58 protein-coding genes (2 of these 58 only partly in view) are annotated in these 55,416 nt (G+C 61.9%); 25 read left to right on the top strand and 33 right to left on the bottom strand.

The genetic code is table 11. From position 1 onward, the window contains the following. Window positions 1–738, top strand: partial view of a DNA polymerase IV gene (locus CIW50_RS15905; protein WP_172980365.1) — the 3' portion only. It extends 564 nt beyond the left edge of the window; 738 of the gene's 1,302 nt are visible here — the last part of the coding sequence; its start codon lies off the left edge, out of view; the stop codon is at window positions 736–738. A 10-nt stretch (window positions 739–748) separates the two neighbouring features. On the opposite strand, the gene CIW50_RS15900 is transcribed toward CIW50_RS15905, so the two are convergent. Next, window positions 749–1,795: a 2,5-dihydroxypyridine 5,6-dioxygenase NicX family protein gene (locus CIW50_RS15900; RefSeq protein ID WP_149532197.1), complete on the bottom strand. Its 1,047-nt coding sequence runs from the start codon at window positions 1,793–1,795 to the stop codon at window positions 749–751. A gap of 140 nt (window positions 1,796–1,935) precedes the next feature. On the opposite strand from CIW50_RS15900, the gene CIW50_RS15895 reads away from it, so the two are divergent. After that, the gene (locus tag CIW50_RS15895; protein WP_149532196.1) at window positions 1,936–2,937 is read left to right on the top strand and encodes a flavin reductase; all 1,002 of its coding nucleotides are present in this window, start codon (window positions 1,936–1,938) and stop codon (window positions 2,935–2,937) included. A gap of 177 nt (window positions 2,938–3,114) precedes the next feature. On the opposite strand, the gene CIW50_RS15890 is transcribed toward CIW50_RS15895, so the two are convergent. After that, window positions 3,115–4,101, bottom strand: coding sequence for an ABC transporter substrate-binding protein (locus CIW50_RS15890; RefSeq protein ID WP_116662079.1), 987 nt, complete (start codon window positions 4,099–4,101; stop codon window positions 3,115–3,117). A 174-nt stretch (window positions 4,102–4,275) separates the two neighbouring features. On the opposite strand from CIW50_RS15890, the gene CIW50_RS15885 reads away from it, so the two are divergent. After that, the gene (locus CIW50_RS15885) at window positions 4,276–5,655 is read left to right on the top strand and encodes a malonyl-CoA decarboxylase (RefSeq protein ID WP_149532195.1); all 1,380 of its coding nucleotides are present in this window, start codon (window positions 4,276–4,278) and stop codon (window positions 5,653–5,655) included. Between the two features lie 205 nt (window positions 5,656–5,860). Here CIW50_RS15885 and CIW50_RS15880 read toward each other — a convergent pair whose 3' ends face one another. Then, entirely contained in the window at window positions 5,861–6,736 is an 876-nt protein-coding gene (locus CIW50_RS15880) for a cell envelope integrity EipB family protein (RefSeq protein ID WP_149532194.1), read from the bottom strand. 251 nt (window positions 6,737–6,987) lie between these two features. Between CIW50_RS15880 and CIW50_RS15875 the strand changes: the two genes are divergently transcribed. The 4 genes from CIW50_RS15875 (at window position 6,988) to CIW50_RS15860 (ending at window position 10,105) form a co-directional block, all read left to right on the top strand. Beyond that, window positions 6,988–7,455 (top strand): RidA family protein, encoded by a 468-nt coding sequence (locus CIW50_RS15875; RefSeq protein WP_092144382.1) that lies wholly within the window; start codon window positions 6,988–6,990, stop codon window positions 7,453–7,455. 78 nt (window positions 7,456–7,533) lie between these two features. Then, window positions 7,534–8,280 carry a glycerophosphodiester phosphodiesterase gene (locus CIW50_RS15870; RefSeq protein ID WP_149532193.1) on the top strand — a complete coding sequence of 249 codons (747 nt, stop codon included), beginning with the start codon at window positions 7,534–7,536 and terminating at the stop codon, window positions 8,278–8,280. A 102-nt stretch (window positions 8,281–8,382) separates the two neighbouring features. After that, window positions 8,383–9,618, top strand: coding sequence for a GNAT family N-acetyltransferase (locus CIW50_RS15865; RefSeq protein ID WP_172980345.1), 1,236 nt, complete (start codon window positions 8,383–8,385; stop codon window positions 9,616–9,618). 58 nt (window positions 9,619–9,676) lie between these two features. After that, on the top strand, window positions 9,677–10,105 hold the full coding sequence (locus CIW50_RS15860) for an HIT family protein (protein WP_089263737.1): 429 nt from the start codon (window positions 9,677–9,679) through the stop codon (window positions 10,103–10,105). 226 nt (window positions 10,106–10,331) lie between these two features. Here the strand turns inward: CIW50_RS15860 and tsaA are convergent, their stop codons facing one another. From tsaA to CIW50_RS15835, 5 genes are all read right to left on the bottom strand, one after another. Then, on the bottom strand, window positions 10,332–10,823 hold the full coding sequence (tsaA, locus tag CIW50_RS15855) for a tRNA (N6-threonylcarbamoyladenosine(37)-N6)-methyltransferase TrmO (RefSeq protein WP_149532191.1): 492 nt from the start codon (window positions 10,821–10,823) through the stop codon (window positions 10,332–10,334). 26 nt (window positions 10,824–10,849) lie between these two features. After that, window positions 10,850–11,836 (bottom strand): Bug family tripartite tricarboxylate transporter substrate binding protein, encoded by a 987-nt coding sequence (locus CIW50_RS15850; protein ID WP_246664291.1) that lies wholly within the window; start codon window positions 11,834–11,836, stop codon window positions 10,850–10,852. A 90-nt stretch (window positions 11,837–11,926) separates the two neighbouring features. Then, complete coding sequence (locus CIW50_RS15845) at window positions 11,927–12,271, bottom strand: AzlD domain-containing protein (protein ID WP_068734408.1); 345 nt, start codon at window positions 12,269–12,271, stop codon at window positions 11,927–11,929. Beyond that, the gene (locus CIW50_RS15840) at window positions 12,268–13,002 is read right to left on the bottom strand and encodes an AzlC family ABC transporter permease (RefSeq protein ID WP_149532190.1); all 735 of its coding nucleotides are present in this window, start codon (window positions 13,000–13,002) and stop codon (window positions 12,268–12,270) included. The genes CIW50_RS15845 and CIW50_RS15840 overlap by 4 nt, the downstream gene beginning before the upstream one ends. 139 nt (window positions 13,003–13,141) lie before the next feature. Continuing rightward, window positions 13,142–14,326, bottom strand: a complete 1,185-nt coding sequence (locus CIW50_RS15835) for an MFS transporter (protein ID WP_149532189.1) — start codon at window positions 14,324–14,326, stop codon at window positions 13,142–13,144. Between the two features lie 67 nt (window positions 14,327–14,393). Between CIW50_RS15835 and CIW50_RS15830 the strand changes: the two genes are divergently transcribed. From CIW50_RS15830 to arsH, 5 genes are read left to right on the top strand one after another with little or no spacing between them, the layout of a single operon-like run. Next, window positions 14,394–14,789, top strand: a complete 396-nt coding sequence (locus tag CIW50_RS15830) for an ArsR/SmtB family transcription factor (RefSeq protein WP_149532188.1) — start codon at window positions 14,394–14,396, stop codon at window positions 14,787–14,789. An 11-nt stretch (window positions 14,790–14,800) separates the two neighbouring features. Next, a complete protein-coding gene (locus CIW50_RS15825; protein ID WP_149532187.1) occupies window positions 14,801–15,265 on the top strand; it encodes an ArsI/CadI family heavy metal resistance metalloenzyme in 465 nt (154 codons plus the stop codon). Window positions 15,266–15,294: 29 nt separating this feature from the next. Beyond that, window positions 15,295–15,987, top strand: a complete 693-nt coding sequence (locus CIW50_RS15820) for an aquaporin (RefSeq protein WP_149532186.1) — start codon at window positions 15,295–15,297, stop codon at window positions 15,985–15,987. Further along, the gene (arsC, locus tag CIW50_RS15815; protein WP_149532185.1) at window positions 15,984–16,388 is read left to right on the top strand and encodes an arsenate reductase (glutaredoxin); all 405 of its coding nucleotides are present in this window, start codon (window positions 15,984–15,986) and stop codon (window positions 16,386–16,388) included. Before CIW50_RS15820 ends, arsC begins: the two co-directional genes overlap by 4 nt. Continuing rightward, window positions 16,378–17,091 (top strand): arsenical resistance protein ArsH, encoded by a 714-nt coding sequence (gene arsH, locus CIW50_RS15810; protein WP_149532184.1) that lies wholly within the window; start codon window positions 16,378–16,380, stop codon window positions 17,089–17,091. Before arsC ends, arsH begins: the two co-directional genes overlap by 11 nt. 6 nt (window positions 17,092–17,097) lie before the next feature. Here arsH and CIW50_RS15805 read toward each other — a convergent pair whose 3' ends face one another. After that, complete coding sequence (locus CIW50_RS15805; RefSeq protein WP_149532183.1) at window positions 17,098–18,069, bottom strand: lytic transglycosylase domain-containing protein; 972 nt, start codon at window positions 18,067–18,069, stop codon at window positions 17,098–17,100. 91 nt (window positions 18,070–18,160) lie between these two features. Between CIW50_RS15805 and CIW50_RS15800 the strand changes: the two genes are divergently transcribed. Together CIW50_RS15800 and CIW50_RS15795 are read left to right on the top strand one after the other, a co-directional pair. Further along, window positions 18,161–19,096 (top strand): glycine/sarcosine/betaine reductase selenoprotein B family protein, encoded by a 936-nt coding sequence (locus CIW50_RS15800; protein ID WP_149532182.1) that lies wholly within the window; start codon window positions 18,161–18,163, stop codon window positions 19,094–19,096. A 146-nt stretch (window positions 19,097–19,242) separates the two neighbouring features. Next, window positions 19,243–19,593 (top strand): PilZ domain-containing protein, encoded by a 351-nt coding sequence (locus tag CIW50_RS15795; RefSeq protein WP_068734400.1) that lies wholly within the window; start codon window positions 19,243–19,245, stop codon window positions 19,591–19,593. 85 nt (window positions 19,594–19,678) lie between these two features. On the opposite strand, the gene clpA is transcribed toward CIW50_RS15795, so the two are convergent. After that, window positions 19,679–22,078 carry an ATP-dependent Clp protease ATP-binding subunit ClpA gene (gene clpA, locus CIW50_RS15790; RefSeq protein WP_149532181.1) on the bottom strand — a complete coding sequence of 800 codons (2,400 nt, stop codon included), beginning with the start codon at window positions 22,076–22,078 and terminating at the stop codon, window positions 19,679–19,681. Window positions 22,079–22,330: 252 nt separating this feature from the next. Then, entirely contained in the window at window positions 22,331–22,663 is a 333-nt protein-coding gene (gene clpS, locus CIW50_RS15785; RefSeq protein WP_068734422.1) for an ATP-dependent Clp protease adapter ClpS, read from the bottom strand. A 541-nt stretch (window positions 22,664–23,204) separates the two neighbouring features. On the opposite strand from clpS, the gene CIW50_RS15780 reads away from it, so the two are divergent. Further along, a complete protein-coding gene (locus tag CIW50_RS15780; protein WP_149532180.1) occupies window positions 23,205–24,569 on the top strand; it encodes a TadE/TadG family type IV pilus assembly protein in 1,365 nt (454 codons plus the stop codon). Between the two features lie 72 nt (window positions 24,570–24,641). Here CIW50_RS15780 and CIW50_RS15775 read toward each other — a convergent pair whose 3' ends face one another. Then, window positions 24,642–24,977, bottom strand: coding sequence for a phasin family protein (locus CIW50_RS15775; protein WP_149532179.1), 336 nt, complete (start codon window positions 24,975–24,977; stop codon window positions 24,642–24,644). Window positions 24,978–25,373: 396 nt separating this feature from the next. Here CIW50_RS15775 and CIW50_RS15770 point away from each other — a divergent pair, with 396 nt between their 5' ends. Next, complete coding sequence (locus CIW50_RS15770) at window positions 25,374–27,200, top strand: D-alanyl-D-alanine carboxypeptidase (protein WP_149532178.1); 1,827 nt, start codon at window positions 25,374–25,376, stop codon at window positions 27,198–27,200. Between the two features lie 230 nt (window positions 27,201–27,430). On the opposite strand, the gene CIW50_RS15765 is transcribed toward CIW50_RS15770, so the two are convergent. The 4 genes from CIW50_RS15765 to CIW50_RS15750 all read right to left on the bottom strand — a co-directional run bounded on the left by CIW50_RS15765 (window position 27,431) and on the right by CIW50_RS15750 (window position 31,245). Further along, window positions 27,431–28,156 carry a DnaJ domain-containing protein gene (locus CIW50_RS15765; RefSeq protein ID WP_149532177.1) on the bottom strand — a complete coding sequence of 242 codons (726 nt, stop codon included), beginning with the start codon at window positions 28,154–28,156 and terminating at the stop codon, window positions 27,431–27,433. A 102-nt stretch (window positions 28,157–28,258) separates the two neighbouring features. Then, entirely contained in the window at window positions 28,259–28,981 is a 723-nt protein-coding gene (locus CIW50_RS15760) for a vWA domain-containing protein (protein ID WP_149532176.1), read from the bottom strand. 70 nt (window positions 28,982–29,051) lie between these two features. Further along, window positions 29,052–29,927, bottom strand: a complete 876-nt coding sequence (locus tag CIW50_RS15755; protein WP_149532175.1) for an alpha/beta hydrolase — start codon at window positions 29,925–29,927, stop codon at window positions 29,052–29,054. 394 nt (window positions 29,928–30,321) lie between these two features. Further along, window positions 30,322–31,245: a division plane positioning ATPase MipZ gene (locus tag CIW50_RS15750; protein WP_149532174.1), complete on the bottom strand. Its 924-nt coding sequence runs from the start codon at window positions 31,243–31,245 to the stop codon at window positions 30,322–30,324. A 233-nt stretch (window positions 31,246–31,478) separates the two neighbouring features. Here CIW50_RS15750 and panC point away from each other — a divergent pair, with 233 nt between their 5' ends. Next, complete coding sequence (gene panC / locus CIW50_RS15745; protein WP_149532173.1) at window positions 31,479–32,330, top strand: pantoate--beta-alanine ligase; 852 nt, start codon at window positions 31,479–31,481, stop codon at window positions 32,328–32,330. A gap of 713 nt (window positions 32,331–33,043) precedes the next feature. Here panC and CIW50_RS15740 read toward each other — a convergent pair. The 3 genes from CIW50_RS15740 to CIW50_RS15730 form a co-directional block, all read right to left on the bottom strand. Then, window positions 33,044–36,532, bottom strand: coding sequence for an indolepyruvate ferredoxin oxidoreductase family protein (locus tag CIW50_RS15740; protein WP_149532172.1), 3,489 nt, complete (start codon window positions 36,530–36,532; stop codon window positions 33,044–33,046). A gap of 286 nt (window positions 36,533–36,818) precedes the next feature. After that, window positions 36,819–37,184: a response regulator gene (locus CIW50_RS15735; protein WP_172980344.1), complete on the bottom strand. Its 366-nt coding sequence runs from the start codon at window positions 37,182–37,184 to the stop codon at window positions 36,819–36,821. A 2-nt stretch (window positions 37,185–37,186) separates the two neighbouring features. Then, window positions 37,187–38,674: an RAD55 family ATPase gene (locus CIW50_RS15730; RefSeq protein WP_149532170.1), complete on the bottom strand. Its 1,488-nt coding sequence runs from the start codon at window positions 38,672–38,674 to the stop codon at window positions 37,187–37,189. 201 nt (window positions 38,675–38,875) lie between these two features. On the opposite strand from CIW50_RS15730, the gene CIW50_RS15725 reads away from it, so the two are divergent. Beyond that, the gene (locus CIW50_RS15725; protein ID WP_149532169.1) at window positions 38,876–39,124 is read left to right on the top strand and encodes a hypothetical protein; all 249 of its coding nucleotides are present in this window, start codon (window positions 38,876–38,878) and stop codon (window positions 39,122–39,124) included. Here CIW50_RS15725 and CIW50_RS15720 read toward each other — a convergent pair. Continuing rightward, complete coding sequence (locus tag CIW50_RS15720; RefSeq protein ID WP_172980343.1) at window positions 39,121–39,825, bottom strand: formyltransferase family protein; 705 nt, start codon at window positions 39,823–39,825, stop codon at window positions 39,121–39,123. The genes CIW50_RS15725 and CIW50_RS15720 overlap by 4 nt on opposite strands. A 179-nt stretch (window positions 39,826–40,004) precedes the next feature. Between CIW50_RS15720 and CIW50_RS15715 the strand changes: the two genes are divergently transcribed. Next, on the top strand, window positions 40,005–40,469 hold the full coding sequence (locus tag CIW50_RS15715; RefSeq protein WP_149532167.1) for a hypothetical protein: 465 nt from the start codon (window positions 40,005–40,007) through the stop codon (window positions 40,467–40,469). A 60-nt stretch (window positions 40,470–40,529) separates the two neighbouring features. Here CIW50_RS15715 and CIW50_RS15710 read toward each other — a convergent pair whose 3' ends face one another. Further along, a complete protein-coding gene (locus CIW50_RS15710; protein ID WP_149532166.1) occupies window positions 40,530–40,838 on the bottom strand; it encodes an NIPSNAP family protein in 309 nt (102 codons plus the stop codon). Between the two features lie 70 nt (window positions 40,839–40,908). Here CIW50_RS15710 and CIW50_RS15705 point away from each other — a divergent pair, with 70 nt between their 5' ends. The 4 genes from CIW50_RS15705 to CIW50_RS15690 all read left to right on the top strand — a co-directional run bounded on the left by CIW50_RS15705 (window position 40,909) and on the right by CIW50_RS15690 (window position 44,510). Continuing rightward, the gene (locus tag CIW50_RS15705) at window positions 40,909–41,622 is read left to right on the top strand and encodes an ArsR/SmtB family transcription factor (RefSeq protein ID WP_149532165.1); all 714 of its coding nucleotides are present in this window, start codon (window positions 40,909–40,911) and stop codon (window positions 41,620–41,622) included. Window positions 41,623–41,692: 70 nt separating this feature from the next. Further along, window positions 41,693–42,700 carry an alpha/beta fold hydrolase gene (locus tag CIW50_RS15700; protein ID WP_149532164.1) on the top strand — a complete coding sequence of 336 codons (1,008 nt, stop codon included), beginning with the start codon at window positions 41,693–41,695 and terminating at the stop codon, window positions 42,698–42,700. Between the two features lie 187 nt (window positions 42,701–42,887). Beyond that, entirely contained in the window at window positions 42,888–43,145 is a 258-nt protein-coding gene (locus tag CIW50_RS15695) for a GCG_CRPN prefix-to-repeats domain-containing protein (protein WP_149532163.1), read from the top strand. Window positions 43,146–43,265: 120 nt separating this feature from the next. Beyond that, window positions 43,266–44,510 carry a glycerophosphodiester phosphodiesterase family protein gene (locus CIW50_RS15690; protein ID WP_149532507.1) on the top strand — a complete coding sequence of 415 codons (1,245 nt, stop codon included), beginning with the start codon at window positions 43,266–43,268 and terminating at the stop codon, window positions 44,508–44,510. A 9-nt stretch (window positions 44,511–44,519) separates the two neighbouring features. Here CIW50_RS15690 and CIW50_RS15685 read toward each other — a convergent pair whose 3' ends face one another. Further along, window positions 44,520–45,152 carry a trimeric intracellular cation channel family protein gene (locus CIW50_RS15685; RefSeq protein ID WP_149532162.1) on the bottom strand — a complete coding sequence of 211 codons (633 nt, stop codon included), beginning with the start codon at window positions 45,150–45,152 and terminating at the stop codon, window positions 44,520–44,522. Window positions 45,153–45,274: 122 nt separating this feature from the next. Between CIW50_RS15685 and CIW50_RS15680 the strand changes: the two genes are divergently transcribed. Further along, a complete protein-coding gene (locus tag CIW50_RS15680; protein WP_139212566.1) occupies window positions 45,275–45,544 on the top strand; it encodes a hypothetical protein in 270 nt (89 codons plus the stop codon). A 23-nt stretch (window positions 45,545–45,567) separates the two neighbouring features. On the opposite strand, the gene CIW50_RS15675 is transcribed toward CIW50_RS15680, so the two are convergent. The 4 genes from CIW50_RS15675 to CIW50_RS15660 form a co-directional block, all read right to left on the bottom strand. Next, complete coding sequence (locus tag CIW50_RS15675) at window positions 45,568–45,882, bottom strand: hypothetical protein (protein ID WP_149532161.1); 315 nt, start codon at window positions 45,880–45,882, stop codon at window positions 45,568–45,570. Between the two features lie 99 nt (window positions 45,883–45,981). After that, window positions 45,982–46,647, bottom strand: coding sequence for an alpha/beta hydrolase (locus tag CIW50_RS15670; protein WP_502707496.1), 666 nt, complete (start codon window positions 46,645–46,647; stop codon window positions 45,982–45,984). 281 nt (window positions 46,648–46,928) lie between these two features. After that, a complete protein-coding gene (locus CIW50_RS15665; protein WP_172980342.1) occupies window positions 46,929–47,456 on the bottom strand; it encodes a GDSL-type esterase/lipase family protein in 528 nt (175 codons plus the stop codon). Between the two features lie 25 nt (window positions 47,457–47,481). Next, complete coding sequence (locus CIW50_RS15660; RefSeq protein ID WP_149532158.1) at window positions 47,482–49,014, bottom strand: acyl-CoA carboxylase subunit beta; 1,533 nt, start codon at window positions 49,012–49,014, stop codon at window positions 47,482–47,484. Between the two features lie 188 nt (window positions 49,015–49,202). Between CIW50_RS15660 and CIW50_RS15655 the strand changes: the two genes are divergently transcribed. Next, window positions 49,203–49,664, top strand: a complete 462-nt coding sequence (locus tag CIW50_RS15655; RefSeq protein ID WP_246664289.1) for a DUF4260 domain-containing protein — start codon at window positions 49,203–49,205, stop codon at window positions 49,662–49,664. A gap of 99 nt (window positions 49,665–49,763) precedes the next feature. Here the strand turns inward: CIW50_RS15655 and CIW50_RS15650 are convergent, their stop codons facing one another. From CIW50_RS15650 to bluB, 7 genes are all read right to left on the bottom strand, one after another. Next, on the bottom strand, window positions 49,764–50,993 hold the full coding sequence (locus CIW50_RS15650) for an HlyD family secretion protein (protein ID WP_149532156.1): 1,230 nt from the start codon (window positions 50,991–50,993) through the stop codon (window positions 49,764–49,766). Further along, on the bottom strand, window positions 50,986–51,435 hold the full coding sequence (locus tag CIW50_RS15645; protein ID WP_149532155.1) for a hypothetical protein: 450 nt from the start codon (window positions 51,433–51,435) through the stop codon (window positions 50,986–50,988). Before CIW50_RS15645 ends, CIW50_RS15650 begins: the two co-directional genes overlap by 8 nt. 240 nt (window positions 51,436–51,675) lie before the next feature. Then, window positions 51,676–51,939: an EscU/YscU/HrcU family type III secretion system export apparatus switch protein gene (locus CIW50_RS15640; RefSeq protein ID WP_115029354.1), complete on the bottom strand. Its 264-nt coding sequence runs from the start codon at window positions 51,937–51,939 to the stop codon at window positions 51,676–51,678. Further along, entirely contained in the window at window positions 51,936–53,660 is a 1,725-nt protein-coding gene (fliK, locus tag CIW50_RS29530; protein WP_149532154.1) for a flagellar hook-length control protein FliK, read from the bottom strand. Before fliK ends, CIW50_RS15640 begins: the two co-directional genes overlap by 4 nt. A 57-nt stretch (window positions 53,661–53,717) precedes the next feature. Then, a complete protein-coding gene (locus CIW50_RS15630; RefSeq protein ID WP_149532153.1) occupies window positions 53,718–54,509 on the bottom strand; it encodes an ATP12 family chaperone protein in 792 nt (263 codons plus the stop codon). Between the two features lie 76 nt (window positions 54,510–54,585). Next, entirely contained in the window at window positions 54,586–54,900 is a 315-nt protein-coding gene (locus tag CIW50_RS15625) for a hypothetical protein (protein WP_246664288.1), read from the bottom strand. A 38-nt stretch (window positions 54,901–54,938) separates the two neighbouring features. Then, window positions 54,939–55,416 carry the 3' portion of a 5,6-dimethylbenzimidazole synthase gene (gene bluB, locus CIW50_RS15620; RefSeq protein ID WP_283808842.1) on the bottom strand. The gene runs 203 nt beyond the window's last position, so the window shows 478 of its 681 coding nt (coding positions 204–681); the start codon falls outside the window, past its right edge — the gene reads right to left on this strand; it ends in the stop codon at window positions 54,939–54,941.

Genomic DNA, 55,416 nt, shown 5'->3' with positions numbered 1-55,416 from the left:
GTGAACAAGTTTCTCGCCAAGATCGCGAGCGACCTCGACAAGCCACGCGGCTTCGCCACGCTCGATCAGGAAGATGCTGTGGCCATGCTGGCCGACAGGCCCGTCAGCTTCATCTACGGCGTTGGCCCGGCGACGGCCGAGAAGCTATCGCAGCGCGGCTTCCGCAAGATCAGCGACATCCAGAAGGCCGATGAGACGGACCTGATGAAACAGTTCGGCGGTGAAGGCCGCAGGCTGTGGCGCCTCGCCCGCGGCATCGACGATCGCCTCGTCGTCGCCGATCGCGGCGCCAAAACGATCTCCAATGAGACCACCTTCAACGAAGACATTCGCGACTTCGCCACGCTGGAAAAGATCCTGTGGCGCCTGTCAGAAAAGGTCTCGTCACGGCTGAAGAGCAGCGAATTGTCCGGCACCACGGTAACGCTGAAACTCAAGACCGCGGATTTCCGCCAGCGCACTCGTTCACAGTCGATCCAGTCGCCGACGCAAATGGCGGCGCGTATCTTCGATATCAGCCGCGAGATGCTGGCAAAGGAGATCGACGGCACCGCCTTCCGCCTGATCGGCACCGGCGTCAGCGCGTTGAAGCCAGGCGCTGAAGCCGGCGACGACAATATGCTCGACCGCCGGTCGTCGCATGCCGAACGCGCGATGGACGATCTCAGGAAGAAGTTCGGAAGTGCCGCTGTTATGCGCGGCATCGCCTATGATGGCCCGGAGAAGCCGCGGCAGTAGCACGCGAGCTTTAGCCGAACACGTCCTGCAGCTGCCCGTCCTTGATCACAGCAACGCCGTCCAGCGTGATTGTGGTGTTAAAGATCGGCAGATCGAAATGCCCCGCCGTGTAGCGCCCGGCGAATTCATTGGCGCCGGTGGAGAATAGGAAATTGCCGGCCACCGCGCGAATTTCCGTGCCGTTGGTGTCGCGCTGGTCGTACATCTGCAGCGCCTCGTAGCGCGCATTGGGATTCATGCCCCAACCGACATGCGAGACCGCGTAGGCTTCGCGATCGCCCCAGGCAGCGAGATAACGCTTCATCATTTCGGCGTCGGCCCCCTCCCCCGTCAGCTCGGTGACGTAATCGTCCTTGAACACCATGCGCACCGGCGACGTCAGGTAACGCTTGAAAGTCAGGTTGATGTCGCCCGCATCCATCACCACTGTGCCGTTGATGGTCTTGCTCTTCGGGAAGCTCACCACGATGCCGCCCGGCCAATGCGCCAGCGTGCCCGGCTTGTCGGTCCAGCCCCAGACACCGACGGTGGCCGCGCCTTCCATGTTGACGTCGAGATCGGTGCCCGCCTTCGAGGTCACCTTCATATGCTTCGTGCCGCGCAGCATCTTTGCCGCGGCGCGCACGCGCTTCTCGAGTGCCGAGTCCGGCACCATGCGTTCGAGCGCTTCGGGGTGTTCGTTGGAAATCACGAGAATGCGCGCGCCGGCCTTCAGGATCTCCGGTGTCTCCTTCGCATGCATCAGACCTTCGATGGTGCAATCCACCACGAAGCCGGCCTGCTGCAGCGCCGACACCACCGGGCCAAGCTGCTGGATCGCTTCGGACGCGCCGGTGGAGCGGATCGGAACGACCTGCTTGTTGCGCGGCGTCGGCACCACGACATGAAACGGCCGCGCGCCCATGCGGAGCAATGCAAGTTCAGCAATGTGAACATTCAGCGCGCGCGATTGCGTCTCGGAGAGGATGGCGGCAGTGTCGCCGGGCTTGACCGCGCAGCGTTCGAAGATCTCGCAGAATGCGTCGATCCATTTCGCCTCGATGCGATCCGCCAGCATGCCGTTTCTCCGTGTTTTAAAGCGATTATGGTTGGATGATAGGCGCCGTCATGTTATATGAAAAGGAATATTTTTAATCTTGAAGGACAGTCCGGCACTGTATTTTGGGCAGTCCCTGATGTCGCGGAGCGGCGAATTCCATGGCGTTTGACAAGACGGCGCATGACAAGGTCGCGGACGACAAGCTCCAGGGCAAAACGCAGGCGGTCAACCCCGCCACGTTTCGTCAGGCGCTGGGCCAGTTTCCGACCGGCGTTACCGTCGTCACCGCGACGACAGGCGATCATCCTGTCGGCATGACCGCCAATTCATTCTCGTCGGTGTCACTCGATCCACCATTGGTGTTGTGGAGCGTCGCGAAATCTTCGCCGAGCCACGATCCCTTCGTCGAGGCTGATGCCTTCGCCATTCACTTTCTCGGCGCCGATCATGGTGAGCTGGCGTTGCGCTTCGGCCGCCGCGGCTCTGACAAATTTGCCGACATCGCGCATGAGCCCGGCATCACCGGCGCACCACTGATCGAGGGCCTCGCACCGATCTTCGAATGCAAGACCTGGGCGCGCTATCCCGGCGGAGACCACACCATCCTGGTCGGCGAAGTCGTGCGCTTTGTCGAGCGCAATCACGATCCTCTTGTCTTCCATTCCGGACAACTCCGTCGCATCGACAAGGCACAGCCCCGCACGCCGGCCCTGGCCAGCAACAGTTTTGCACGCAGCTACCTGTCATATCTGCTGGCGCGTGCCAGCTTCAACGTGTCCAGTTCGTTCCACGGGCGACTGAAGGAATGGGACCTCACCGTGCCGGAATGGCGCGTGCTGGCCTGCCTCGCCGATGTCGAAGGTCTGTCGGTCGGCGAACTCGCCGCGATGGCGTTGATGAAGCAGCCCGGTCTCACCAAGGTGCTCGACCGCATGGAGCGCGACGAACTCTTGAAGCGCAAGAGCACGTCGAACGACCGCCGCCGCGTTACGCTCTACCTGACCGCGAAAGGCCGCGCGCGCGTCAAGCCCGTGCAGAAGGCGGCACTCGAGCACGAGGCGGAACTGCTGAAGCGCTTCAACGACGATGAGCGCGCGACCATCAAATACGCGCTGGATCTCCTGATCGACAGCGGCATGTCGGATGTGGCGAGCGAGTAACTCTGGTTTCGTGGGATGGGTAGAGCGCAGCGAAACCCATCGCTTCTCCCAATTGCCATCGATGGGTTTCGCTACATCACGCTTCGCGCAACGCCGCTCTTCCCATCCTGCGACTTGAACGAAAATGGCCGGGAAACTCCCGGCCATTGCGTCGTGCCTGCCTGGTTCGAAGCACCGTTACTTGATCGGCGCGACGATCTTGCCCTTCAGCTCGGAAACGTCGAGCTTCTTCGGCAACATGCCGGATTCGACATAAGTGTCGAGCATCTTCTGGATCGCGTCGAAGTTCGGTGCAGCGCCTGGATCCCTGGCGAAATCATTGTCCTTCAACAGGTAGGTTTCCAGCACCGGGATCGGCGCCTTCATGACTTCGTTGACGACCTTCAGCGTTTCATCGCGGTTCGCCAATGCCTTCTGCATGCCGAGCGTCAGATCGCGCACATACATCCTGGCCAGTTCCGGATTCTTCTCGATGAAGTCGGCACGGCAGGCTTCGAGAATATGCACGATGCCGTCCTGCTGCTGCGACAGCGAGAACAGCTTGCGTGTGCCGCCCTTGGCTTCCATGCGCGCCGCGAACGGCTGATTCATCACGGCGGAATCGACGCGGCCCGAACGCAGCGCTTCTTCCGAGAGCGCGAAACCGACTTCAACCAGCTTGACGTCCTTGGCCGGATCGAGGCCGGCCTGCTTCAACAGGATCGCCATCGGGCCATAGATGCCGGAGCCCAGCGTGTTGATCGACATCGTCTTCCCCTTGAGGTCGGCGATGGTCTTGATCGGCGAGTCGTCCTTTACCGCCCAATAGACCGAAAAGCTGCCCGGCTTTTCGAACACGTGCTGCGCTACGATCGAGGCCTTGAGGTTGCCGCTCTGCACGCCCTGCGCCAGTGCCAGCACCGATTGCGTGGCGCAGTCCAGCGCGCCGGCAGCGAGTGCCTGCGTCATCGGCGCGGTGCCCTGAAACTGCACCCACTCGATATTGTATTTCTTGCCGAGATCCGCGAATTCCTGCGGACGCTTCATCATCCAGTATTTGGATTCCTCGGCCGGGATGGTCCAGCCAACCTTGATGGTTTGTTGGGCAAATGCCGAGCCACTGCTCAGCAACGCTCCGAGTGCCAGAGCCGCCACAACGCCACGCTTCGATGCGATCCGCTTCATCCTGAATTCCTCTGTTTTCAGCGACCCGGCCGCAGTCAGAAACGAATGCAATTCTCTTGCCGAAGCGCTCCCCACTCACAATTGTTTCATGCTTCAAATGATCGCGCAATATGCCTCGCTATGGGCTATATTGAAGCAGACTGGTTAGGCTGCCAGCCCGGGAATTGATTCACCATGAGCAATGACTCCTTCTTCTCCGATCTCCTCTCATCCATCTCGGAACGCGGACGCACTCTGCTGCGGTTCGGTCCCGCATCTGTCGATCCCAAACAGAACGCATCGGACCTGATCGAACTCTGTGCGGAGCTGTTGTCAGGACGCGGCGAAGCGTCGGGCACGGTCCTCGCGCGTGGCGTGCTCGATCGCTACAAGAGTCTCGACGAGGCCGGTCGCCTCACCTTCTTCGAGAACCTCGCACAGAATTACGGTCCCGATCGCGACAAGCTTGAGAAGGCCATCGCGGCATGGCGCGCCAAGCCGACCGGCGACATCTCAGGCGAACTGCATTTCGCATCCGAGCCGCAACGGCAGGAACTATTTCGCCGGCTGAACCGCGCGCCGAACGCGACCAGCGAACTCGTGAAGATGCGTGAAGACCTTCTCGATCTGAAGAATGGTAACAAAGACCTCAGCGCCGTCGATCGCGACGTCGTTCATCTCTTGGCATCGTGGTTCAACAGGGGATTTCTGGTGCTGCGCAAGATCGACTGGTCCACGCCCGCCAACGTGCTCGAGAAAGTCATCAAATATGAAGCGGTGCATGAGATTCATGACTGGGACGATCTGCGTCGGCGCATCGATCCCGTGGATCGTCGCTGCTACGCGTTCTTCCACCCTGCGCTTGTCGATGAACCGCTGATCTTCGTCGAGGTCGCGCTTACCGAAACGATTCCGGGTGCCATTGCGCCGCTGCTCGCGGTCGATCGCCAGCCGGTGCCGATCGAGCGCGCGCGCACTGCGGTGTTCTATTCGATCTCCAATTGCCAGCGCGGCCTCGGCGGCATTTCCTTCGGCAATTTCCTGATCAAGCAGGTCGTCGAGGAACTGCGCCGCGAATTGCCGAAGCTCGACACTTTCGTGACGCTGTCGCCGGTACCGGGCTTCATGAAGTGGCTCAAAAAGGCCGATGACCTCAACCTGTCCAATGAGGACCAGGCGCTGGTCGACATGCTCGCCGATCCGCTATGGGTCAACGACACGGCGCTGACGGCGCAGCTCAAGCCCGTGATGGAGCAGCTCGCCGCCCACTACTTCCTGAAAGCCAAGAGCCCGCGTGGCGGCCCGATCGATTCGGTCGCCCGCTTCCATCTCGGCAACGGCGCACGGCTCGAGCGCATCGACTGGCTTGGCGATACTTCGGCCAAAGGTCTGCGCGAATCTGCCAGCGTGATGGTGAACTATCTGTATCGTCTCGACGATATCGAGAAGAACCACGAAGCCTATGCCGATCATTACGAGATCGCAGCATCGAGCGCGGTGAAGAAATTGCTGAAGAGCGAAGGCGGCGGTGGGTTGCGCTTGCTGGACAGCATGCGGCTGACGCGAGCGGAGTGAACTTGGCGTCAGCTCATCCACGCGTCGTCCCCGCCTAGTGCGCCTTCGGCGCACGCGGGGCGGGGACCCATGGCCTCCGAATCTGAAATCGGAGCGCTGTGGATGCGACAGGGCTTGAGTTTTATCGCCCGTGGTTATGGATCCCCGCCTTCGCGGGGATGACAGTTGAGCGGACGGAGCTAACGGCTCCTCCTCACCAGCCCCCTCACTTACAAGGCTTGCTGTCCTTCACATTGAACTTGCTCATCGCCCCGCCAATGACAAAGTCATTGTAGTCCAGCACCAGCGACCGCGAGACACCGTTCTCGTACAATTCGAACGACATCGCATAGACCGGCGTCTGTTCGCCGTCGTCGCCGCGCTTCGCGGACTTATCGAAATAGCTGACGGTGACCGGCCAGCGAGTTAGTTTCTTCATCGCATCTGCGCCCGTCGAGGGATCGGGCTCGCTGACCTTGCGATCGCCGGGGATGGCCTGCCCGATCACCGAGAGGGTGCTGTAGACCTTCTCGCCCGTGTCCGAGCCGTCATATACATTCAGTTCCAGCACCGACTTGCCTTCGCGTGCGGCGGCAATGATGCGGTGGATCTGCTCGGTCGGAAATACGGTGGAGCCCTCCAGCGTGAAGGTCTTCGCCACCGGCTGCTTCAGCTTGACGGTGACGTGATCGCCTTCGCGCTCCGCCATGCCGTCGATGGCACTGGCATCGCCGTCATTCATGCGGGTGTCGATCTTGAAACGGTAGCTCTTGCCGTCACCGGCTTCCCAGCTAGTGGAGCGCAGATCGCTCAGCGTGGTCTTGTCCTCGCCGCTGTTCAGCTCCGAGACCTGACGGAAATCCGACGTGTAGCCTTCGCAGGCACTGCCGGTAAAATTATAGAGAATGCGGCCGCTGGCGCTGTTCACGCTGGCATTGCCCCGCGACTTCAGCAGCTTCAGCTCATAGAGCGCCTGATGCGCCACGAACGGCGTGCCCGCAGCGGGCGGAGCCGCGAATGCCGACACCGGCGCCGCGAAGGCTGCCATGGTCAGCGCCAGCGAGGCAGCCTGGAAGCGCGAAACGGAGGATATGCGGCGCATGGGATTTCCCTGGATTCTGGAACTACAACAATAAAGAGCGCCCTATTGCGTCGCAACTACGGCCGCGCCGGATTCGCACTGCGCAAATGCCATATTCTGCGGCAAATCTTGCCAGAACCGCACTATTGCAGGGCAGGCGGGTGTCGCCGGATCGTCACTTGCATGGCAACGCGGTATGGGTGAAACAGAGAGCGCCTGAACCCTTTGGGGACTTTTGTTCGGGCACATCATCAATTGTTTGGGGAATCACGATGGCAGGAACGGTCGAGCAGAAACTTGCGGATCTGGGGGTCAAGCTTCACGAGCCGGTGAGCCCGGTGGCGAACTATGTCGGCTTCGTCCGCACGGGCAATCTGCTGTTCGTCTCCGGCCAGATCTGCATGGGCGCCGACGGCCAGCTGATCGCCAAGGGCAAGCTCGGCGCTGGCGTCACGCTCGAACAGGGCGTCAATGCCGCGCGCGGCTGCGCGATCAACATCCTGGCCCAGGTCAAGGCAGCGCTCGGCGATCTCGACAAGGTGGCCCGCGTCGTCCGCCTCGGCGGCTTCGTCAATTCGACGCCGGATTTCATCGACGCGCCGAAGATCATCAATGGCGCATCGGACCTGATGGTCGCCGCCTTCGGCGACAAGGGTCGTCATTCCCGCGCCGCTGTCGGCGTCGCCTCGCTGCCCGCCGATTGCGCGGTCGAGGTCGACGCGGTGTTCGAAGTCATCTAGCTTTTCGTTTTGACGCGTTTTCTTCACGCGAACCGGTATCCACTTCGCTTGAAAACGCTCTGATGCAGGACAATCCCGATGCGCGCTCCTGACTGGCTCATCGCCCGGCCGGTCGCGCATCGTGGCCTGCATGATCGCGCTCGCGGCATCATCGAGAACATGCCCGGCGCCATGCACGCCGCCATATCTGGCAATTTCAGCATCGAGACCGATGTGCAGCTCACCGCCGACGGCGAGGCAATGGTGCATCACGACGATGAGTTGGGACGCCTGACCGAGGGCGCCGGCCCCCTGCTCGCGAAGACCTCCGCCGAACTCAAGCAGGTCAATTTCAAGAACACGCCAGAGCGCATGATGTCGCTCGGCGATCTGCTCGCTCTGATCGACGGCCGCGTCGGGCTCGTGATCGAGATCAAGAGCCACTTCGATGGCGACCGCAAACTCGTCACCCGCGTCGCCGAGATTCTCAAAACCTATCGCGGTCCTGTTGCCTGGATGTCGTTCGATCCCGATCAGGTTCTCGCGATGCGCAAAATCGCACCCGAAATGCCGCGCGGCATCACCGCCCAGCGCACCTATGACGACGGCGAGTGGCTGACGCTGACGCAGGCCCAGCGCGACGGCATGCGCCATCTCCGCCACGCCTTCCGCACCCGGCCGCATTTCGTCTCCTATTGGGTAAAGGAACTGCCCGCCCCGGCGCCGTGGATCGCCCGCAACATCTTTGGCTGCGCGCTCCTGACCTGGACCGTTCGGACGCCGGAACAGCGCGCCATCACCGCCCGCTATGCCGACCAGATGACGTTCGAAGGCTTCGTGCCGTAATCTGAAGGCCTTGCAGCCGGGACTTGAACTGTCCGGCGCGATGCACAATCTTAGCAGCGGTCACCGCGACGGTTGATCGCATATGACCGGTTCAAGTGATTGATGACGTCATCGGATATAACCCTCGAAGCAGTGGCGTCCATCAGCCAGATTCCGGCCACGGATTGGGACGCTTGTGCCACCGGCCATGCCGATCTTGGCGGGGTCGAGAGCCTCGATACGCTGGCCCCGGTGAGCAACGGTTGCACCTCGAAAGCCAATTACAACCCGTTCGTGTCCCATGCCTTTTTCACGGCCGTCGAGAAATCGAATTCGGCCTGCGCCCGCACCGGCTGGGGACCGCGGCATCTGATCGCCAAAAGCGAGGGCCGCATCGTCGGTGTCGTGCCCTGCTATCTGAAGTCGCACTCGCAGGGCGAATACGTGTTCGACCGCGGCTGGGCCGATGCCTATGAGCGCGCCGGCGGGCAATATTACCCGAAGCTGCAGGCCTCGGTTCCGTTCACGCCTGCCACCGGTCCGCGCCTGCTGATCCGCGACGGGGTCGATGTCGAACGCGTCGGTGCGGCGCTTGCAGGCGGTCTGGTCGGTCTCTGCGAGGCCACCGATGCGTCATCTGTCCATGTCACTTTCGCGCGCGAAAGCGAATGGCAATTTCTCGCCGCACGCGGCTTCCTGCAGCGGACAGACCAGCAGTTTCATTTCCGCAATGATGGCTACAGCACCTTCGACGATTTCCTGGCAACGCTGAATTCGCGCCATCGCAAGGCGATCAAGCGCGAGCGCCGCGATGCGCTCGCCAATGGCATCACCATCCACCCCCTCACCGGCAGCGAGATCACCGAGGATGCGTGGGACGCGTTCTTCGCCTTCTATATGGAGACCGGCTCCCGCAAATGGGGACGCCCCTATCTGACACGCGAGTTTTATGCGCTGATCGCCGAGAGCATGAGCAACGACGTCGCGCTGATCATGGCCAAACGCGACGGCAAGTGGATCGCCGGTGCCATCAATTTCATCGGCTCGGATACGCTGTTCGGCCGCCACTGGGGCGCCGTCGAGCATCACCCGTTCCTGCATTTCGAGGTCTGCTATTATCAGGCCATCGACTTTGCCATCCGCCACGGATTGAAGACCGTGGAGGCCGGCGCCCAGGGTGAACACAAGATCGCACGGGGCTATCTGCCGCAGACCACCTATTCGGCGCATTACATCGCCGATCGCGGGTTGCGTCAGGCGGTCGGCGAATATCTGAAGCGCGAGCGCGAATATGTCGCGGAAGCCGTCCGCGAATTAACCGATGCCGGCCCGTTCAGGAAGGGCGATGAGCAGGATTAAGCCGTCTTGACCGAGGCACGTCTGGCGGCGACAGTCGCCAAAATTCTCGGAGGATTCCATGACCGCGTATGACCCCAACAACATCTTCGCCAAGATCCTGCGCGGCGAATTCCCCTGCTACAAGGTCTATGAGAACGACCACGTGCTGGCGTTCCTCGACATCATGCCGCGCTCGCCCGGCCATACGCTGGTGATCCCGAAAGCACCTGCGCGCAATATCTTCGACATCACGCCGGACGACTACGCCCATGTCATCCGCGCCGCCCACAAGATCGCCGCGGCCTGCAAACAGGCCTTCAAGGCCGACGGCATGACCGTCGCGCAATACAGTGAAGCGGCCGGCGGCCAGGTGGTGTTTCACCTGCACATGCATGTGATGCCGCGCCACGACAATGTCGGCCTGCTGCCGCCGGCATCGCGCAAGGAAGACCCGAAGGTGCTGGAAGACAACGCGACTAAGCTGATCGCGGCACTGGCGGCGCTGTAGGCTACGCACCGGCCGTGCGCTCCCTCTCCCCGCTCTGCGCGGGGAGAGGGGTGGGGTGAGGGGCAACGCACACAGCCAATCGCAATGGTGATCTATCGGATCGCTGTCTGCGGCGTCAAATTACCGACCCGAGAGCGTTTACTCGCGTCAACGTCGTGCACAGCCCCTCACCCGCCGCGAAGACGCGGCGACCTCTCCCCGCAAAGCGCGGGGAGAGGTAAGTCCCCTACTCCGTCTGAAAGTCCCCGGGCTGCGGCGGTGCCAGTGGCGTGAATTCGCAGCGGTCGGGTTTGAGATCCAGCAGCGGCGTCTCGTCGAGGCAATCGAGCCCGCGCACCAGCACGGTCGATCCCTCGATCCCCACCAGCTTCACCATGGATGTGCCGAGCGGATTGGGCCGCACCGGTGTGCGCAACGAGAAGATGCCGCGCGCATTGCCGTCGTTTTTCGGACTCTGCAGCACCAGGTCGCGGCGTGACAGATGCAGCCAGTAGATCACTTCGAGGTGCTTGTAGAGGTCGAGGTCCTTCAGCCCCGGCACCCATGGCTCGAAGATCTCGAGCCGGCACACCGGGCCGTCATGGCGGCCCTGCCGCGGCGTTTCCAGCCGCGACGTCCAGGGCGTGCGGATGCGCCCGATATAGACCAGGCCCGCATGGTTCGGCTTCGGTGCATCGACGGCGAGTTCGCCGGCGCGGATTTCACTTTCACGAACCATTGGTCACCGTGCTTGCATCCTGTCGATCAATCCAGCGAGATATTCTGCGCCTTGATCACCTTCGACCACCGTGCCCGGTCCTCGTCAACGAATTCGTTGATCTCCTTGACGCTCTTCGGCCGCAGCACCGGGAAACCGATCTTTTCCAGCGACGCGCGAAATGTATTGTCGTTCAAGGCGCGGTCCATGCTAGCCATCACGGTCTTCACGACATCGTCCGGCAGTTTCGACGATCCCGCCAGACCGAACCAGACGCCGACCTGATAGTCGGGATAGCCGCTCTCGATGACGGTCGGCACATCAGGCAGATCGGGACTGCGCTCTTTCGAGCTGACGCCGAGCGGCCGCAGCAACCCGGCCTTCACAGGCGGCAGCGCGGTGGAGAGCGTATCGAACATCACCTGGATATTGCCGGAGAGCAGATCGGTCAGCGCCGGTCCCGCGCCCTTGTAAGGCACATGGGCCATATCGACGCCGGCGATCTGTTTGAACATCTCGCCGGCAAGATGAATGGTGCCGCCGGTGCCGGCCGAACCGAAATTAAGCTTGCCCGGATTGGCCTTCGCGTAAGCCACGAATTCCTTCACCGTCTTGGCCGGCACCGACGGATGCACTTCCATCACCACCGGCAGATCGGTGACCACCGTCAGCATCCGCAGATCCTTCTGCGGATCGTAGGACAGCTTTTTGTAGAGCAGCGGGTTGAGCACCATGATGGATGCGGCGGTGACGAACAGCGTATAGCCGTCGGGGTCTGCACGCGAAACCATCTCGGCGGCGATGGCGCCCTGCGCGCCCGGCTTGTTCTCGACGATGATCGTCTGCTTGAGGTCGCGGCCGAGATAATCCGCCACCAGACGCGCAAGCACATCGGTCGGACCGCCGGCCGCATAGGGCACCACGAGTTTGATCACACGCGTCGGATATTCCGCCGCACGGGCGAGCGGAGCGGCAAATCCCATCGCAGCAATGATAAGGCCAGATATCAAGGCAGATCTTGCACGCAATCTCATATCGTCTCCCACCCCCTATTTTTAAGTTGGGTGGAGACTATCGCGTTCACGCAGTCATACAAGGCCGATACAGCCTGACGCTGTCGTCTATCAACCGAGGATGTATTTGCCGGTGACCATCACCAGCTCACCGCATGCAACGCCGAGGAAGATCGAGCGCCTGAAAGCGACGAAGACGACGAGTCCGACAGCCACCGCGCCATAGCGCAACGGCGGCGGAATACTCGCCAGCGCGCCGGGCGGCACGACCAGGATTTGCGCGATGACACCGGCAAGGATTGCAGTGGCCACCGCCCTCACCCAGACCAGGATCTCGGACTCCTCATCGACCCCGCCGCCGAGCCACAGGCCGAGCATGCGCCAGACTTCATTGGGCAGGAAGCCTGCCAGCAGGAGCACGAGCAGAGCATGCCAGTCGCCGATGAAGTCGCTCATCGCCGCCTCCAGCGATGCACGCCATAAGCGATCGTGCCGGCGGAGACGCCACTGATCAGAATATCGACGCCGGTGTTGAGCATCGACACCACCGGAAATAGTGCGAGGCCGAGCACCAGCGCCACGACATCGGCGAGCTGCTTGCAGTTGCGCGCGGTGGACAACAGGAACGCCAGCGGCGTCAGCAGCAGGATCGCCGCGCCGAACAGCGGCGGCAGATTGGCCGCGAGATGATAGCCGATGAAGGTCGCGGTCAGAGACGACGAGACGAGTCCGAAGCCGAGTCCGTTGACGAAGGCGATGCGTCGCTCGCGCGGCACCAGCGGCATCAGGCGGAAGCACTCCACCCACAGTGTCACGGCAATGAAATGCGACGGCAGGATCAGTTGCCGCTTTTTGGTATCCGGCATGCGCAGCATCGGCAGCACCGATACCACCATGGGGAACAGACGGATCGCGCTCACGGTGACAGCGAGCGCTGCCTGGATCACCGTGGCGCCGGAGCCGAGCGCGACGAGAAGGATAATCTGCGCAGGGCCGGCCCAGACGAACAGAGTCGATGCGAGCGCCCAGAACAGGCTGAAATGCGTGTCATGGGCCAGCGCGCCGATGCCGACATAGGTCGCGAACAGCACCAGCGTCAGGATGGTCCTGGTGATCGACCCCACCCCGAGCAGGAACGCGGCGGCACTGCCCTGCCATCTCGGTGAATCCAGTGCAGGAAGCGTCACGGTGCCTGTTTCTTATTGATTGATCCAGACTGTCATAGGCTGCCGAAAGACGCCGTCGTCAAGATCGCCTTTTGCGGGGATAACGCAGATCCCCCGCTCCCATCGCAGACCACAAGCTGAGGCCTATGCGGCACCTGCATTACCGGGTCGAAACGATTTCGGCTGCAGCCGGATCAAATCGCGTCACCCTCAACATGCCGAGGGCGAACAGTGCCAACAAGCTCAGGCCGGAGGACACCACCAGAACATAGCCGCCCAGGTCATCGATCAGCAGGCTGAAGGCCAGCGGCGCAAAAGCCTGCGCTACTCTGGCGGGCGCGCCGAGCAGCCCGAGGCGATAGCCATAATTGTGCGGCCCGAAGATCGCCAGCGGTACAGTGCCGCGCGCGATGGTCAGAATGCCATTGCCGGCACCGTGGAAGATTGCAAAGGCGATCGCGGCCGGGCCTCCGATCAGGGCGATGATCACCGCCCCGCACGGATGCGCCGCACAGGCCAACCGGCATGACAACAGCGGATGCGATCGACTGAGCAGGCTGGCCTCGAGGATCCGCGCCAGCACCTGCGCCGGTCCGATGAACGCACCTGCTGCAACAGCCTGTACAGTGGTGGCACCCAAGCTTTCAAGAATGCGCGGCAGGTGCGCCGCCATCGCGCCGGTGACCGCCCACGCCGCTGCAAACGCAACGGCCAGCAGAACCATCGGCCGGTCGATGGGAATGTTCGGCCTGGTACCGGCCGCTGCCGTCATCGCGCGCCGTTCGATACGCGGCAGACACAGCAGGTTCAGCGGCAGTCCAAGCAGGATATGCGCGGCCGCCCAGACATAGCAGGTGTTGCGCCAGCCGATATGTTCGAGCCCCCATGCCGACAACGGCCACCCGATGGTGCTGGCAAAGCCGGCCATCAGCGTGATGCCAGTGATGGCACGACGGGCCTTGTCGCCATAGATGCGTCCGAGGGTCCCGAACGCGGCATCGTACAGACCGAGCCCCATCCCGACGCCGAGAAACAGCCACGCGACCATCAGCACCGCGATCGAATGCGCGGCGCCAAGCAGTGCCAGCCCCGTTGCGAATGTCACGTTCGAGATCGACAGCACCTGCCGACCTCCAACGCGATCGATCTGACGTCCGACACGCGGACCGAGCAAACCCGAAATCACCAGCGAACCGGAAAACGCTGCAAAAAACAGGTTGGGCGAAATGCCGAGATCATGCGCGATCGGATTGGCGAGGATCGCCGGCAGATAATAACTGGACGCCCACGCCAGTGTCTGCGTCGTGCCCAAAGCGAGAATAACCCGCATCTGTTTCTCGCTCATTCCGCCCCTTGAATATCCACGACTCGCCAAGCTTGACACACGCCAATATATCCGTAAATCTGGATATATGAAATCGTCAGAAGCTATTACGGCCTTGTCGGCATTGGCGCAAGTTACCCGCCTCGAGACGTTCCGGCTGCTCGTGAAGCATGAGCCGACGGGTATCCCGGCTGGCGAACTCGCGCGCCTGATGGATGTGCCGCAGAACACGATGTCGGCGCATCTGGCGATCCTGTCGCGCGCAGGCCTCGTCATGGGCGAGCGCCATAGCCGCTCGATCATCTACCGCGTCGATCTCGAAGGCTTTCGCAAGCTGACACTGTTCATGATCCAGGACTGTTGCGGCGGCAGCGCCGAATTATGTGCGCCGCTGGTCGAGAGTCTGCTGCCGTGCTGCACACCCGCCAGAAAGGTCGCGCCCGGCAAAGCGTCGCGCGTCAAGCGCAGCAAAGTCTCAGCCTAGAAAGGAACACCATGAAGCGCCTCCATGTCCACGTCGCGGTCCGGGATCTGTCGCAATCGATCGGGTTCTACTCCACGCTGTTCGCGACCCAACCCAGCGTCGTGAAGTCCGACTATGCCAAATGGATGCTCGACGATCCCCGCGTGAATTTCGCCATCTCGACGCGCGGCCGAGAGCCCGGCCTCGACCACCTCGGCGTCCAGGTCGAAGACAGTGCGGAACTCGGCGACGTCTATGCCCGCCTGCGCGAGGCCGGCGGAACGGTGGTCGAGCAAGGTCAGACGGAATGTTGTTATGCCAAGTCCGAAAAGGCATGGATCGAGGATCCCTCGGGCATTTCGTGGGAGACCTTCCTCACCACAGGCGAGAGCATCACCTATGGCGACGGGAGCGGCCAGCGCGCTGCGCGCCTTGCGCATGGACAACAGGCAGCATGCTGCACATCCGACGCAGCGACGGCAGACCGATGTTGCTGAACGCCAACGAAACTGCGGCAGCAACGGACATGATACCAGGCTTCGATCTTCCGCGACGGCTGGTCGCGGAAGCGCTCGGTTCGGCACTGCTGGTCGCAACTGTGGTCGGATCGGGCATCATGGCCGAGACGCTGACCAAGGACATGGCGCTTGCCCTGCTCGGCAACACCCTGCCGACCGGCGCGATGCTCGTCGTTCTCATCACCATCCTGGGGCCGATCTCGGGCGCGCATTTTAACCCGGCCGTGACGCTGACCTTCGCCCTCAGGCATGACATCGCCCGATCCGATGCGTTATTTTACGTGTTGGCGCAGATCGCAGGGGGGCTGGCTGGCACACTGATCGCGCATCTGATGTTCGCACTGCCCATAGAGGCCTCGCTGAAGATCCGCACCGGCAGTGCCCAGTGGTTCGCCGAGAGTGTCGCAACCTTCGGCCTTGTGGGGACGATCCTTGCGGGCCTTCGCTTTCAACGCGCCGGCGTGCCGTGGCTCGTCGGGCTGTACATCATCGCGGCCTATTGGTTCACCGCATCCACATCATTCGCCAATCCGGCTGTCGCGATCGCCCGTGCGTTCAGCAACACATTCTCCGGCATCCGGCCGATCGATCTTCCCGGCTTCATCATCGCGCAGCTCATCGGCGCAGTCGCCGCACTGGCCGTTATGAGCTGGCTGCTTCGTCCGACCAACGGAACCATCACCGGCAAGGCATCTCCATGAGCATCACGATCTACCACAATCCGTCGTGCGGCACGTCGCGCAATACCCTGGCCATGATCCGGCAAAGCGGCGTCGAGCCGACGGTCATCGAATATCTGAAGACACCACCAACGCGCGCGCGTCTGGTCGAGCTGATCGCGGCGATGCAAATTCCCGTGCGTAGCCTGCTGCGCGAAAAAGGCACGCCGTTTGCGGAACTCGGGCTGGACGACGAGCGCTTGAGCGACGACGCGTTGCTCGATGCAATGATGACGCATCCGATCTTGATCAATCGACCCATCGTTGTGACGGGAAGAGGCACGCGCCTATGCCGACCGTCGGAGCTGGTGTTGGAGATCCTGCCCAATCCACATATCGGCCGCTTCGTCAAAGAGGATGGCGAGATCATCGATGCAGCCTGATCTTCCCAACATCCTGGAAACGGCATTCGACGTGCCCGACTTCAGCCGGAACCCAGCCGCGCCGATGTCTCACCGGCCACGCATTCTGCTGCTGTATGGGTCGCTGCGCGAACGATCCTACAGCCGTTTCGCAACTGAGGAAGCGGCGCGACTGCTTGAGGCATTCGGCGCCGAAACGCGCATCTTCAATCCGGCCGGCCTGCCATTGCCCGACAGCGCCCCCGTCGACCACGAAAAAGTCGGCGAGTTGCGCGAGCTGTCCGCATGGTCCGAAGGCCAGGTCTGGTGTAGTCCGGAACGGCACGGCGCGATGACCGGCATCATGAAGGCACAGATCGACTGGATCCCGCTCTCGATCGGCGCGCTTCGCCCGACCCAGGGCAAGACACTCGCGGTGATGCAGGTCAGCGGCGGATCGCAGTCGTTCAATGCGGTCAACCAGCTGCGCATCCTCGGGCGATGGATGCGGATGATTACGATCCCCAACCAGTCCTCGGTAGCTCGTGCCTATGAACAATTCGACGAGGCCGGTCGCATGAAGCCGTCATCCTATTATGACCGCATCGTGGATGTTGCCGAGGAACTGGTGAAGTTCACGCTGCTAACGCGACAGCACAGCTCTTATCTGACGGATCGCTACAGCGAGCGGAAGGAACACGCCGATATCCTGCAAGAACGTTTGAGCCTGCAGAGAGCGACCTGAGATCGCTCACGCCCTGCCGTTGCGCAACACGAGGCAGCCCTGCCCGACGCGACGGATCTTGCCGCACAGATCGTTGGCCTCGTCGCGCGTATCGGTCCCGATCCTCACTTGATAGAATGTCCGCGTGCCGCGGCTGCGAAACAGCGAGTTCAACAGGTTCGGATCGCGATCGCCGACCACGGAACGCAGCCGTAACATCACCCGCGCATATTGCATCAGCGCACGATCGCGATTGAATCCGGCCGCCAGTTGCACGCCCCAAGGCCGCGCTTCGCCAAGTTTCACGCGCGCTTCCAGTTGCGTGACGAACGGATTTGGCGCGCGCTGCAGCAGCGCCATCAGCTCGCGGCAGCTCGACGTCGCGGCACGCGGCGGCGTCTTGCCGTTACGCCCGGTGGCCTGCCAGTCCTCGACCGTCGCGCCGGTGATCGCGGAGACATAATTTCGCGTCTCGCCCGGCATGTAACCCTTACCGTCGAGCCAGTCCTGCACGCGGCGCGGTCCAGCATTATAGGCCGCTGCCGCGAGGCCGAGATTGCCGAACTGACTGCGCAGCTCGCTGAGAAACTCCGCCGATTTCGGCAGCGCCTGCACCGGATCGAACGGATCGAGCAGACGCCGCTCATTGGCCGTGCCCGGCATGAACTGCGCGATGCCCTGCGCGCGCTGGCCACTGCGCGTCACGGGACCCACGGCATCGGGCTGAAACCGACTCTCCTGCCAAATCACGCGGGCGAAGAATTCCAGCGGCAGATCATTGGCCCGCGCTGCGGACTCGATCATCAGGCACATCGACTCGCGGGTATCACTGTCACGTGTCAGATTCGGCTTCGAAGGCACCGCCAGAGGCAGCATACGATCCGCGCCGGGCTTCGCCAATTCGCTAACCGGGAGCTCTTCGGCGCGCACGCCCGCGACCGGCGCAAGCAACAGCGCCGCGAGGCAAACTATCCGGCCGATGATGCTTCCGAACGCCATGCCTGATCCCCGCGCGGATTCCCCGCGCCTTGACAGCGAGACCCCAGCAGCTAGCTATGAACGAAAGACGGCAAAAGCGGGAGTACAAACAATGGCCGACGCGCGCGACGACACATCCGGCTTCGCCAGCGACGACGATGTTCCGATCCAGTACATGGCCCGCACCCGCGCCTATTATCAGGCGATCGGCTATGACGTTCCCTATCGCTGGGCTCATCATATCGACGCGCCGTTCCAGCCGCTCAGGAAACCGCTGGCGCAGTCGCGCGTCGCCATCGTCACCACCGCAGCGCCCTTCGATCCCGCCAAGGGCGACCAGGGTCCGGGCGCGCTCTATAATGGCGGCGCCAAGTTCTATCAGGTCTATGACGGCGACACGGCGGTGGATCACGACCTGCGCATCTCGCACATCGCTTATGACCGCGTGCACACCACGGCGGACGACAGCGGCACCTGGTTCCCGCTGCCCACGCTGCGCGCCCTCGCAGCGTCTGGCCGCATCGGCAGTGTCGCGCCGCGCTTCTACGGCGCGCCGACCAATCGCAGCCATCGCGTGACCACCGACACCGACGCGCCGGAGATCGTGAAGCGCGCCAAGGCTGACGGGGTCGATGTCGCCGTCCTGGTGCCGAACTGCCCGGTCTGCCACCAGACCATCAGCCTCGTTGCACGCGAGCTGGAGGCCAATGGCATTTCCACCGTGGTCATGGGCTGCGCCAAGGACATCGTCGAGCACGCCGCCGTGCCGCGCTTCCTGTTCAGCGACTTCCCGCTCGGCAATTCTGCCGGCAAGCCGCATGACAAGACCTCGCAGGCGCAGACCCTGGAATTGGCCCTGCGCCTGCTGGAATCCGCCGTAGGACCGCAGACCACCCTGCAGTCGCCGCAACGCTGGGCCAGCGACGCGGTCTGGAAGCGCGACTACAACAATGTCGCCCTTCTCAGCGCCGAGGAACTGGCGCGCCGCCGGGCCGAATTCGACAAGCAGAAGGACATCGCCCGCACCTTGCGTGAGACGGCGGCCTGAACCACCCTCCAGGGACAATCCCCCCGTCTTTCGGCGATCGCCCTTAACTTTGGTTTACGTTAAATCCGCTCAATCCGTGCGAGAGCCTTCCCCGGCGGATGGAACTGCGTACAGTCCCCGCCTGCAACCTCAGGGGACATCAGGACATGGACGAGCGGCGCAAGAACGTCAGGGACAAGGTGATCTACGGTGCCGTCGCGTCCAAGGACCAGAAGGCCAAGGAATGTGTCGTGCGCGACATTTCCGAGGATGGCGCCCGCATTGAATTTGGTAGCGGCGCGCGGCTGCCAAAGGATGAGCTGACGCTCAACATCGCGCGAAAGGGCCGCTCGTTTCTCGCCAGGATCGTCTGGTGGCGCGACAACATCGTCGGCGTCGCCTTCACCGATCCGCCGGTGGAGAGCAAGGAAAGCTCCGACATCGAAGAGCGGTTGCGCAAGAGCGAGAAGAAAAAGCGCGAATTGCAAAAGCAGATTCAGAAACTGCTGGGGCAGTAAAGCTCGGCACCAACCAATTAGCTCAAAGCAAAAACGGCCGGTGATCCCTCACCGGCCGTTTTCATTTGTTCAATCGCCCGATGGCTTACGCCTTCTCGAGCGGCGCCTTTGCTGACCCGGAGCCCTTGCCCGACTTCGGTTTCTTGGCGGCGCCACGCTTCGCCGGCAACTTCTCCGGCTTCGGCGTCACAGGACCATCGACGAATTCGAAGCCAATGCTTTCCTGCTCGACGCCGAGCACCGCCTCGTCCTTCTTCAGCACGACGCGGACATGGCCGCCATTCTTGAGCTTGCCGAACAAGAGTTCGTCGGCCAGCGGCTTCTTGATGTGCTCCTGGATCACGCGCCCCATCGGGCGCGCACCCATCTGCTCGTCATAGCCGTGCTGGATCAGCCAGGCCTTGGCGGGCTCGGACAGTTCAATGGTGACGTCACGATCCGCGAGCTGGGCTTCCAGCTGCAGTACGAACTTCTCCACCACCATCCCGATCACATCCGAATTCAGATGTGCGAAGGACACGACCGCATCGAGGCGGTTGCGGAATTCCGGCGCGAACTGCCGGTTGATCGCCTCCTGATCCTCGCCTTCCCGCTTGCCGCGGGTAAAGCCGAAGGCCGCACGCGCCATGTCGGCGGCGCCGGCATTGGTCGTCATGATCAGGATCACGTTACGGAACGAGACCTGCTTGCCGTTGTGGTCGGTCAGCCGGCCGTGATCCATCACCTGCAGCAGCACGTTGTACAAATCCGGATGCGCCTTCTCGATTTCGTCGAGCAACACCACGCAATGCGGATGCTGATCGACGCCGTCGGTCAGAAGGCCGCCCTGATCGAAGCCGACATAGCCGGGAGGAGCGCCGATCAGGCGCGACACAGTGTGCCGCTCCATATATTCGGACATGTCGAACCGAATGAGCTCGACACCCAGCGACGACGCCAGCTGCTTCGCCACTTCGGTCTTGCCTACGCCGGTCGGACCCGAGAACAGGTAGCTGCCGATCGGCTTCTCCGGCTCGCGCAACCCGGCACGTGCCAGCTTGATCGAAGCCGAGAGGGCTTCGATTGCCTTGTCCTGTCCGAACACCACGCGCTTCAAAGTCGACTCAAGATGCCGCAGCACCTCGGCATCGTCCTTCGACACGCTCTTGGGCGGGATCCGCGCCATGGTCGCGATCGTGGTCTCGATCTCCTTGATGCCGATGGTCTTCTTGCGCTTGCTCTCGGCCACCAGCATCTGCGCCGCACCCGACTCGTCGATCACGTCGATCGCCTTGTCCGGCAGCTTGCGGTCATGGATGTAGCGCGACGACAGCTGCACAGCAGCCTCGATGGCTTCGTTGGTATACTTCAGCTTGTGATAATCCTCGAAATACGGCTTCAGCCCCTTCAGGATCGAGATCGCATCTTCAACGGTGGGTTCGTTGACATCGATCTTCTGGAACCGGCGCACCAGTGCGCGGTCCTTCTCGAAGTGCTGGCGATATTCCTTGTAGGTGGTCGAGCCCATGCAGCGAATCGCCCCCGAAGCCAGCGCGGGCTTGAGCAGATTCGAGGCATCCATCGCGCCGCCCGAAGTGGCGCCGGCGCCGATCACCGTGTGAATCTCGTCGATGAACAGGATCGCATTTGGATGCGCTTCGAGTTCCTTGAGCACCTGCTTCAGGCGTTCCTCGAAGTCACCGCGATAGCGCGTGCCGGCCAGCAGCGTGCCCATGTCCAGCGAGAACACGGTGGCCGCCGACAACACTTCCGGCACATCGCTGTCCACGATGCGCTTGGCCAGACCTTCGGCAATCGCGGTCTTGCCGACGCCGGCTTCGCCGACGAATAGCGGGTTGTTCTTCTGACGGCGGCACAAGACCTGGATCGCACGGTTGATCTCGGCGGTACGTCCGATCACCGGATCGATCTTGCCGTCACGCGCCTTCTTGTTGAGGTTGACGCAATAGGTATCGAGCGCCTCGCCCTTCTTCTTGGCGTCGTCGCCGTTCTTGGTCTCGGTCTCTTCATCGACGCCGCGCACCGGCCGCGCCTCGGAGACCCCCGGCCGCTTGGCAATGCCGTGGCTGATGTAATTCACCGCGTCGTAGCGCGTCATGTCCTGCTCCTGCAGGAAATACGCGGCATGGCTTTCGCGCTCGGCGAAGATCGCGATCAGCACATTGGCGCCGGTCACTTCTTCGCGACCCGACGACTGCACGTGAATGACCGCGCGCTGAATCACGCGCTGAAAACCGGCGGTCGGCTTGGCGTCATCTGCGCCATCCGTTACCAGGTTTTCGAATTCGGTTTCGAGATAATTGACAAGGCTTCCGCGCAGCTTGTCGAGATCGACGCTGCACGCCCGCATCACTGCTGCGGCGTCGCTGTCATCCACCAGCGACAGCAGGAGATGTTCCAGCGTCGCATATTGGTGGTGTCGCTCGTTCGCAATCGAGAGCGCCCGATGCAGCGATTGTTCAAGGCTTTGAGAAAAAGTTGGCATTCCGCGTCCTCGTTGGCCCCCACCATCATGATCGTCGTTGCCGGGTCAGGCAACAAGAACCTTTCTCACATATAGTGATGTCTGATCGTGGTGAAAGGCTGGTTCCCGCTGCTTGTTGTGACGTGTCCGCAGAGCACGTCTGTTCATTCCAGTGCATTGTCACATGCGCTGTTGACGCAGCCGAACGACCGCGTTCGACTCACATCAGATCAATGCAAGACCCGTTCCCAGTTTCCGGGAATTCACGCGAGGCTACTTCTTTTCCATCACGCATTGCAAAGGGTGCTGGTGCTTGCGCGCAAAATCCATCACCTGCGTCACTTTGGTTTCGGCGATCTCATAGGTGAAAACGCCGCATTCCCCGATCCCGTGATGATGAACGTGGAGCATGATCTGCGTCGCCGCCTCGGCGTCCTTCTGGAAGAATTTCTCCAGCACGTGGACGACGAATTCCATCGGCGTGTAATCGTCGTTGAGGATCAGCACGCGATACAGGTTGGGACGCTTGGTCTTGGGTTTGACCTTGGTGATGACCGAGGTGGCCGGCCCGCCGGGCGCATTGGACCGATTGTCGTCCTCTGCCATGCCGTGTGGCTCTGCCATGCCACGCGACTGCCGGCGGCGATCGTCGGGTGCGCCGGCCACAGGCATCGGGATGCCGTCAGGCATGAATTTCGAAGGTTTCTGGAACATGGCGCCTGTATAAAAGTCCCTAGCGGATATTGGCCAGCCCCGAATTGACAGCGTCCCCAGCCACGACGTGCTGCCGGACGCCTCGGGCACGGAGGCGCCCCGGGTCGCCGCATGGGTACGACGCTGTCCGTTGCAGGACCGATCGAGCCAATATGGGTTCCTGCGGGCATTCTCGCAAGCGCACTGAACACACCTTGCATGGCTCGCCGCGCCCCCGCCCGATGGCCCCCCGGTCCGGTCAGGGTTAACCGATCGTGTTCGATTTGAACGGATCCGCAAACCAGCGATTTAGCCGATGTTGACGATGATACCGGACGCTGGCCCAGCGGCATACCAATAGTCGGCCTTTTACCTATTTTCTGAGGACACCTTTACCACCTGTTTAGCCGCAGCCGTGGACATAACCGCCAGAAATCTACCACTGGTGGTAACAATGTTTATTCAGTCCGTGTCGAGCCAGGCAAAGCGCCTCGCATCCCGGTTTGCCCGCCACGACGGCGGCAATATCGCGATAACCTTCGCTGTCGCTCTGGTGCCCCTGCTCGGCTTCGTGGGCGCCGCCGTCGACTATTCCCGTGCCAATGCCGCCCGCTCGGCGATGCAGGCGGCGCTGGACTCCGCAGCCCTGATGGTCTCGAAGGACCTGTCGGCCAATCCGACCATGTCGGCGACCGATGTCACCAACAAGGCGACCGCCTACTTCAACTCGTTATACACCAACACGAGTGCCGGCCAGATCACGGTGACGGCGAGCTACACGACCAATACCAAGGACGGCTCGACGGTCACGGTGAACGGCGCGGGTGCCGTTGCAACCGATTTCATGAAGATGGTCGGCTTCCCTCAGTTGGGGATCAGCAGCGGCTCGACCACGACCTGGGGCTCGACGCGCATGCGCGTTGCCATGGCGCTCGACGTTACCGGCTCGATGGGTCTGGGGAGCGGAAAATTGGAGGCGATGCAGTTAGCTGCCAAAAATCTGATCGATACGCTGAGCGCCAACTCGCGCATGACCGAGGACCTCTATATCTCGATCATTCCGTTTGCCCAGATGGTCAATGTCGGCGCGTCGAACAAGAATGCGACCTGGCTCAAATGGGACGAATATGGATCCTGCAGCTATTCGTACTACGACACCAAAGCCGAGTGCCAAGCGGCTAACAAGACCTGGAACGCGAGCTCCAACAAGAACGCCTGGAATGGCTGCGTCACCGACCGCGATCAGCCTTACGACACCACCAACGAAGCCCCGTCGGGCACAGCACGTTATCCGGCCTACCAGTACAATGCATGCCCCTCGGCCATTCTGGGGATGACAACGGCCTATGGCGCCAACAATGTTAAGACGCTGAAAGACAAGATCGATGCCCTGTCCGCGAATGGCGGCACCAACCAGCCGATCGGCATGGCCTGGGCCTGGCGCACCTTACAGATCGGTAACGATCCATTCCCGGCACCGGCCAAGGACTCCAATTACAAATACACGGATGCTATCATCTTGCTATCGGACGGCGAGAATACCAAGAACAGATGGGACGGTGACGGCCAGCATTCATCACCGGCAGTTGACGCGCGCCAGAAGCTACTCTGCGACAACATTAAGGCCGAGCTTGTCGATGGCAAGCGAAAGACCGCGATCTACACGATCCAGGTCAACACTGACGGCGGCCCGGATTTCGCGGTTCTCAAATACTGCGCCGATTCCGGCAATTTCTTTGCAACAACGACGGCAAGCGGCATCGCCACCGCTTTCACCGCCATCGGCAACTCGCTGAACAAGCTTCGCGTCGCGAGATAAGAAAGAGCACATCTCAAACGAAAAACGCCCGGCCATCACGGCCGGGCGTTTTGATTTGAAAACCGTGTCGCGTCAGCGCGCCGGAGTCATCTTGGCAACGAAGCCTTCGAACGGCTTGTAGGCCTGCTTGGCGAGATCGACATAGAGTTCGCTGATCTTGTGCGATTCAGCCACGAAGGATTCATAGGCCGACTTGGCGTATTCGGTCTGCACTTCAAGCACCTTGTCGAGCGACTGCACGCCGGACAGCTTGGTCACGAAGGCGTTGCCGTCCTCGAACGACTTCTTGGTGTAGTCGCCAACCGCGACAGCGATAGCCTGTGCACCGTTCTGAAGCGTGGCCGCCGATGCGACTGCACTCTCGAACTGCTGCTTGCCGTACTGCTGGATGTCTTCGACCTTGATCACTGCAAATCCTTTCCCGGATTGGACGGGTCAGCCGCGGCCGGGTGGCCCCCGGTCTGATCTGACCGGTCCATCTACCGTGCGGTGCACAATGACGTCAAGAATCCTGTGCAATGCACAATTTTTACCATTGGCGATAAATGCAGGGGTGGCGTGCAAGGGTTGCTTAACCTTTTGGAAACTCGCCGGACCTACGCTGATTTCTTGCATTGGTGCGTTGGGGCCAAAAGCCTGAAAACTGCATGAGTACATACTCTTAGCCAGAATGGCCGCGTATGCTTCTGCCATCCCGCCGAGAGAATCGCTCAGGCTGACGCCTAAAACTGAGACACATCTCGGTTGTTGGGCATAATTTAGCCTCACGATCCGGGGAATGAGACTGATCTGACGGGGAAGTTCATGCTTCGCACAACGTTTGCTTCGTCGCGCACCTTGCGGGTGTGCGCTCTTGGGCTGGCAACGCTCAGCATCGCCGTCATCTTTACGACTGACAGCGCGGATGCCCGCCGCCGACATAAATCGCGAAGCCACGTCGCACGTGTCTCGAGCTACAATCCCGCTTTCTCCTCGATCATTGTCGATGGCAATTCCGGTGCGGTTCTCTCGTCCAACAATCCCGATGGCTCACGGCATCCGGCGTCGCTGACCAAGATCATGACGCTGTACATGCTGTTCGAGAAGCTGGAATCCGGCAAGCTCACCCTCGACAGCGAAATGGACGTCTCGCAGCACGCCTCCGTGCAGGCTCCGACCAAACTTGGTCTGCGCCCCGGTCAGACGCTGCGTGTCGAGGACGCCATCAAGGCGCTGGTGACCCGCTCCGCCAACGACGCCGCCGTGGTGATCGCCGAAGCCATTGCCGGTGACGAAGACGATTTCGCCAAGCTGATGACCAAGAAGGCCCGTGCGCTCGGCATGAGCCGCACCGTCTATCGCAACGCCTCCGGCCTGCCAGACGACGATCAGGTCACCACAGCCCGCGATCAATCCACGCTCGGCCGTGCCATCCAGGATCGCTTCCCGCGTTATTACCGCTACTTTGCCACCGCCTCCTTCAATTATCGCGGCCGCAACATTCGCAACCACAATCGCCTGATCGGGTCAGTCGAAGGCGTCGACGGCATCAAGACCGGTTACACCCGCGCCTCCGGCTTCAACCTCGTCTCGTCCATGAAGCGCGGCAACCGCCACCTGGTTGGCGTCGTCCTCGGCGGCCGCAGCGGCGGCGCACGTGACGCCGCCATGCGCAACCTGCTTGCCGAGAACCTGGACAAGGGCGCCACCCGCCGTACCGTGGCCGCGATTACCGAGCGCAACCCGTCCGAAGCCGCGACCGAGGTCGCCGAAGCCGAGGCCAAGTCGCGTCCGACCGAAACCAAACAGCTCAATGGCGCCATCCAGGTGGCAGCCGCTGCGCCCGTCTCCGCCGAGCCAGTCGCTGAGGCTCCAGTTCGTCCCGCCGCACCGGTTGCCCGCCCATCCGTCTTCGCTGCCGCCACTGCAGCCCTGCCCCCGGCAGCGCCGTTGCCGCAGGCGCGCAAGCCAGAACCCGGCCCGCTGAATTCAGGCGTCATCCAGTCCGAGCCCATCTCGACCATTCCCGGCTCGTCGGAGCCGATGAAGCCGGTTCGCGTCCGCACCGTTCAGGTCAAGTCCGGTCAGTACAAGCTGGCCTCCGCTGGCGGCGAGCAGCCCGCCCCTCCGGCCACGACCAACGCCATCACGGCGCGCTCTGAGCCCACCGCCCGCTCGCCCGAGACCACCAATTCGCTCTACGCACGCTCGGAGATGCCCCGCCAGCCGGCAGGCTTCGGGACCGGCAATGGACTTCTCGGCGTTCTGCCGGCTCAGGGAAGCGCCCAGGGCGGCACCCAGATGGCCTATGCCGCCGACCCTGCCCCACGTACCGCGCCAGCCCCTCAGGCTCCCGCTCCGCAGGCCGTACAACAGGGCGGCGCCATCAAGCCCGCCGCAAGCCACACCGGCTGGATCATTCAGGTCGGCGCACTGGAGAGCGAGAGCGAGGCACGGACCCGCCTCGACGCTGCGCGTGAACAGGCCCGCGGCCTCCTTGGCAAGGCCGACCCGTTCACTGAAGCCGTCGTCGGCAAGGGCGACAGGAAGCTCTACCGTGCCCGCTTCGCCGGCCTCGACCGCGAAAAAGCCGAAGCCATCTGCAAGACCCTGAAGCGCTCCGAAATCTCCTGCATCACCATCAAGAACTGATCGCAAGAACTGATCGACTGACACCGTCGGATACGCAAATGGCCGGGACATCGTCCCGGCCATTTTGCTTTTGGTCACCATAAATTCCCGTAGCGACAACTTCTCGTCAAGACTTAGGCGGTACAAATTCAGACAGGGGATTGATCGACCATGCCGGACAACGGTGGGCGATGAGGCGTTCTCAGAGAAACGGAAGCTGCTCGCAGTTGTAGCGTAAAAGCGTGCTGGAGTTAGCTGCGATGCGTGCGAAGCAGAGTGTCCTTGGCCTCGTTGACCCGGGCCGCGAGGTACGTCGAGCCCCCCTGATCGGGATGCAGTTTCTTCATGAGGGATCGGTGCGCGCGGCTGATCTCGTCGCGGGTCGCACCCGGCTTCACGCCAAGGATCTGATAGGCCTCCTCCTCCGTCATTTTACTGCCAGACGTCGCGCGGTCGTACCGCCCTGCCGTATCGCCCTGCGCGTTCTGACGCCATGCGGGAAACCGGCGGTCAAGATAACTTTCAAGTAGCGCCACGCTCTCGGCGTCGAAGCCGGCCATCATCGCCGCCAGTTGCGGCAGGTCGAATGCATCGAGCGATTGCCCGGCATAGGGGCCGGCGACGATCCGTCCGCTGAGCTGACCGCTGTCGTGATCGAGGGTCATGTCGAGAAATGCGGAACGGACCTGCGAGGTCTGGCCGGACGATTTGGTCCCGCCCCCGAACATGCCGCCGATATTGCCGAACCCCGCGGTGCCGAACGGCGCCCAGCCCAAGAGACCCGCACCGAAGATCCCGAGCGGGATCGCCACGGCCAGTTCGCCCTTGATCCCGGTGAATGCCGCCACAGCCAGCGCCAGCACGCCGCCGGCCAGCTTGATACCGCGCGCCAGTAGCGCCGGGTTGGCCGAGCGGAACATCTGCAGCAGCATGTAGAGCACGAAGACGGCGAGCGCGCCGGCGATCAAAGTAGGCATGAGCTTTAGATAGTCGGTTGCCGCCCGCGATGAAAGCCAAGCCTTGGAACGCCAGGCTTTCGAACGCCAGGCCTTGGAAGCCAGGCCTTACGTCAAGGCGGCTTACCTCATCTGGCCGAGCAGCTTTGCCGCACCCGGCGCCGACGACGCCAGCCGCGTCAGCGCTTCCCGTCCGCCAGCGGCATAGGCCGCTACCGCGCGCAGCAATTCGCGGAGCTGCGCAGCGGCTCCCGGATCGAACCGGCACCAGGCACCACCGGTCAGCCGTGCAATCTCGCGAAATGCCTGTTCGGCCACAGGGTCTTGCCCTTCCTGGAACATGAAGACCGGCACTTTCAGCAGACCGAGTTCACCAGCCCGCGCACAGAGCTCGTCGATGGACTCTTCCATGGCGTCGCCCACGAACACCAGCGCCCGCACGCCGGAGGCCACCGCCTCGCGCCGCGTCTCCGACAGCACCTTGCCGATCTGCGTGTGTCCACCCCGGCAGGAGATCTTGCTCATCAGCCGTGCCAGTTGCGCGGTGTCCGAAATCCAGCCGGTCGCGCGACACTCGCCGAGGCCACGGAAATAGACGAGACGGATATCGAGACTGCCAATCAACGCCGCCTCGCGAAACATATCGGCCTGCAGCGCGCAGGCCATGTCCCAGGTCGGCTGCCGGCTCATCGTTGCATCAAGCGCGAACACGAGCCGTCCGCGCCCGCCCGCCGCATGTGACGCCATCGCCTTGGCCTTTGCTACAAATGCCGCGATGTCGGCCGATGCCGACGGTTGGGTCAGCGTATCGGTCTTCGATTTGGGAATGGTGGGATCGCTGGCCATTTGAACTCGCGCTTGCTGCAAGCTTCATGTGGCGAGCATGGGCCGCGCGGTCAACCGCGCAGCACAGGACTCAGTTCACGCTTGGCGTATACTGCGCGATCTTGCTCGGGTCAGCAGCATTGCTCTGCTGAGCGGGCTGCTCGATGATCTTCGGCTTGCCGGTGACCGGCGACAGCTTGCTGTCGTCGTCAAGGAACTTGTCGAGCAGCCCCTGAATCTTGGTCTTCAGGGTTTCCGGACCACGATCGCTCATGTCGGTATGCTGCGCGCCAGTGTTGACGACCGTGATACCGGCCTTCTCGCAGATCTCGTCATCCGGCACGACACCGGGATCCGGCTTGAACACCGTATCGTGCGAACGGAACGACAGGATCTTGAATTTGCCATCGGTCATGAACGGCACGCGCAGATTATCCAGCGTCACGACCTTCTTCACCTGGTTCGGGAATTCCTTGGCGAAGAACATCGAGATGTCGCCGCCGTTGGAATGACCGACCATGGTCAGATGATCGTAGTCCGAGTTCGGCTGAATCTTCTTCAGCTCCTTGACCGCGAACTGGATGTTCTCAACGCCGCGCTCATATACCGGCAGGCGTCCGACATAGAGCTCGCCGACCTTGGTTACCAGCGGAGCATCGGTATCGAGATCGTGCTGAATGCTCACGGCCATATAGCCGCGCGCCGCGAACACGTTGGCGAGAAACGAATACTCGGTGAACTTGACGGTATTGCCATGATTGAGAACTGCGACTGGCAAGGTAATCATGCCCGCATTGGCCTGCATTTCCTTGTCGCGACGAACGGCCACGTCCACCTGCACAGGACGGTTACGCGACGCATCGAAGAACGTCAGCGTCTCATGCCGGATCGCCCATTTCGACGCGGTGAAGTACGCGGCGGTGGCCAGCACGCAAACCGAAAGCAGAATGAGTAGTCCGCGTTTCATGTTCGTCCCTGATCGGCCGGTTAGTAAGTCTCGGCCGGCTACAACACTTATGGGGTCGGATGACCCTCAAGCGGCTGCTTCAACAGCATATATGTCACAGCTCGGTGACAGAAAGGCTAAATATTGTGAATTCCGAGCCATGTTATTGTGCGTTGCACCCGTTTCTTGTGCAGCTGCTAAAGAAAGCCATGGTCAAATTGAGCGATTTTGAACGAGTTTCGCAAGAGATCGGAATTTCAAAAACGCCCTGATTTCAACGACAAACCAACTGTCGGACGGGCTACTCGTTCCCTGGGTGCAGAAAATGATACCCGTCCTGTGAAGACGAAGTTGAGTGCGTAATCGTTCATAACCTGCCGAACGGACAGCGCCGGCTTTAATCGGCGGGCGCGACTCAGTTGCCAAGGATGTCGTGAACATCCAGCGGCTTGTCGACCTGGGCAAACCACTCGGCGCGGTTGGCGGCGCGGCGACGGCCACGCTCATCGAGCGGCAGCTTCAACTTGCGGAGCAGTTCGATGACTTCCTCGCGCGCGGTGACATGGCCCATGCTCGGACGACGCCCGAGCGTGGCTTCGTTGAGATCGTCGAGCGCCGTCAGGCCACGCGGGAAGAACTCACGATACATCACGCGCTCGGCGAGACCGTCGATGGCGCGGAAACCGAGTTGCAGCGAGAGTTGATCGAGGACGCCGGCGACCAGCATCTTGTTGCGCGAGCCGAGCATCGAGAGCCGGTTGCGCACCACGATCCAGTCTGTGGTGGAGCCATCGTGCTGACGGCGCTTGCGCCGCGCCTCACGCGCCATCTTCGAATAGTGGCTCTCGCCGGTCACCTTGTAGCTTGCGGCATCGACGGTGCCGAGCACGTCGAAATCGAGGAAGCTGTCATTGATCGGCGTCACCAACGTATCGGCCATCGAATGCGCCAGACGCATCAGATAGGTATCGCTGCCCGGCGTATCGATGACGATGAAATGATGAGTTCGTTCCACCGCGCTCACCGCGGTCATGAACTGATCGAGTTCGAAAGCTTCGTTGTCGGCGATCTGCATCGTCTCGCCGAGCTTGACGCAGCTATGGGTCGGCACTTCCAGCGCAAGCCCGGCGCTCTGCGCCCAGCCCGCGCGGTTGGCGATATAGCGCGTGAAGCTCTGCTGACGGCTGTCAAGATCGATAGTAGCGACGCGCTGACCAGCCTTCAGCAGCGCCACGGCAATATGAAGCGCAGTGGTCGATTTGCCCGACCCGCCCTTCTCATTGCCAAGCACAACCACATGCGCCGTGCCGGACTGTCCCTGGGTGGTTTGCATCAACATCGCGCGATCCCTCGATCATCTTCAAATCGCGAGGCGTGGCAAGGGTCAAGCTAAATACAGGGGCATCCTGCTCTCCGGGCGATCAGCCGCGCTTAATCATGAATCTCAGCTGCCGGTTGCGGCATCGAGACACCCGCAGCCTGGGATCGGGAGGCTTGGGTGATCCCGCGAGCTTTGATAAGCAGGGCGCGCACGCCCTCACCCGCCGCAGCCAACAACAAGAACGAGCCGCAATGCCCCGCACTCCGATCGTCGCCCGCACCCTGCCCGCCCTCCGCAAGGCGCTCGAAGGCCTGCGGGCACGCAAGGCGACCATCGGCCTGGTGCCGACCATGGGGGCGCTGCATGACGGCCACGTCTCGCTCGTCCGCCTCGCCCAGCGCCGCGCCAGCAAGGTCGTAGTGTCGATTTTCGTCAATCCAACGCAGTTCGCCCCGACCGAGGACTTCGGCTCCTATCCGCGAACCTGGAAGAGCGACGTCGCCAAGCTCACCGAAGCCGGCGTCGACCTGATCTGGAATCCCGACGCCAAGGTCATGTATCCGGAAGGCTTCGCAACGAAGATCACGACCGGAGGCCCCGCCACCGCCGACCTCGAGGATCGCTTCCGCCCGCATTTCTTCGGTGGCGTCGCCACGGTCGTCGGCAAGCTGTTCACGCAGGTGCGACCGGACATGGCGTTCTTCGGGGAGAAGGACTACCAGCAGCTCAAGGTCGTCACGCGCATGGCACGGGACCTCGATCTCGGCGTCAAGGTAACCGGCGCCACCACGATCCGCGAGCGCGACGGTCTCGCGATGTCGTCGCGCAACATCTATCTCTCGCCGGAAGACCGCGCCACGGCGCCGGTGCTTTATCGCGCGATGAAGGAAACCGCAAAGCGCCTGAAGGCGGGCGATCGTTTCGAGACCGCCATGGCGGGCGGCGCCGCGATGATCACCGCAGCCGGCTTCGTACTCGACTACTTTGAAGCACGCCATGCGGAGTCACTCGCGCCCGTGACCTCGATGCAGGATGGCCCGGTGCGACTACTGGTGGCTGCAAGGATCGGCAAGACACGGCTGATCGACAATATCGGAGTGTGACGGGCTGTCGTCAGGGGGCCTCATGCATCGGCCAAGACAGCGCTCAAATATTTTTTCCTATTTAATCTTGACAATATCCCTGCATTGATTATTTTCCTCATCGTCCTGCCCCACCGAGAGGGGCGATCGCGATCGTCACGTTCGCGGGGTGGGATGCGGTGGACGCCGGAGATGCGGCGTCACGGGATATGTGGGGACGGCTGTCTTCGGGCAGGCCGGATCGTCTGTCCGCGGGACAGGCGGCACGGTTTGTCTTGCGGTGGCCACCTGCAGATCACGGGACGGACGACCTCATCCGAGAAATCCGTTCCGGTTGTTTGAGGCTCCCTGGCCCCTCGCCTTGGGCCTGTAAATTGGTGTGATGGACTCGGCACCATGGCAAAGTGCAGGCAACCGAAACAACACCGCGTGCGGAACGCTGGGCACTTGCTCGGCGCGTCCGAAAGTCCTGATGCATTCACTATTGCGGAAGACCGCATCGCATCAGGCCCAAGGGTGCAACGGGCACCCGGCGTTCCGCACGCCCTCTTGAATGAGAGCCGGAATGCAGCAGACGACGGCGCCCCCGCGCCGCAAACAACAGGGGTGATGACGCATGTCTGAAGCACAGTGGCTGTTTGATATTCACATCTGCGATGACGCATAGGCGTTCGTGGAATCCCTCCCCACGTCGCGCGGCTGCGCCGCGCTAGGGGGAGGGAAAAGCAAGAGCCCTACTCCGCCGCGATCTGGCGCGGCACCGGCGGCGGATTGGCGAGGTCCTTGGCGAGTTCGGCATAACGTGCTTTCGCCGCCTTGACCGAGGCTTCCTTCACAGGACCGTAGCCGCGGATGCTGTCCGGCAGCGAGAGGAACTGCACGGCCGTATCCACCGTCAGCGGTGACAACAGGTTCAACACCGTGGCAACGTCCTTCTCGTAGCCGGCGATCAGGTCGCGCTCCAGTTTGCGGTCGGCACTGTAGCCGAACACATCCAGCGGCGTGCCGCGCAAGATGCGCAGCTTCGCCAGAATACGAAACAGCGGCAGCATCCAGGCGCCGAACGCGCGTTTCTTCGGACGCCCCGACGCATCGGTACCCGGCAGCATCGGCGGCGCGAGATTGAAGTTGATCTTGACGTCGCCCTCGAACTGATCGCGCAGCTGCTTCTCGAACTTGCCATCGGTATAGAGCCGCGCGACCTCGTATTCGTCCTTATAGGCGAGCAGTTTGGCATAGTTGATCGCCACGGCACGCGGCAGTTCATCATCATAACCACCGCGCATCGCGGCCTCACGGACCAGATCGACCATTGCCTGGTAGCGCTGGGCGAGCTTGCCATTCTGATAGTCGGTGAGCAGTCCGCTGCGATGGGCGACGATCTCATCGAGCGACATATCGTCCAGCGTCTTCGGCGCGATGGTCTCGTCGGCACCCTTGAGCATGTCTGCCAACCGCGCCGGATCGGCGGCCGCCAGACGCCCCAACTGGAACGCCAGCATGTTCATCTTGATCGAGACGCCGTTGAGCTCGATGGCCTGCTCGATGGACGCCGCCTGCAGCGGCAGCAGTCCCTGCTGATAGGCAAATCCCATCATCATCATGTTGGTGGCAATGGAATCGCCAAGCAGCGCTTCGGAGGCCTTGGTAAAGTCGAGGAATGTCGATTCCTTGCGCAGCGACATTTCCAGCACGTTGTTGACCTTGCGGGACTGGAAATTGAAGTCGCGGTTACGCACGAAATCCGCGATCGGAATGAGATGGGTGTTGACGATGCCATAAGTGCGCGAGCTCTCGCAGAGCGAGATCGTGTCCTTGGCGATCGCTACGACTTCATCGGCTGCAATCAGGACATCGGCCGTGCCGGTGACGATGCGCGAACAGGTCACATCGCCGGTGTCGTTGGCGAGACGCACGTGGCTGAGCACCGCGCCGCCCTTCTGCGCCAACCCTGACATGTCGAGGATCATCGAGGCCTTGCCTTCGATATGCGCGGCCATGCCGAGCAGCGCGCCGATGGTCAGCACACCGGTACCGCCAACACCGCCAACCGCAACGTTATAGGGCTTGTCGAGCGACGGCCGCGTGGCCGGCTCCGGCAACGCGCCGATGGTGCCGAGTTCGACAGGCGCCTTGCGCTTCAGCTTGCCGCCATCGACAGTGACGAAGGATGGGCAGAAGCCCTTGAGGCATGAATAGTCCTTGTTGCAGGACGACTGGTTGATGGTGCGCTTGCGACCCAGCGCGGTCTCCAGCGGCTCCACCGAAATGCAGTTCGACTGCACCGAGCAATCGCCGCAGCCTTCGCAGACCGCAGGATTGATGATGACGCGGCGCTGCGGGTCTTCGAGAATACCCTTCTTGCGACGGCGACGCTTTTCGGCCGCGCAGGTCTGCACGAACACGATGGCCGAACAGCCCGGCACTTCGCGGCACGCCTTCATCACGCTGTCGAGTTCGTCGCGATGCGCCAGCTTGGTGCCCGGCGCGATGGTGCTCGCCGGATAGAGGTCGGGATTTTCCGACACGAGATAGATCTCGCGAATGCCCTCGGAATGAAGCTGGAAGGTGATCTGCTGCGGCGACAACTCGCCGTCATGCTTCTGGCCGCCGGTCATGGCGACGGCGTCGTTGTAGAGGATCTTGTAGGTGATGTTGGCCTTGGAGGCGATCGACTGGCGGATCGCCAGCGAGCCGGAATGGAAGTAGGTGCCGTCGCCGAGATTGGCGAAGATATGCTTCTCCTTGGTGAACGGCGCGATGCCGGTCCACGGCACGCCCTCGCCGCCCATATGGGTGAAGGTCTCGGTGGAGCGGTCCATCCACAGCGACATGAAATGGCAGCCGATGCCGGCCAGCGCGCGCGAGCCCTCCGGCACCTTGGTCGAGGTGTTGTGCGGGCAGCCCGAGCAGAAATACGGCGTGCGCGTGATGGGCACCACGTTCTGGACCTGCGACGCTTCGCGGCCGTGAAACCAGTCGGCCTTGGCGCGCAGCAGTGCTGCGATATCCGGATCGATCTCCATCGCCAGCAGGCGATCCACCAGCGAGGTCGCCACCTTGGCGACGCTCAGCTCCTCGGCGAATGGCAGGAAGCGATGGTCCTTGTCATCCATCTTGCCGATGATGCGTGGCCGCACATCGTCACGCCAGTTGAACAGTTCCTGCTTGACCTGATTCTCGACGATTTCGCGGCGCTCTTCGACGATGAAGATTTCCTCGAGACCCACTGCGAATTTGCGCACGCCTTCCGGCTCCAGCGGCCACGGCATGCCGATCTTGTAGAGGCGCAGACCAATTTTCGCGGCGACCTCTTCTGTGATGCCGAGTTCGCGCAGCGCCTGGCGCACGTCCTCATAGCTCTTGCCGGAGGCCATGATGCCGAAGCGCGCATTCGGCGAGTCCATGGTGACGCGGTTGATGTTGTTGGCACGGGCAAAGGCGATGGCGGCAAAGCCCTTGTAGTCCTGCAGGCGGCGATCCTGCACATAGCGGTCGTCCGGCCAGCGCAGGTTCAGACCATCCGCCGGCATTTCGAAATCGGTGGGAATATTGAACGGCGTCATCTCGTCGTTGAGGTTGATCTCCGCCGTGGTTTCCACGGTTTCGGTGATCACCTTCATGCCGACCCAGCAGCCGGAATAGCGCGACATCGCAATGCCGAGCAGACCCATCTCAATCATCTCGTGGATCGACGACGGGTAAAGATAGGGCATCAGCGCCGATATGAAGGCATGGTCGGACTGATGCGGCACGGTGGAGGACTTGGCGCCATGATCGTCGCCAGCGAGACACAGCACGCCACCGAATTTCGCCGAGCCGGCGGCATTGCCATGGCGGAAGACGTCGCCACAACGATCGACGCCGGGGCCCTTGCCGTACCAGATGCCGACAACGCCATCATATTCGGCGCCGGGCGACAGATTGAGCTGCTGGGTGCCCCAGATCGCGGTGGCCGCGAGATCTTCGTTGACGCCGGGCTGGAATTTGACGCCGTACTGATCGAGATGTTTCCGCGCCGCCGTCAGTTGCTGGTCATAGCCGCCGAGCGGCGAACCGCGATAGCCGGTAACGAAGGCCGCAGTGTTGAGACCCGCCGCACGGTCCCTGCGGACCTGTGCCATCGGCAGCCGCACCAGCGCCTGAATGCCGGTCAGGAAGATATGGCCGGAGCCCTGGGTGTATTTCTGATCGAGACTGATCGCGCCTTGATTAATTCCCATTCCCACCCTCGCCACTGCGGCCTCGGGCTATCGCCCGGATTGCGTCAATCCAGCCTGCTCGCGCCTGATTATCTGGGGTCGTTCGACTCCCTTAGAAACAGTCTATGTTGGATTTTGAACGGGGCGCACCACAATTCTGGGCAATGGAGCCCCGCGTCCAAAGAACGCAACTTCGTGATGAAAGCGGCCGGTGTGTTCGTCACGTTGTGTCGCCGCCAAGGCCTTGGGCGCAAGGACGTAACGGCATCGCGCGACAGTGCAGTGCAGCACGACAGATATAAAAGGTTCAGGCTTCGTCCGGGAAAATCTCGCCAATGATCTTCATCAGATCGGCTTCGCGAAACGGCTTGCGCAGATAGGCGCGGAAATGCCCTGCCCGGTCGCGCACGACATGCTCCAGCAACGAGGTCATGACCACCACCGGAATGCTGCGAAGACGTTCGTCCTGCCCCATCGCTGCGATCAGGCCGGCGCCGTCGAGGAACGGCATCATGAAATCGGTAAGCACGAGATCGGGGGTGTCCCGATGCAGAATGTCGAGCGCCTCACGGCCGTTGCCGGCCACGAGGACATTGAAGGCGTATTCGCTCAACAGGACTTCGAGCCAGTCGGCGATCGCCCATTCGTCCTCGACAATCAGGACAGTTCGCACCGCTATTCTCCAGTCAACTTGAGATCCGTAGATGGAGTTGGTGCAGGTCCTTGACTTGAAATGTCCCTGAGGATGCGCTCCGCGCTCTGGAAATTGGCATCGAGAACGATGCCGCCATCGAGAATTTCAAAGCGGCGCATGCGCATATCGGTCCGGCGGTCACGCGATTTCAGAATGGTCATCAGACGATGGTTTTCCGAGCGCAGGGCTGCGAGATGCAGCGCAATGATGTTCTCGGCAACTGCCGAGAGACCCGTCTGGTTGACCCCCTTGAGCGGCTGCCCGGGTGTCATGCCAGCGTGATCGGTTTCTGCCGTCGCCAGCGTGGTAACACCGAGTGCGCGCAACTCGTTGCACAGCGCCGACAAAAAAGAGCCGATGCGCTCCTTTTCGTCGGTGAGCTTCGAGAAGCCTTCGATGCCATCGATCACCAGACGGCGCACGCCGTTCTGCCTGATGGTCGAAAGCAGCTCGGTTGCGACCTCGTCGAGCACGGCTTCTGTCTGCGGACGCCACATCAGCGTGACTTTGTCGCCCCGCGATTTCAGCGGCAGCTTGAGGCTGTCGGCCTTGATGCGCAACGACATCGGATTTTCGTGAAACCCGAACAGCATCGCCGGTTCACTTGCGGGACCGCCGGTGAGGAACTGAAGACCAGCCGTGGTCTTTCCTGAGCCCGACGGGCCGAGCACCACCGTCACCGAATGCGTATCGACACCGCCGCCGAGCATCTTGTCGACGCCGCCGATGCCGACGGAGACCATCGGACCGTCGGCGCTGTCCCAGACACTCGGCGTCTCCAACAGCGCCTCAATCCGTGGATAGATGGCGTGGCCGTTTTCGGTGATCCGATAGGCGTGTTTGCCGCCCATGAACCAGCTGCCACGCAATTTATGAACCTGCAGCGAGCGCTCGGCGCGGCGGCCGTGCAGCGACGACTGCAACTCGATCAGACCATCCACCATCGTATGCTCAGGCGGATGCGCATCTGCATCGAACGCGCTGGTCAGCAGGAACATGGTGCAGTTGCTGAAGGCAGCCTGGGTCTGAAGTTCGTGGATGAACTTCTTCAGCTCAAGCTCGGAGCGCGCCTTCTCGTGCACGGTGATGAGGCCATCGAGCACGAGGATGCTGGCCTTGCGGGTGCGAACCTCGCGGCGGACCACGTCGAGCAGGCCGCGCAGCCCGTCGTCTTCCAGCGTCTTGAAGGCGCCGACATAGGACATACGATCCGGGATTGCAGCTTCATCGAAGAAGGTCATCCGCCGCATATGCCCGATCATGCGAGCATGGCTCTCCGCGAGCAGCGTGATGTAAAGCGCGTTGCGGCCCTGGGCAGCCTGGGCAAAACAGATCTGGTTGCCCAGAATCGTTTTTCCGGCGCCTGGGGCGCCCTGAATGATGTAGATGCCGCCGTCGAAAACGCCTCCGCCCAGGATCGCATCGAGACCCGGTACGCCGGTTGCAAACCGGCCGTTATCACCACTCATTCCGAAACTGCCCCTAAGGTATCACCCACGACGGTGGGATGCTGAAACGCGCCAGCGAGGAATGGGTTCCAAGGCTTTTTCGGAAATATTTTGAGATGCCTTCTTATATGCAAGCAGCATCCCGCAAATGGCGGCCATTAAACGGAACGTCGGCCTTTGCGCGCCATTGGTGTCTGACGACATCAGGCAAGGAGAACGGAAATGAACCAGAACTTGCATAACTGGCCGTCGCAGCCTGAACTCGCCGGCAGCGATTTGGTATCGAATGACGGCGCCTACCATCCGGATTGCGGCGAAGAACACGACCACAAGCCGACCAAGGCCATCATTGGCGTTGGATTGCTCGTGGTGCTGAGTTTCCTGCTTTATGAATTCAACGGTAAGGCAGCCGGCAGACTCACGTCAGCACCCCCGCCCGCGCAGCACCAGAGCTTCGCGGCCAACCGCTAGGCTTCGGCTGCTTCGTTCGTGGCAGCGCTTTCAGTTTCGGGGACGACCACCCGAAACTGAAAACCGTGCAGACCGATTGTTGGCACGATACCGAAATGATCGGCGCCGAGGACTTTGACGCCATGCGCGAGTTCGTCCCTTGCGATGGTCACCGGGACATCGCAGATCTGTTCATAGGCCTTGCGTGCATGGCGCTTGCTACCCCAGCGCAACGCACGCTCGATCAGCGGCTCCGGCTGCGTCGCGAGTACGCGCGCCATGCGCCAGAACGTTTGCACAAGCCTCGTATAAGCGAGCTCTTCCAGACCGGCGCCACTGATGTCAGCTGGAATTGGGAACGCCTCAGCATCCACGATCGGTCCGGCATCGACGCGTGCAATCATGCGATGGACCGTACAGCCGAAGTCGGTCGCGTGATCGTAAAGCGCAAACTGCGCCGGAGCCCGGCCGGGATATTGCGGCGGGCCGGGATGGAAATTGTAGGCACCAAAGCCGAGCTGATCGAGAATCGCGCCCGGAACAATCACACCGGTGGTGAACGAGATTAATCGCGCACGGCGCAGCCAGTCTGGCTCGATCGCAGCCAGATCTTCGGCGGTGAAAACAGGCAGCACGGTCAGGTCGGGATTGTGACCACGGAGCAACGTTGTAAAGACCGAGTGCTCAGCGGGACCCGTAAGGAGGATAATCGTATCGAACATTCGGGCCGCCATACGCCTTCTGCGAATCAACAATCGCCTCAGACTCGCAGTCAGGCCTTAACAACTGATGAGCAGGTGCCGATCGCGCCGCATTGTCGCACGAGACGCGGTCTGCGGTGGCAAATTTCCGGAACCTGCCCATCGCTTAGCGGTTGTCTTGCCGCAAAGGAGGACTCGACATGGCGAATATCCCCAACCCCAACGACCCGTATCGTCCGACTCCCGCCGATGACGACATTCGCAATCCGGCGCGGCTCGATAATGAGCTGCAGGCCGATCCCGAACTCGCGGAAGGGTCCGCCAGCGGTAGCCGCATGGCTATTTATGCACTTGGCATTGTTGTCTTGCTCGGCGCCGTATTCTACGGCCTTAACAATACATCGATGAATCCGGGCGACCCGACGAAGACCGCATCCCAATCCGCGCCGGCGACGCAGGACAGCACGCCAAAGGCGCCGGCGCCAACCAACAACATCGCGGATTCCTATTCGAAGCCGCCAGTGGCTCCCGGCGTGCGGGACGTCACGCCGACCAATAGCCAGCGGGGCGTCACGACCGGTGCGGCACCAGCACGACCGCAGGCTCCGCAATCGGCTCCGACCGGCACCGAGATCGACAGCTCGAAGGGCGGCGCGCCGAAGTAACGGCGCGATCGGGCAGACAAGGCTGCGGGCATCAATACCCGCGGCTTTGTTGCGCATGGATTATGCGGTCACCTGACGCAGGAACGTGCGTTCCTCCGCGAGGATGAACTGGTGCTCCTCGGCCGAAGCAAAATTCGCGACGCCGTCCGCGTCGCTGCGCAATCTGGCGCGATAGGCTTCATAGGACGCCAGATTTAGGAACGAGATCAGGCCGAATGCGATGTTGTTCGTTCCTTCATGCGGCATCCAATAGCCCAGTAGATCGCCACCGCATTTCGGAATGATCGTCAGCCAGCGCCTGGCATAGGCTTCAAACAATTCGCGTTTGAACGGATCAATCTGATAGCGAATGAAGACAGTGATCGTCATGACAGCTCCCTTTGCAGATGCCTCGATATAGCCGCTTGATCGACTGCAATACTTTGATTAGCGTCGAAGTATGAAAGCAGGCCCGGACATCGCCATGATCGCTGCACTTGTTGGCGATCCTGCACGCGCCAATATGCTGACGGCGCTGATGACAGGCCGTGCGCTGACTGCGAGCGAACTCGCCCAGGAAGCCGGAATTACGGCGCCGACCGCGAGTTCACACCTCTCCAAACTCGAAACCGGTGGCCTGATCGAGCCGGAAAAACAAGGGCGTCATCGCTATTATCGCCTCACCGGCCCCGATGTCGCCGGTGTGCTGGAAGGTCTGGCCGGCTTGGCAGCCCGCGCAGGCCATCTCCGCGTTCGCACCGGGCCGAAAGAACCCGCACTGCGGCGTGCACGGATTTGCTACGATCATCTCGCCGGCGATCTCGGCGTACAGATGCTCGACAGCATGCGGGCACAGAAGCTGATCCGGCAGACCAAGCAGACCGTCGAACTCACGGCTCAGGGCAGCAGGTTCGTTGCTGAAGAATTGAGGATAGATCCGGCGACGCTGACGCATCCACGTCGGCCGGTCTGCAAGGCCTGCCTAGACTGGAGCGAGCGGCGCCACCATCTGGCCGGGACACTTGGCGCCGCCATCATGACCTCGTTCACTGCCATGAAATGGGCGGCTAGAGACCCCTTGCCGGGCAGCCGCGTAGTGCATTTCACCCGCAGCGGCGAGAAGCGCTTCGAGGCATTGTTCGGCACGACCGGCGACGCCATCCGGAAAACGTGAAGACGCCGGCTTACCTTCGCCGCAATGCAGCCCGAAACCGCGCCGGACCTTCCTTCTCCCGGAGCCCCCGATGAACCGCCTTCTACTCGCTGCGCTGATTGCAACCTTACCGTTCACCTCATCGCAAGCGGCCGAGCCACCGGCGGCGCGCGAGCCCTATGGCATCGGTCTCGAAGGCTTCCCCTATCCCTACCCCGTCAACATGCTGCCGCTGGTCAATGACGGCGAGCAACTGCGCATGGCCTATATGGACGTGCCATCGACCAAGCCCAATGGTCGGACTGTGGTGCTGCTGCATGGCCGCAATTTCCCGTCGAGCTACTGGGCGCCGGTGATCGGCACGTTGAACGAGGCCGGTTACCGCGTCGTGGTCCCCGACCAGATCGGCTTCGGCAAATCGTCGAAGCCGTCGGGCGACCTGCATTTCGACACCCTTGCCCGCAACACCATCGCGCTGATGGATCACCTTGGAGTTTCCAAATTCGACATCGTTGCGCATTCCCTCGGCGGCATGGTGAGCGTCCGTATCGCGCGCGCTTATCCCGATCGTATCGACCACCTGCTGCTCGCGGCACCGATCGGGCTTGAGGATTATCGCCTCTATGTGCCACCGACGCCGACCGAGAAGATTCTGGAGACCGAAGACAAGCTGACGGCGGAGGGCTACCGCAAACAGCTCGAGGTGAACTATTCGCTGAAGATGCAACCCGATCAGGTAACGCCCTTTATCGACGCGCGTTTCAACATCAAGGGCTCACCGGAATATCCGCGCTGGCTGCGCGCCTTCGTCAGTTCGGCGCAGATGATCTATCGCGAGCCCGTGGTCCACGAAATCCCGCTGATCACCCTGCCGACCCTGTTCATCATGGGCGCCGACGATCACAACGCGCCAGGAAAGCCGAATGCGCCGGAAGCGTTGCGGCCAAAGATGGGCCAGAACGCCGATTTGGCAAAGGCGCTGGCGGCGAAGATGCCGAACGCGAAGGCCGAGGTACTGCCGAACGCAGGCCATATCGTGTTTCTCGATGCACCGGCCAAATTCAACGAGTTGATGCTGGGCTTCCTCGCGGCGAAGTAGCAACTGCCGCGGCCTGTTACGCGGATATCCCGAAACATTCATGCTGTATTCAGATCGAATCGGCTTAATCGTGCTGTGCAGCGTTGATCCTCTGCAACTTTCTTACGTCGTAAGAGTCTGCAGCGGGTGATGCGATGCCATCATTATTCTCTGCGCCGCATCGCGGCGCCATCGAGGGAGAACACGAATGAAGACGATCTTTGCGGCAGCCTTGTTTGCCGTCAGCGTCGGGGGCATCGGTGCCGCCAGCGCAATGCCTGTGGCTCCGCTGAGCGCTACAGACACGGCAGGCGTGATCCAGGTCGCTCAGGGCTGCGGCCCCGGCTATGCCCGCGGCCCCTATGGCGGTTGCCGCCCGATGTACCGCGCTCCGCCGCCACGCGCCCGCTTCTGCCCACCCGGCTTCTTCCGCAATCCCTACGGCCGCTGTATCCGCCGCTGGTGATCGCTGCGCAATCCTGACGACGAAAACCCCGCCAATGGCGGGGTTTTTTGTTGCCCACGCGCCGGTTACAGCCGTCATACGAAGATGACAGAATGGCGCATCGCTATTCTGGAGATCGTCATGTCGCGCGCCTTGCATCGTCTCATTCTGGCCGGGCTACTCGGTCTCTCATCGCTGACGACCGGCCATGCCGAGACCATTTCCCTGCCCGAGCCACAACTGGGCCCGCGACCGTTCTATCTTGTCGACAAGATGAAAGACGGCCCGCTGAAGACGAAGCTGAGCACCTGCACCGGGCCATTCCGCAAGAGCGATTTCTCCATCGCCCATCGCGGCGCGCCGCTGCAATTTCCCGAACATACACGGGAGTCCTATCTCGCCGCAGCGCGCATGGGCGCAGGTGTGATCGAATGCGACGTCACCTTCACCAAAGATCGCCAGCTGGTCTGCCGGCATTCGCAATGCGACCTGCACACGACGACCAATATTCTCTCGGTGCCGGCGCTGGCGAACAAATGCACGCAACCTTTCAGCCCGGCAGATCCCGCCAGCGGAAAAAAGGCAACGGCGAAATGCTGCACCAGTGACATCACGCTGGCGGAGTTCAGGACGCTGACGGCGAAGATGGACGCCGCCAACACGTCAGCGACCACCGTCGCGGATTATCAGAACGGCACGCCGCGCTGGCGCACCGACCTTTATGCAAGCTCGGGCACGCTGATGACCCATGCGGAAAGCATCGCGCTGATCAAGAGCCTGGGCGCCAAATTCACGCCCGAGCTGAAGGCGCCGGAAGTGCCGATGCCGTTCGATGGCGATTACAGTCAGGAGAAGTACGCGACGCAGATGCTCGACGAATATCGCGCCGCCGGCATTCCACCTGGCGACGTTTTTGCCCAGGGCTTCGATCTCAACGACATCAAGTTCTGGATCCACACCGCGCCGGATTTCGGCGCGCAGGCAGTCTATCTCGACGGCCGCTATGAAACGCCGAGTTTCGACCATATGCGCGCGGAAACGTGGAAGCCGTCGATGGCGGAGCTCAAGGCTGCCGGCGTGAAGATTCTCGCGCCACCGATCTATATGCTGCTGACGCTCGATGGCAGCGGCCAGATCGTGCCCTCTCCTTATGCCAAGGCAGCACGCGATGCCGGGCTCGATCTGATCACCTGGTCGCTGGAGCGCGACGGGCCGCTCGCCCATGGCGGCGGCTTCTTCCATCGCTCGATCAAACCTGCCATCGACCGCGATGGCGACACGCTGACGGTGCTGAATGTGCTGGCGAAGGATGTCGGCGTGCGCGGTGTGTTTTCCGACTGGCCGGCGACCACGACATTCTATGCCAGCTGCGTGGGGCTGCGCTAACGCAGCACGCTATTTGGCGTCGCTGTCATAGATAAATTTCGGCATCTCCAGCTTCAGCCGGATTGCCAGCAGACGGAACGCCAGTCCGGTCACGGCGGCAACGAGCGTCACCAGATCGGGACTGAATCCGTATTTGATGCCGCCGATATAGAGAAGCCCCGTGACGATCGACACGCTCGCATAGAGTTCGGCGCGAAACAGCAGCGGCACGTCGTTGCACAGCACGTCGCGGAGCACGCCGCCGACGCAGCCTGTGATCATCCCCGCCACCACGACGATCAGCAGCGGCTGATCCATGGCGAGCGCGATATTGCAGCCCATGATGGTGAAGACCACGAGGCCGATGGCGTCGAGCACCAGAAACAGCGCGTGAAAACGATGCACGACCCGTGCGAGCACGATGGTCAGCAGCGCCGCACCGCCGGTCAGCAGTAGCAGATACGGGCTCTTCACCCACCACAGCGGATAGTGCCCGAGCAGCATATCGCGCACCGAACCACCGCCGAGCGCAGTGATGCAGCCGAGCATGGCGACGCCGAGCCAATCCATCTTGCGCCGCCCGGCAGCCAGCGCAGCCGTCATCGCCTCGGCAATGAGCGCGATCATGGCGAGAGGGAACAGTAGTGCTTCGGTGTGGGGCATGGGACTCGTCGGCAGCGGATGACGGCGACCTGTAACACAAATCCGTGCATGCGGTGACCGGCGGCGGACAAATCCCCGCCATCTTCCTGAGCCTCCATCACAACCTCACAGTAGGAGGTGTCATGACCCGTCTGTTTCTCACCCTCCCCATTCTACTCATGGCTGGCGCGGCCATGGCGGAGGACGCGCGGCTGTCGATGCCCTATTACGGCAGCGCCACCATGAATGCGGATGACAGCCTGGTGCTGCATTTCACCCGCACGGTGGACGGCAAGCCGGCTGACGGCTCGCAGACCTTTGCCCCCGGCGATCGCAGCTATGACAACGTGCGTCGCCACCTGAGCGGCATTGAACCCGGCCAGACCAAACCGCTGACGCCCTGGAGAGACTGAGCGTCAGTACAATCGGGTTTGCCCTACCAGTAGCGGCGGCGGCGCCAGTACCGACGGCGGACCCGATAACGGCGACGCCAGCCCCAATGCCGGCGCCGATAACCCCAGAACCGGCGACGCCGCCAGCCGCGACGTCCCCACCGCACTTGCTCCGGCTGCAGCCGATCGACGTCATCCTGTGACGCCACGGCAGGCTGCGGTTCGTTGCCCAGCTTGTGATTGTCGAGCGGATTGGTCGGCAGCAGCGGAGCGGCTTGAGCCTGGGTGATGGCCTGAGCGGCCAACCCGACGCCCGCGGCAAAACCGAAGGCGATCTTCAGAAAATGACGGCGTTCCATCGCAATCTCTCCCTGATATCCGTGAGGAGATCAGGATCGGACCAGCGGCATGAATGGAAACTGAATGCGCGCGGGAACTCAAATATTCAGACGTCGAGACTATCGAAAGCCGGCAGCGAGCCCGACGACCTGGCCATCGAGCCCGTTGAAGCCATGATATCCCCGCGCCTCGCACGGATCGCCGTCGTTGCGCCCGCCAGTCAGCCACCACACGCGGGCCCGCCCCGCCGACCATTTCACGAACGGATCGACACCCGCCGGCGCAGTGAATTTACAGCCATCGTTGCGATGATGGATGACGAGCGTGCGCGGCAATGCCGAAGGCGAGCCAATGATCGACATCACATTACTGCCGCTGCCAGACTCCGCGCTGAGAAAACCCGAGGTCAGCACCAGCGCATCCGGCCGCGCGCCGCGCGCAATCCCCTCGGCGGCACGCTGTGTCCCGCGGCTGGTCGCCACCACCGTCACCGGCCGCTTGATCGCGGCCATGTATTGCACCGCGCTGGACAGATCGGTCCCAGCATCGACCACCAGCACCGCCAGACCGCGCGCCGCATAGGCACTGCGCGTGCGCACCAGCTGATTGCCCTTCAACCCATTGATCTCGCCGTGTTCGCCCGGGCTGTTGGCGCCGTTGCCGCCGGGCATCAGGATCACGCTGGCCCGCGGCGCCTTCGGTCTGATCAAGACCGCCCGCGACCCGCCAATACTGACCGTCTCGTCGGCGAGCGCCGCACTGCAGGCCACGCCGATCAGCGTCATGGTGGCGATGATGCGGCCGATCCAGATACGTTGCTTCGTCATCTGCGGCTTCGCCTGTTTCCTGTCATGAGCAACTATCGCTGTTTCCGGCGATACCCGATGGCAAGCGATGGATACGTTCGCTCCGCGTTCCGAAAGATGCAAGCGCTTCGCGGAAGCGGATGAACCCGATGGCGGCGTAAGGGTGCCCTGTAGTCCGCGCAAGCGAAGCAACATGCGGGGACCGCGTCGGACAATTCCTCCCGGATTTCGCTGCGCTCATCCGGGCTAAGATTGTTCGGCTATTTCCCCCGCATCGCCGCCATTACCCTTGGCACGAGCGATGACGCGACTGCCGCATGGCCGCTGGCATTGAAATGCTGGCCATCGGGATCGCGCGTGCTTGCCGGCGCGGTCATGCCGGTCACGATCACCTTGATATGGCGCGCCGCCAGTTGTTGCTGGATGGCAGCTACATTGCCGGCGCGGCTGGCGCCTTCGCCGCGTCGCGCGTCATTTCCGCCGGGCTGGAGAATGACAATTTGCGTACCGTCCGGCACGGCCGAATTGAGCCGCTGCAACATGCCGCCGGTCGTATCGCCAGGAATTCCGGCATTTGCGACATGGGCATCGACTCCGCGCGCTCGAAGCATCGCCTCAAGCTGGGCTGGAAAGGCTTGCGACGGTTCGACACCGCCATTGGTCCTGCCGCGGCCATGACCATAAGTGTTGCTGGCGCCGAGCGCTACGATGTGGACGGACGCGGCCTGAACGGCGACGGAAGGCAGCATGAACGCAACAAGACAAACAGCGGCTCGTGTTATCTGCATGTGAGCTCCCTCCAGCGTGACGCCGCTACAACGGCATATTGTCGTGCTTCTTCATCGGCACTTCCAGATGCTTGTCTTTCAGCATCGCCAGCGCGCGGGCGATGCGCTTGCGGGTGGAGTGCGGCATGATAACGTCGTCGATATAGCCGCGTTCGGCGGCGACGAAGGGTGACAGGAAGCGGTCTTCATATTCCTTGGTGCGCGCGGCGATCTTGTCGGCGTCGCCGATATCCTGGCGGAAGATGATCTCCACCGCGCCCTTGGCGCCCATAACGGCGATCTGCGCCGTCGGCCAGGCATAGTTCATGTCGGCGCCGATTTCCTTCGAGGCCATCACGTCGAAGGCGCCGCCGTAGGCCTTGCGAGTGATCACGGTGACCAATGGCACGGTGCACTGGCTGTAGGCGAACAGCAGCTTGGCACCGTGCTTGATGAGGCCGCCATATTCCTGCGCGGTGCCCGGCAGGAAGCCCGGCACGTCGACGAAGGTCACGATCGGAATGTTGAAGGCGTCGCAGAAACGCACGAAGCGCGCAGCCTTGCGCGAAGCGTCGCTGTCGAGCACGCCGGCCAGCACCATCGGCTGGTTGGCGACGAAGCCCACGGTCTTGCCGGCAATGCGGCCGAAACCTGTGACGATGTTCTTGGCGAAGGTCTCGGCGATCTCGAAGAAATCGCCTTCGTCCACGACCTTCAGGATCAGCTCCTTCATGTCATAGGGCTTGTTCGGATTGTCGGGGATCAGCGTGTCCAGCGACAGGTCGGTACGCTCGATATCGTCGAAGCTCGGCCATTCCGGCACGCCTTCGGTGTTGTTGGCCGGCAGGAAGTCGATCAGCCGGCGCATCTGCAACAGCGTCTCGACGTCATTCTCGAAGGCGCCGTCTGCAATCGAGGATTTGGTCGCATGCACGCTGGCGCCGCCGAGTTCTTCGGCGGTCACCACCTCGTTGGTGACGGTCTTCACCACGTCGGGGCCGGTGACGAACATGTAGGAGGTGTTCTTCACCATGAAGATGAAGTCGGTCATGGCCGGCGAATAGACGTCGCCACCGGCACAGGGACCCATGATAACGGAGATCTGCGGGATCACGCCCGAGGCCTGCACGTTGCGGCGGAATACGTAGGAGTAACCGGCGAGCGCCGCGACGCCCTCCTGGATGCGCGCGCCACCCGCGTCATAGAGACCGATGATCGGCGCCCGCGCCTTCATCGCCATGTCCTGCAGCTTGGTGATCTTGAGCGCGTGGGTCTCGGATAGCGAGCCACCGAACACGGTAAAATCCTTGGCGAAGACGAAGGTCTTGCGGCCGTTGACGGTGCCCCAGCCAGTGACGACGCCGTCGCCGGGAATCCTGGACTTATCCATGCCAAATTCCACGGAGCGGTGTTCGACGAACATGTCGAATTCCTCGAAAGACCCCTTGTCGAGCAGAAGCTCAATGCGCTCGCGGGCGGTCAGCTTGCCCTTGCTGTGCTGCGACTCGATGCGCTTCTCGCCGCCGCCCAGTTTGGCGCCTGCCCGACGCGCTTCGAGGGTGTCCAGGATGTCTTTCATGTGCTCCAGCCCGTCAATTCACGTGTTATTGCCCACTTGTCGGCCGCTTGGGCCGCAGGTTTGGGCGAGGTTCTAGCATGGCGTTTTCGGCGGTGGAAACGCCCATCAAGAAGGGTTGAATCGCCCAAAATCGCATGGCGCCGGCGCCGATCCTGCCTATATCCGAACCAGACAAGGGAGAGCGCCGGATGGCCAATATCGTGATCAATGAAAGTAGTGGCGCAGCCACGGGTGGCGTACGCGATCTGCTGCGCTGGGAAGGCGCGGCGCTGTTTGTCGGAATGACGCTGTTCTACTGGATCTCCGGCGCGCCCTGGCAGGTCTATGCCCTGTTCTTCTTCGCCCCGGACCTCAGCATGCTGGCCTATCTGGCCGGCCCACGGATCGGTGCAGGGGTCTATAACCTGGTGCATGCGACCATCGTACCGCTGCTGCTCGCGCTGGCCGGCATCGCAACCGCAGAGCCCCTCGCCGGCTCGATTGCACTGGTCTGGTTCGCCCATATCGGCTTCGACCGCGCACTCGGCTACGGGCTGAAATACGATGCCGGTTTCCGCTTCACGCATCTCGGCCGCATCGGAAAGGATGCGACTGCACCAGCCGCCAAGGCGGAAAACCCGACCACAGGCAACCAGATCAAGGCTGCCTGACGCGCAGCCTCAAGGCTCACCGGGCTTGAAGGGCACTTCCTTGCCGGGCGGTCTGCTTTCCTCGGCCATAAGCCCGTAGCATGGCAGCATACGCGGAGTTCAGTGCCCGCTCATCACCAGTGTCTTGACTGGAAGCAACAACGCCTGGATACGCAGCAACATCGCGTGGACGACCCCAACGGCATCGACGGCATGAAGCGCCAGCCACCTGAAAGAGCCGATCCCCTTCGCCGCGATGGCGTCATGATTGCTGGTATAGGCGTTGACGATACAACTGCTGCCAGGCGTCACGCCGTCAAGACCCCCCTGATAGATCGGCTCAAGGAATGTAAGAATGGTGCCCGGCGCCCGGACTTGCTGTGCCTCCACCAACTGCTCGCCACCACGGAACTGACCGGCCGCGATGTAATTCTGGACGCTGATTACCACCATGGGGATGACGGTCCACGGCTTCGAAATACAGGTCGCCTCGGCAACCATGCCGACCTTCATCACCTGCGCTTCAATTTGCCCAAATCCTGCCGAGAGCACGCGACCCGCGTTCTCCGGAATGAGAATGCCCGCTGATCGCATAATGGGATTGACGATATCGCCAACACGGAGTGTGAACTGCTCGACGCGCCCGTCCACGCCCGCGCGAATGAACGTCTTGTCGAGATCGACTTGCGCCTCAGCAAGTGCGGCCTGCGCGCTCGCCTTCTCCGCCGGCAGCAGCGCAGAGATACGCGTCATCGCGGATTGTCGCGCGGCCATGGCCGCGTCAAGCGCTCCCTGGCGACCGGTCAGCAGCACTTCAAGTTTCTCGATATCGCGTTGCGGCACCATGCCGGGATTGCGCTTCTGCAACTCACGCTTGGTATCGAGTTCGTCCGAGGTCTGCTGATAGGAACCCTTGGCCTCCTGCGCTTGCCCTTCGGCCTTCAGAATATCGGCCTGTGCCGCCAGCATGGCCGCATCGACCTCGGCAATCTTGCGCCGCGCAGTCTCCATCGACGCTTCCTGCTTGGCGTTATCGAGCCGGAAGATCACGTCGCCCTTCCTGACCGGCGCGCTGAACTCAACATGAACTTCCGCTACCCGGCCATTGACCTCGGGAAGGATCGGCACAGTCCGATAGAACAAGGTCGCGCTTGTCGTCGACGGATGAAAATAGAAGATGACGGTGATCAGAGCGACGGTCAGCATCACGCAGGCCGTGATTCCCCATCTGAGTTCGAACCACACCGAATAAAACGTGATCTCCTGCCCCAAGCGCTTGCCTTGTCTGTAGCGGCGATAGAGATAATCCGGAAAAACCGTTAGCAGTGAACAGAGGAGAAGCTCAAGCATGACCATGTCCTCCGGCTTCGCCGGGGCGGCTCGATGTTTCCGCCGTGATGGGGCGCGATGGCGCTTCAGCGGACAACTCGGTGGCTTCGCTGGTAGCATCACCGTTGGCAATCTTCTGAACCGATCCCGCGATGCTGCGCAGTGGCGTGCTGAAATCCGGCAAATCGATCATCGCCAGTAACAGCCCGATCACCCAGAACAGATGGATATGGGTGAACAATGCGAGCAGGCCCAGCACGGCGACGATTTCAAACTGCAGCTTCTGCGATTTGTGCGCCATGCGTTCCGGCATGCTGTGCAGCCGCAGATACAGATTTCCCACTATCATGACGGCGACGATCAGAAAGATTCCGACCACGACCATGAGCGTGTCAGTCTCGCCGGGAGAGGTAATGAAGCCAGGCAGATGATGCGGAGCGTTCGGATGCAGCGTCTCACTCACGTGATCCCCCATTCCAACAGCGTCAGGCGAGCACGAGCCTCCCCCGATTTCCATAGTTGCATAAAGCTGGAACTTGGCAAGCATCAGCTTGTGCGCGATAGGAAATGCGCTGCAACAAATCTACATTCATGCCGGGCGGACTGAGGGTTAATAGCTCGCGGATGCGAGATCACCAGCCTGGAAAGGCCGGCGCAGAATTGCGACCGACGTTATGATGACTATCGTCGTCAGATGGCGTGACTAGGCGCGCCCGGACAGCCTGAGCACGAAGACCAGCACTTCGGCGACGGCTTTGTAGAGTTCGGCTGGAATCTCGTCGCCGAGCTCGACGTTGGAGAGGGCACCGGCCAGCACCTCGTTCTCTTCGATGGGAATATCGTGGGCCTTGGCGACCTCGATGATCTTCTCACCGATTGCGCCCTTCCCTTTCGCGGTGACAACAGGCGCGCCGGTCTTGTCGTAATGCAGCGCGACGGCGAGCGATCTTTTGGGCTGCACGATCATAGCGCACGATCCAGGAAGTGCCCCGCTGACGCGGGCGCAGGCTGCACCGGCGCGCCTTCGCGAACCACGATATCGCCAGGCTGCAGATTGGCGCGGATCAGCGCCTGACTGAGCTGCGCGGTGCCGGCCTGCAATTGCAGTGCCGTCGCCGGACGCTCCGCCCACATCCGCACCGACGTCTTGTCACCGGTCAGCGAGACCAGCGCATGAACCGGGCCCGCGGGCTCGACATCGAGCGAGAAGCGCGCACGCCAGACTTGCTTGGCTGCTTCAGCCTCGCTGCCATTGCCGCCATCACGCGAAATCTCGAATTGCGCCATGGTCGTGCCGGCCGGCACCGCAAACGGAATTTCGAAACTCCAGCGTGGCGATGCCTGATCGAGCCGCGGCGCCGCAAGTCCGTCCGCGCGATCCGGCAAGGATGCCACCTGCAGCAGGGTCTGGCGCGCCAGTGCCGCATCGGTATCGGCCAGCAGATGATGCACGGTGGCGCCCAGCGGCGCATTTGCCGGGAGTGTCGGCAAAGCCATCGGCTGTGCCGTCGGCAGCCCACCGCGCAATGGCGGCGGCGGCAAGGTGTTACGTGCGATATTCGTCTCGGTGCCCTGCTGGCCCGCTAGCGCCTTCGTAGCAGGCAGCAGATCCATCATCATGCTGTCGTCGAACACCAGCGATGCCGCGCTTCCCATGCCCTTCGGAGCCGTCTGCAGCGCTTCCCGAAGCAGGTTGAGCGCTGCGCCATTGGTCGCCAACCGTGCAGCCGCTTCGGGAGCTTTTGCCACCGCCGGTGCGGTCTGAGCCGGGACATCGAGCACGGGCTCGTCTGCGGCTAGAAGTCCAGCCTGCTGCAGCGGATCGTTCTTGATGCCCATCTTGGGCAGCATGACCACTGTCGCTGCAGCGGCCTGCGCCTGCTGTATCCTGATCTGCGCCGCGGCATTGGGAAGCGCGTTTGCCGGAGCCAATACTGGCTGCTCCGGTGTCGCTGCATTCGCCGTCGCTGGTGTTGTGCTGTGGGTCGGACTTGTTGTGGCGAGCGTCGTCGCCAACGCCTGGCGCAACACGATCAATGCCGCTTTCATGTCGGGCAGCCCGCCTTGCGGCAGCGCTCCCTTGGCCAGCGACGACTCCAGAAACAGACCGGAATTCTGGAACGCCGATTTGACTTCTTCGCCGGTGAGCTGAGTGTCGAGCGGCGGACGCTGCGCCAGTACCTGCGCGACCGCTTGCTGCAACTGCTGCGGCAGCCCCGTCAGCGAGGTGGCGGCTCCGAGATTGGCAAACAGCGTGGCTAGGCTCGCTTGCTGCGTCACGGCACTTTGCGTGGCGGTGGAGACTGCCTGTGCTTCCAGCGACGTCAGCTGGATCTTGGAGGTGGCGATGGCATTGGCGAGATTAATCGGCACATCCGGCGCCAGCGTTACGTTACCGGAAGACGTGCCGCCCGTTTGCCCTGCTGCCGTATTCTGTGGTGTCACGATGGCCAGCTGGACATTGCCGTTGTCCATCTTCGACACTGCGAATTGCAGCACCTGCCCGGCCTGCAACGGCATCTGCGATTGCACGTCGATCGTGCTGTGCCCGATGGCGATACGGACCTGATTGTCTGGCGAGACCGAGAGCACGCGTCCGGCAATCACGCTGCCGGGCTGAAACGCGACTTCGCTCGCAACGCCCTGCGCGGAGACAACTGGTAAGATCGAGTTGACGGGAGTCGGCATAGTGAGCAGCACCGGACAATGGTGCAGCTACGCTAGTTAATGGTCGTTAACTTCGCATTAACCCGCTGACGGCGCGACTGCCTTCAGCACCAGCACGGCAGCCTTGAAATCCACCTGCCGCGCGGTGCGCCTTGCAGCGACCTCGTCGTCGAGGCCCCACTTCTCGATGTTCCAGTCCTCGTCGACAAAAGCGGCGGACCAGACCTGATCGGCGCTCAGATGACCATGAAGCAGCGCCAGCGCGAGGAGTGCCGAACCGGTGATCGTCGTCACCAGATGCAGCGCGGCAACGGCCCATGGATCGCTCGGCAACTCTGCACGAGCGGCTGCGATGGCCTGCTCGGGCTGGCTGACATGGATGATGCCCTCGGCCAGAATGAAATGCGCGCCAAGTTGCTCCGCTGCCCAGAACAGGATCGGGTCCCACGCCGCAGCCTCGCGTGCCACCAGCGCTTCGGGATGGCCCGCGCGGTAGAACAACAGGTCCGTGCTGAAGTACTTCGCGATATCGTCCACGACGGCCTGCGTTTGCGCCTCATCGCGGATCACATCGATCACGCTGTTGGCGAGACGCGTCACCGGCATGCTGGTGGGGTCGATGATCTCCTGCTGTGCATCCCATTCCGCAACCATCACTTCGGCAATGGCTGATGTCGGCACCACCAGCGGATGGCGCGACGGCGTGCGCACGGTCTTGCCGTCAAGCGTGATGGCAAAGCCATCCGCCGTGTCGCTCATGCCGACGGTCTTGTAGAAGCGCTTGCGCTGCGGACCTCGCGTCGACTTTCGTACCGCCTCCTGCGGATCGAGCTGCGACTGACCGTACACTTCGTCAAACAATTCACGCATCGATGGTCTCAATTCCTGTTCGCCAATCGTCAATTTACGCGACAGACGGGCGCCACGCGAGACCAAATCGCTCGTGTCAGCGATTGGCACAGGCACGCGAATAGGCCGCGCGATCATTCGGGCCAAGACCCGCAGCGGCGCCATCCTGAAGGCAGTTGGTGATACGATCGCTGAAGGAGCCACGCGCCTGTGGCACATTCTGCTGCCGCGGCAGATCGCCGAGCTGAGGCACGACAGGTACTTCTATCCGTGGCGGTGGCGGTGCGGGCGGCAGTGGCGTGATCAGCGCCGGATTGCCGGGCACTCCGATAACCTGCGCGACCGCAGGCGCGGCTGAGAGTGCCGCCGCAACGGTGACCAACACAGCGAATGGGATGGAGCGATGTCTCATTGGTCTCATGTTGTCACGATTATCAAGCACATCAAGTGTCAGCGCCGGACAATGTGATCCGCTGCCGAATGACGGCGTTCCCATCCGGCGCGCTCGAGTTCCGGTCGATCATCGTCGATCTCCGGATAACCGATGCAGAAATAGCCGATCAACCGCCAGTCGCGAGGTATATCGAGTGTCGCGGCGATCGCAGCAGGATCGAGGATCGAGACCCAGCCCATGCCGATGCCTTCGGCGCGCGCGGCAAGCCACATGGTCGCAATCGCCGTCACCACCGAATAGTCCGCCATCTCCGGCATGGTGCGGCGGCCGAGGCCGTGGCCGACATCCGTCGCGTGGTCTGCAAATACAGCGAGGTGGCATGGCGCTTCGCGCAGGCCGGCGAGCTTGAGCGTCGCATAGCTCTGCGCGAGTTCGCCGGTATATGCGCTCAATGCCTCGGCATTGCAGGCGCTGAAATTCTCCAGCACCGCCTGACGGCGTGACGCGTCGTCAACGATGACAAAGCGCCATGGC

Origin of the sequence: Tardiphaga sp. P9-11 (genome assembly GCF_008329525.1) — a bacterium.
Lineage (GTDB): Bacteria > Pseudomonadota > Alphaproteobacteria > Rhizobiales > Xanthobacteraceae > Tardiphaga.
The sequence above is the reverse complement of the archived record's forward strand: the minus strand, read 5'-3'. Positions and strand labels throughout refer to the sequence as shown.

Excerpts from the sequence above, each read along its gene's own strand:
- CIW50_RS15900 (WP_149532197.1), bottom strand. The coding sequence starts at position 1,795 with ATGCTGGCGGATCGCATCGAGGCGAAATGGATCGACGCATTCTGCGAG.
- CIW50_RS15895 (WP_149532196.1), top strand. The coding sequence starts at position 1,936 with ATGGCGTTTGACAAGACGGCGCATGACAAGGTCGCGGACGACAAGCTC.
- CIW50_RS15890 (WP_116662079.1), bottom strand. The coding sequence starts at position 4,101 with ATGAAGCGGATCGCATCGAAGCGTGGCGTTGTGGCGGCTCTGGCACTC.
- CIW50_RS15885 (WP_149532195.1), top strand. The coding sequence starts at position 4,276 with ATGAGCAATGACTCCTTCTTCTCCGATCTCCTCTCATCCATCTCGGAA.
- CIW50_RS15880 (WP_149532194.1), bottom strand. The coding sequence starts at position 6,736 with ATGCGCCGCATATCCTCCGTTTCGCGCTTCCAGGCTGCCTCGCTGGCG.
- CIW50_RS15875 (WP_092144382.1), top strand. The coding sequence starts at position 6,988 with ATGGCAGGAACGGTCGAGCAGAAACTTGCGGATCTGGGGGTCAAGCTT.
- CIW50_RS15870 (WP_149532193.1), top strand. The coding sequence starts at position 7,534 with ATGCGCGCTCCTGACTGGCTCATCGCCCGGCCGGTCGCGCATCGTGGC.
- CIW50_RS15865 (WP_172980345.1), top strand. The coding sequence starts at position 8,383 with ATGACGTCATCGGATATAACCCTCGAAGCAGTGGCGTCCATCAGCCAG.
- CIW50_RS15860 (WP_089263737.1), top strand. The coding sequence starts at position 9,677 with ATGACCGCGTATGACCCCAACAACATCTTCGCCAAGATCCTGCGCGGC.
- tsaA (WP_149532191.1), bottom strand. The coding sequence starts at position 10,823 with ATGGTTCGTGAAAGTGAAATCCGCGCCGGCGAACTCGCCGTCGATGCA.
- CIW50_RS15850 (WP_246664291.1), bottom strand. The coding sequence starts at position 11,836 with ATGAGATTGCGTGCAAGATCTGCCTTGATATCTGGCCTTATCATTGCT.
- CIW50_RS15845 (WP_068734408.1), bottom strand. The coding sequence starts at position 12,271 with ATGAGCGACTTCATCGGCGACTGGCATGCTCTGCTCGTGCTCCTGCTG.
- CIW50_RS15835 (WP_149532189.1), bottom strand. The coding sequence starts at position 14,326 with ATGAGCGAGAAACAGATGCGGGTTATTCTCGCTTTGGGCACGACGCAG.
- CIW50_RS15830 (WP_149532188.1), top strand. The coding sequence starts at position 14,394 with ATGAAATCGTCAGAAGCTATTACGGCCTTGTCGGCATTGGCGCAAGTT.
- CIW50_RS15825 (WP_149532187.1), top strand. The coding sequence starts at position 14,801 with ATGAAGCGCCTCCATGTCCACGTCGCGGTCCGGGATCTGTCGCAATCG.
- CIW50_RS15820 (WP_149532186.1), top strand. The coding sequence starts at position 15,295 with ATGATACCAGGCTTCGATCTTCCGCGACGGCTGGTCGCGGAAGCGCTC.
- arsC (WP_149532185.1), top strand. The coding sequence starts at position 15,984 with ATGAGCATCACGATCTACCACAATCCGTCGTGCGGCACGTCGCGCAAT.
- arsH (WP_149532184.1), top strand. The coding sequence starts at position 16,378 with ATGCAGCCTGATCTTCCCAACATCCTGGAAACGGCATTCGACGTGCCC.
- CIW50_RS15805 (WP_149532183.1), bottom strand. The coding sequence starts at position 18,069 with ATGGCGTTCGGAAGCATCATCGGCCGGATAGTTTGCCTCGCGGCGCTG.
- CIW50_RS15800 (WP_149532182.1), top strand. The coding sequence starts at position 18,161 with ATGGCCGACGCGCGCGACGACACATCCGGCTTCGCCAGCGACGACGAT.
- CIW50_RS15795 (WP_068734400.1), top strand. The coding sequence starts at position 19,243 with ATGGACGAGCGGCGCAAGAACGTCAGGGACAAGGTGATCTACGGTGCC.
- clpA (WP_149532181.1), bottom strand. The coding sequence starts at position 22,078 with ATGCCAACTTTTTCTCAAAGCCTTGAACAATCGCTGCATCGGGCGCTC.
- clpS (WP_068734422.1), bottom strand. The coding sequence starts at position 22,663 with ATGGCAGAGGACGACAATCGGTCCAATGCGCCCGGCGGGCCGGCCACC.
- CIW50_RS15780 (WP_149532180.1), top strand. The coding sequence starts at position 23,205 with ATGTTTATTCAGTCCGTGTCGAGCCAGGCAAAGCGCCTCGCATCCCGG.
- CIW50_RS15770 (WP_149532178.1), top strand. The coding sequence starts at position 25,374 with ATGCTTCGCACAACGTTTGCTTCGTCGCGCACCTTGCGGGTGTGCGCT.
- CIW50_RS15765 (WP_149532177.1), bottom strand. The coding sequence starts at position 28,156 with ATGCCTACTTTGATCGCCGGCGCGCTCGCCGTCTTCGTGCTCTACATG.
- CIW50_RS15760 (WP_149532176.1), bottom strand. The coding sequence starts at position 28,981 with ATGGCCAGCGATCCCACCATTCCCAAATCGAAGACCGATACGCTGACC.
- CIW50_RS15755 (WP_149532175.1), bottom strand. The coding sequence starts at position 29,927 with ATGAAACGCGGACTACTCATTCTGCTTTCGGTTTGCGTGCTGGCCACC.
- CIW50_RS15750 (WP_149532174.1), bottom strand. The coding sequence starts at position 31,245 with ATGTTGATGCAAACCACCCAGGGACAGTCCGGCACGGCGCATGTGGTT.
- panC (WP_149532173.1), top strand. The coding sequence starts at position 31,479 with ATGCCCCGCACTCCGATCGTCGCCCGCACCCTGCCCGCCCTCCGCAAG.
- CIW50_RS15740 (WP_149532172.1), bottom strand. The coding sequence starts at position 36,532 with ATGGGAATTAATCAAGGCGCGATCAGTCTCGATCAGAAATACACCCAG.
- CIW50_RS15730 (WP_149532170.1), bottom strand. The coding sequence starts at position 38,674 with ATGAGTGGTGATAACGGCCGGTTTGCAACCGGCGTACCGGGTCTCGAT.
- CIW50_RS15725 (WP_149532169.1), top strand. The coding sequence starts at position 38,876 with ATGAACCAGAACTTGCATAACTGGCCGTCGCAGCCTGAACTCGCCGGC.
- CIW50_RS15720 (WP_172980343.1), bottom strand. The coding sequence starts at position 39,825 with ATGTTCGATACGATTATCCTCCTTACGGGTCCCGCTGAGCACTCGGTC.
- CIW50_RS15715 (WP_149532167.1), top strand. The coding sequence starts at position 40,005 with ATGGCGAATATCCCCAACCCCAACGACCCGTATCGTCCGACTCCCGCC.
- CIW50_RS15710 (WP_149532166.1), bottom strand. The coding sequence starts at position 40,838 with ATGACGATCACTGTCTTCATTCGCTATCAGATTGATCCGTTCAAACGC.
- CIW50_RS15705 (WP_149532165.1), top strand. The coding sequence starts at position 40,909 with ATGAAAGCAGGCCCGGACATCGCCATGATCGCTGCACTTGTTGGCGAT.
- CIW50_RS15700 (WP_149532164.1), top strand. The coding sequence starts at position 41,693 with ATGAACCGCCTTCTACTCGCTGCGCTGATTGCAACCTTACCGTTCACC.
- CIW50_RS15695 (WP_149532163.1), top strand. The coding sequence starts at position 42,888 with ATGAAGACGATCTTTGCGGCAGCCTTGTTTGCCGTCAGCGTCGGGGGC.
- CIW50_RS15690 (WP_149532507.1), top strand. The coding sequence starts at position 43,266 with ATGTCGCGCGCCTTGCATCGTCTCATTCTGGCCGGGCTACTCGGTCTC.
- CIW50_RS15685 (WP_149532162.1), bottom strand. The coding sequence starts at position 45,152 with ATGCCCCACACCGAAGCACTACTGTTCCCTCTCGCCATGATCGCGCTC.
- CIW50_RS15680 (WP_139212566.1), top strand. The coding sequence starts at position 45,275 with ATGACCCGTCTGTTTCTCACCCTCCCCATTCTACTCATGGCTGGCGCG.
- CIW50_RS15675 (WP_149532161.1), bottom strand. The coding sequence starts at position 45,882 with ATGGAACGCCGTCATTTTCTGAAGATCGCCTTCGGTTTTGCCGCGGGC.
- CIW50_RS15670 (WP_502707496.1), bottom strand. The coding sequence starts at position 46,647 with ATGACGCTGATCGGCGTGGCCTGCAGTGCGGCGCTCGCCGACGAGACG.
- CIW50_RS15665 (WP_172980342.1), bottom strand. The coding sequence starts at position 47,456 with ATGCAGATAACACGAGCCGCTGTTTGTCTTGTTGCGTTCATGCTGCCT.
- CIW50_RS15660 (WP_149532158.1), bottom strand. The coding sequence starts at position 49,014 with ATGAAAGACATCCTGGACACCCTCGAAGCGCGTCGGGCAGGCGCCAAA.
- CIW50_RS15655 (WP_246664289.1), top strand. The coding sequence starts at position 49,203 with ATGGCCAATATCGTGATCAATGAAAGTAGTGGCGCAGCCACGGGTGGC.
- CIW50_RS15650 (WP_149532156.1), bottom strand. The coding sequence starts at position 50,993 with ATGCTTGAGCTTCTCCTCTGTTCACTGCTAACGGTTTTTCCGGATTAT.
- CIW50_RS15640 (WP_115029354.1), bottom strand. The coding sequence starts at position 51,939 with ATGATCGTGCAGCCCAAAAGATCGCTCGCCGTCGCGCTGCATTACGAC.
- fliK (WP_149532154.1), bottom strand. The coding sequence starts at position 53,660 with ATGCCGACTCCCGTCAACTCGATCTTACCAGTTGTCTCCGCGCAGGGC.
- CIW50_RS15630 (WP_149532153.1), bottom strand. The coding sequence starts at position 54,509 with ATGCGTGAATTGTTTGACGAAGTGTACGGTCAGTCGCAGCTCGATCCG.
- CIW50_RS15625 (WP_246664288.1), bottom strand. The coding sequence starts at position 54,900 with ATGAGACATCGCTCCATCCCATTCGCTGTGTTGGTCACCGTTGCGGCG.